This is a genomic window from Alteromonas sp. 4NH20-0056 (assembly GCF_057539655.1).
Map to the genome: position 1 here is coordinate 1 of NZ_BAAJLS010000013.1, position 57,671 is coordinate 57,671.

Annotated in this window: 55 protein-coding genes and 1 other annotated feature (1 of these 56 running past the window's edge); of the genes, 35 read left to right on the forward strand and 20 right to left on the reverse strand. The window is 44.6% G+C overall.

Annotated elements, in window-relative coordinates:
• The coding region (locus AC27EZ_RS16795; protein ID WP_487136429.1) for a hypothetical protein at positions 1–850 on the forward strand (850 nt) is incomplete at its 5' end.
• A gap of 133 nt (positions 851–983) precedes the next feature.
• Positions 984–1,940 carry a GGDEF domain-containing protein gene (locus AC27EZ_RS16800; protein WP_487136430.1) on the forward strand — a complete coding sequence of 319 codons (957 nt, stop codon included), beginning with the start codon at positions 984–986 and terminating at the stop codon, positions 1,938–1,940.
• 103 nt (positions 1,941–2,043) lie between these two features.
• Here the strand turns inward: AC27EZ_RS16800 and AC27EZ_RS16805 are convergent, their stop codons facing one another.
• Together AC27EZ_RS16805 and AC27EZ_RS16810 are read right to left on the reverse strand one after the other, a co-directional pair.
• A complete protein-coding gene (locus tag AC27EZ_RS16805; protein ID WP_487136431.1) occupies positions 2,044–2,403 on the reverse strand; it encodes a DP-EP family protein in 360 nt (119 codons plus the stop codon).
• On the reverse strand, positions 2,404–5,706 hold the full coding sequence (locus AC27EZ_RS16810) for an nSTAND1 domain-containing NTPase (RefSeq protein WP_487136432.1): 3,303 nt from the start codon (positions 5,704–5,706) through the stop codon (positions 2,404–2,406).
• Positions 5,707–5,949: 243 nt separating this feature from the next.
• Here AC27EZ_RS16810 and AC27EZ_RS16815 point away from each other — a divergent pair, with 243 nt between their 5' ends.
• The 12 genes from AC27EZ_RS16815 to AC27EZ_RS16870 all read left to right on the forward strand — a co-directional run bounded on the left by AC27EZ_RS16815 (position 5,950) and on the right by AC27EZ_RS16870 (position 17,446).
• The gene (locus AC27EZ_RS16815; protein WP_487136433.1) at positions 5,950–6,369 is read left to right on the forward strand and encodes an HvfA family oxazolone/thioamide-modified RiPP metallophore; all 420 of its coding nucleotides are present in this window, start codon (positions 5,950–5,952) and stop codon (positions 6,367–6,369) included.
• 102 nt (positions 6,370–6,471) lie between these two features.
• Positions 6,472–7,320 (forward strand): HvfB family MNIO-type RiPP peptide maturase, encoded by an 849-nt coding sequence (locus AC27EZ_RS16820; protein ID WP_487136434.1) that lies wholly within the window; start codon positions 6,472–6,474, stop codon positions 7,318–7,320.
• Positions 7,320–8,066: an HvfC family RiPP maturation protein gene (locus AC27EZ_RS16825; protein ID WP_487136435.1), complete on the forward strand. Its 747-nt coding sequence runs from the start codon at positions 7,320–7,322 to the stop codon at positions 8,064–8,066. Before AC27EZ_RS16820 ends, AC27EZ_RS16825 begins: the two co-directional genes overlap by 1 nt.
• A gap of 200 nt (positions 8,067–8,266) precedes the next feature.
• Positions 8,267–8,389, forward strand: coding sequence for a hypothetical protein (locus tag AC27EZ_RS16830; protein WP_258313044.1), 123 nt, complete (start codon positions 8,267–8,269; stop codon positions 8,387–8,389).
• A 22-nt stretch (positions 8,390–8,411) separates the two neighbouring features.
• Entirely contained in the window at positions 8,412–8,948 is a 537-nt protein-coding gene (gene apt, locus AC27EZ_RS16835; RefSeq protein WP_487136436.1) for an adenine phosphoribosyltransferase, read from the forward strand.
• Between the two features lie 17 nt (positions 8,949–8,965).
• Positions 8,966–11,626, forward strand: a complete 2,661-nt coding sequence (dnaX, locus tag AC27EZ_RS16840; protein ID WP_487136437.1) for a DNA polymerase III subunit gamma/tau — start codon at positions 8,966–8,968, stop codon at positions 11,624–11,626.
• A gap of 39 nt (positions 11,627–11,665) precedes the next feature.
• On the forward strand, positions 11,666–11,992 hold the full coding sequence (locus tag AC27EZ_RS16845; RefSeq protein WP_421131881.1) for a YbaB/EbfC family nucleoid-associated protein: 327 nt from the start codon (positions 11,666–11,668) through the stop codon (positions 11,990–11,992).
• A 341-nt stretch (positions 11,993–12,333) separates the two neighbouring features.
• Positions 12,334–13,269, forward strand: coding sequence for a hypothetical protein (locus tag AC27EZ_RS16850; RefSeq protein ID WP_487136438.1), 936 nt, complete (start codon positions 12,334–12,336; stop codon positions 13,267–13,269).
• A 12-nt stretch (positions 13,270–13,281) separates the two neighbouring features.
• On the forward strand, positions 13,282–13,881 hold the full coding sequence (gene recR / locus AC27EZ_RS16855; protein WP_487136439.1) for a recombination mediator RecR: 600 nt from the start codon (positions 13,282–13,284) through the stop codon (positions 13,879–13,881).
• A gap of 138 nt (positions 13,882–14,019) precedes the next feature.
• The gene (htpG, locus tag AC27EZ_RS16860; protein ID WP_487136440.1) at positions 14,020–15,942 is read left to right on the forward strand and encodes a molecular chaperone HtpG; all 1,923 of its coding nucleotides are present in this window, start codon (positions 14,020–14,022) and stop codon (positions 15,940–15,942) included.
• A gap of 311 nt (positions 15,943–16,253) precedes the next feature.
• The gene (gene adk / locus AC27EZ_RS16865) at positions 16,254–16,898 is read left to right on the forward strand and encodes an adenylate kinase (RefSeq protein ID WP_487136441.1); all 645 of its coding nucleotides are present in this window, start codon (positions 16,254–16,256) and stop codon (positions 16,896–16,898) included.
• A gap of 152 nt (positions 16,899–17,050) precedes the next feature.
• On the forward strand, positions 17,051–17,446 hold the full coding sequence (locus AC27EZ_RS16870; protein WP_487136442.1) for an MAPEG family protein: 396 nt from the start codon (positions 17,051–17,053) through the stop codon (positions 17,444–17,446).
• A gap of 159 nt (positions 17,447–17,605) precedes the next feature.
• On the opposite strand, the gene AC27EZ_RS16875 is transcribed toward AC27EZ_RS16870, so the two are convergent.
• From AC27EZ_RS16875 to hisG, 10 genes are all read right to left on the reverse strand, one after another.
• A complete protein-coding gene (locus tag AC27EZ_RS16875) occupies positions 17,606–20,200 on the reverse strand; it encodes a TonB-dependent receptor (protein WP_487136443.1) in 2,595 nt (864 codons plus the stop codon).
• A gap of 237 nt (positions 20,201–20,437) precedes the next feature.
• Positions 20,438–21,079, reverse strand: a complete 642-nt coding sequence (gene lepB / locus AC27EZ_RS16880; protein ID WP_487136444.1) for a signal peptidase I — start codon at positions 21,077–21,079, stop codon at positions 20,438–20,440.
• Between the two features lie 168 nt (positions 21,080–21,247).
• Positions 21,248–21,865, reverse strand: a complete 618-nt coding sequence (hisIE, locus tag AC27EZ_RS16885) for a bifunctional phosphoribosyl-AMP cyclohydrolase/phosphoribosyl-ATP diphosphatase HisIE (protein ID WP_487136445.1) — start codon at positions 21,863–21,865, stop codon at positions 21,248–21,250.
• The gene (gene hisF, locus AC27EZ_RS16890; RefSeq protein ID WP_487136446.1) at positions 21,862–22,674 is read right to left on the reverse strand and encodes an imidazole glycerol phosphate synthase subunit HisF; all 813 of its coding nucleotides are present in this window, start codon (positions 22,672–22,674) and stop codon (positions 21,862–21,864) included. The genes hisIE and hisF overlap by 4 nt, the downstream gene beginning before the upstream one ends.
• Positions 22,656–23,393 (reverse strand): 1-(5-phosphoribosyl)-5-[(5-phosphoribosylamino)methylideneamino]imidazole-4-carboxamide isomerase, encoded by a 738-nt coding sequence (gene hisA, locus AC27EZ_RS16895; protein WP_487136447.1) that lies wholly within the window; start codon positions 23,391–23,393, stop codon positions 22,656–22,658. Before hisA ends, hisF begins: the two co-directional genes overlap by 19 nt.
• Positions 23,393–24,022, reverse strand: a complete 630-nt coding sequence (gene hisH / locus AC27EZ_RS16900; protein WP_487136448.1) for an imidazole glycerol phosphate synthase subunit HisH — start codon at positions 24,020–24,022, stop codon at positions 23,393–23,395. The genes hisA and hisH overlap by 1 nt, the downstream gene beginning before the upstream one ends.
• Complete coding sequence (gene hisB / locus AC27EZ_RS16905) at positions 24,022–25,092, reverse strand: bifunctional histidinol-phosphatase/imidazoleglycerol-phosphate dehydratase HisB (protein ID WP_487136449.1); 1,071 nt, start codon at positions 25,090–25,092, stop codon at positions 24,022–24,024. Before hisB ends, hisH begins: the two co-directional genes overlap by 1 nt.
• A complete protein-coding gene (hisC, locus tag AC27EZ_RS16910; protein WP_487136450.1) occupies positions 25,089–26,168 on the reverse strand; it encodes a histidinol-phosphate transaminase in 1,080 nt (359 codons plus the stop codon). The genes hisB and hisC overlap by 4 nt, the downstream gene beginning before the upstream one ends.
• Positions 26,168–27,472, reverse strand: a complete 1,305-nt coding sequence (gene hisD / locus AC27EZ_RS16915; RefSeq protein WP_487136451.1) for a histidinol dehydrogenase — start codon at positions 27,470–27,472, stop codon at positions 26,168–26,170. The genes hisC and hisD overlap by 1 nt, the downstream gene beginning before the upstream one ends.
• A 12-nt stretch (positions 27,473–27,484) precedes the next feature.
• A complete protein-coding gene (gene hisG / locus AC27EZ_RS16920; protein WP_487136452.1) occupies positions 27,485–28,387 on the reverse strand; it encodes an ATP phosphoribosyltransferase in 903 nt (300 codons plus the stop codon).
• 48 nt (positions 28,388–28,435) lie between these two features.
• Positions 28,436–28,554, reverse strand: a sequence feature (His leader region).
• A gap of 220 nt (positions 28,555–28,774) precedes the next feature.
• Here hisG and AC27EZ_RS16925 point away from each other — a divergent pair.
• Complete coding sequence (locus AC27EZ_RS16925; protein WP_487136453.1) at positions 28,775–29,026, forward strand: hypothetical protein; 252 nt, start codon at positions 28,775–28,777, stop codon at positions 29,024–29,026.
• Between the two features lie 102 nt (positions 29,027–29,128).
• Here AC27EZ_RS16925 and AC27EZ_RS16930 read toward each other — a convergent pair whose 3' ends face one another.
• The 3 genes from AC27EZ_RS16930 to AC27EZ_RS16940 form a co-directional block, all read right to left on the reverse strand.
• Positions 29,129–29,701, reverse strand: coding sequence for a lipid-binding SYLF domain-containing protein (locus AC27EZ_RS16930; protein WP_487136454.1), 573 nt, complete (start codon positions 29,699–29,701; stop codon positions 29,129–29,131).
• Positions 29,702–30,368: 667 nt separating this feature from the next.
• Entirely contained in the window at positions 30,369–30,617 is a 249-nt protein-coding gene (locus AC27EZ_RS16935) for a DUF6482 family protein (protein ID WP_487136455.1), read from the reverse strand.
• A gap of 82 nt (positions 30,618–30,699) precedes the next feature.
• Positions 30,700–31,188, reverse strand: coding sequence for a DUF2244 domain-containing protein (locus tag AC27EZ_RS16940; RefSeq protein ID WP_487136456.1), 489 nt, complete (start codon positions 31,186–31,188; stop codon positions 30,700–30,702).
• A 164-nt stretch (positions 31,189–31,352) separates the two neighbouring features.
• Here AC27EZ_RS16940 and AC27EZ_RS16945 point away from each other — a divergent pair, with 164 nt between their 5' ends.
• The 13 genes from AC27EZ_RS16945 (at position 31,353) to AC27EZ_RS17005 (ending at position 44,102) form a co-directional block, all read left to right on the forward strand.
• A complete protein-coding gene (locus AC27EZ_RS16945) occupies positions 31,353–32,261 on the forward strand; it encodes a sulfite exporter TauE/SafE family protein (protein WP_487136457.1) in 909 nt (302 codons plus the stop codon).
• 30 nt (positions 32,262–32,291) lie between these two features.
• Entirely contained in the window at positions 32,292–33,614 is a 1,323-nt protein-coding gene (locus AC27EZ_RS16950; protein ID WP_487136458.1) for an alpha-amylase family glycosyl hydrolase, read from the forward strand.
• A 114-nt stretch (positions 33,615–33,728) separates the two neighbouring features.
• Entirely contained in the window at positions 33,729–35,648 is a 1,920-nt protein-coding gene (yoaA, locus tag AC27EZ_RS16955) for a DNA repair helicase YoaA (RefSeq protein WP_487136459.1), read from the forward strand.
• Between the two features lie 3 nt (positions 35,649–35,651).
• Positions 35,652–36,341: a tRNA (adenosine(37)-N6)-threonylcarbamoyltransferase complex dimerization subunit type 1 TsaB gene (gene tsaB, locus AC27EZ_RS16960; protein ID WP_487136460.1), complete on the forward strand. Its 690-nt coding sequence runs from the start codon at positions 35,652–35,654 to the stop codon at positions 36,339–36,341.
• A gap of 167 nt (positions 36,342–36,508) precedes the next feature.
• On the forward strand, positions 36,509–36,808 hold the full coding sequence (locus AC27EZ_RS16965; protein ID WP_487136461.1) for a hypothetical protein: 300 nt from the start codon (positions 36,509–36,511) through the stop codon (positions 36,806–36,808).
• Between the two features lie 200 nt (positions 36,809–37,008).
• Complete coding sequence (locus AC27EZ_RS16970; protein WP_487136462.1) at positions 37,009–37,707, forward strand: Slp family lipoprotein; 699 nt, start codon at positions 37,009–37,011, stop codon at positions 37,705–37,707.
• A gap of 122 nt (positions 37,708–37,829) precedes the next feature.
• Entirely contained in the window at positions 37,830–38,669 is an 840-nt protein-coding gene (locus AC27EZ_RS16975) for an alpha/beta fold hydrolase (protein WP_487136463.1), read from the forward strand.
• 121 nt (positions 38,670–38,790) lie between these two features.
• Positions 38,791–40,443, forward strand: coding sequence for a long-chain-fatty-acid--CoA ligase FadD (fadD, locus tag AC27EZ_RS16980; protein ID WP_487136464.1), 1,653 nt, complete (start codon positions 38,791–38,793; stop codon positions 40,441–40,443).
• Between the two features lie 53 nt (positions 40,444–40,496).
• A complete protein-coding gene (gene rnd, locus AC27EZ_RS16985) occupies positions 40,497–41,660 on the forward strand; it encodes a ribonuclease D (protein ID WP_487136465.1) in 1,164 nt (387 codons plus the stop codon).
• 15 nt (positions 41,661–41,675) lie between these two features.
• Positions 41,676–41,969 (forward strand): YcgL domain-containing protein, encoded by a 294-nt coding sequence (locus AC27EZ_RS16990; protein WP_487136466.1) that lies wholly within the window; start codon positions 41,676–41,678, stop codon positions 41,967–41,969.
• A gap of 2 nt (positions 41,970–41,971) precedes the next feature.
• Entirely contained in the window at positions 41,972–42,943 is a 972-nt protein-coding gene (locus AC27EZ_RS16995; protein ID WP_487136467.1) for a lytic murein transglycosylase, read from the forward strand.
• Between the two features lie 2 nt (positions 42,944–42,945).
• Positions 42,946–43,608 (forward strand): fumarylacetoacetate hydrolase family protein, encoded by a 663-nt coding sequence (locus tag AC27EZ_RS17000; protein WP_487136468.1) that lies wholly within the window; start codon positions 42,946–42,948, stop codon positions 43,606–43,608.
• On the forward strand, positions 43,608–44,102 hold the full coding sequence (locus tag AC27EZ_RS17005; protein WP_487136469.1) for a YcgN family cysteine cluster protein: 495 nt from the start codon (positions 43,608–43,610) through the stop codon (positions 44,100–44,102). Before AC27EZ_RS17000 ends, AC27EZ_RS17005 begins: the two co-directional genes overlap by 1 nt.
• Before the next feature lie 13 nt (positions 44,103–44,115).
• Here AC27EZ_RS17005 and AC27EZ_RS17010 read toward each other — a convergent pair whose 3' ends face one another.
• Genes AC27EZ_RS17010 through nhaB form a run of 3 tightly spaced genes read right to left on the reverse strand, consistent with a single transcriptional unit; the run spans position 44,116 to position 46,783 of the window.
• Complete coding sequence (locus AC27EZ_RS17010; protein ID WP_487136470.1) at positions 44,116–44,667, reverse strand: GNAT family N-acetyltransferase; 552 nt, start codon at positions 44,665–44,667, stop codon at positions 44,116–44,118.
• Positions 44,664–45,191 (reverse strand): disulfide bond formation protein DsbB, encoded by a 528-nt coding sequence (dsbB, locus tag AC27EZ_RS17015; RefSeq protein WP_487136471.1) that lies wholly within the window; start codon positions 45,189–45,191, stop codon positions 44,664–44,666. Before dsbB ends, AC27EZ_RS17010 begins: the two co-directional genes overlap by 4 nt.
• Positions 45,192–45,199: 8 nt before the next feature.
• Positions 45,200–46,783, reverse strand: a complete 1,584-nt coding sequence (nhaB, locus tag AC27EZ_RS17020; RefSeq protein ID WP_487136472.1) for a sodium/proton antiporter NhaB — start codon at positions 46,781–46,783, stop codon at positions 45,200–45,202.
• Positions 46,784–47,267: 484 nt separating this feature from the next.
• Here nhaB and fadR point away from each other — a divergent pair, with 484 nt between their 5' ends.
• The 4 genes from fadR (at position 47,268) to AC27EZ_RS17040 (ending at position 51,690) form a co-directional block, all read left to right on the forward strand.
• Complete coding sequence (fadR, locus tag AC27EZ_RS17025; RefSeq protein ID WP_487136473.1) at positions 47,268–47,978, forward strand: fatty acid metabolism transcriptional regulator FadR; 711 nt, start codon at positions 47,268–47,270, stop codon at positions 47,976–47,978.
• Positions 47,979–48,199: 221 nt separating this feature from the next.
• On the forward strand, positions 48,200–50,386 hold the full coding sequence (locus AC27EZ_RS17030) for a S9 family peptidase (protein ID WP_487136474.1): 2,187 nt from the start codon (positions 48,200–48,202) through the stop codon (positions 50,384–50,386).
• A 147-nt stretch (positions 50,387–50,533) separates the two neighbouring features.
• Complete coding sequence (locus tag AC27EZ_RS17035) at positions 50,534–50,896, forward strand: phasin-related domain-containing protein (RefSeq protein WP_487136475.1); 363 nt, start codon at positions 50,534–50,536, stop codon at positions 50,894–50,896.
• 92 nt (positions 50,897–50,988) lie between these two features.
• Positions 50,989–51,690, forward strand: a complete 702-nt coding sequence (locus AC27EZ_RS17040) for a hypothetical protein (RefSeq protein ID WP_487136476.1) — start codon at positions 50,989–50,991, stop codon at positions 51,688–51,690.
• Positions 51,691–51,741: 51 nt separating this feature from the next.
• On the opposite strand, the gene AC27EZ_RS17045 is transcribed toward AC27EZ_RS17040, so the two are convergent.
• Positions 51,742–53,181, reverse strand: a complete 1,440-nt coding sequence (locus tag AC27EZ_RS17045; RefSeq protein ID WP_487136477.1) for a hypothetical protein — start codon at positions 53,179–53,181, stop codon at positions 51,742–51,744.
• 60 nt (positions 53,182–53,241) lie between these two features.
• Positions 53,242–54,693, reverse strand: coding sequence for a DUF3336 domain-containing protein (locus AC27EZ_RS17050; protein ID WP_487136478.1), 1,452 nt, complete (start codon positions 54,691–54,693; stop codon positions 53,242–53,244).
• 249 nt (positions 54,694–54,942) lie between these two features.
• Between AC27EZ_RS17050 and AC27EZ_RS17055 the strand changes: the two genes are divergently transcribed.
• The 3 genes in view from AC27EZ_RS17055 to AC27EZ_RS17065 are tightly spaced (at most 12 nt apart) and all read left to right on the forward strand, a layout consistent with a single transcriptional unit that may run on beyond the window.
• Positions 54,943–56,151, forward strand: coding sequence for a DUF445 domain-containing protein (locus tag AC27EZ_RS17055; protein ID WP_487136479.1), 1,209 nt, complete (start codon positions 54,943–54,945; stop codon positions 56,149–56,151).
• 1 nt (position 56,152) lies between these two features.
• Complete coding sequence (locus AC27EZ_RS17060) at positions 56,153–56,818, forward strand: TetR/AcrR family transcriptional regulator (RefSeq protein ID WP_487136480.1); 666 nt, start codon at positions 56,153–56,155, stop codon at positions 56,816–56,818.
• Between the two features lie 12 nt (positions 56,819–56,830).
• Positions 56,831–57,671, forward strand: the 5' portion of a protein-coding gene (locus AC27EZ_RS17065; protein ID WP_487136481.1) for a wax ester/triacylglycerol synthase domain-containing protein. 599 nt of this gene lie beyond the right edge of the window; the window shows 841 of its 1,440 coding nt (coding positions 1–841); it begins with the start codon at positions 56,831–56,833; its stop codon lies beyond the right edge, outside the window.

Consider the following 57,671-nt stretch of genomic DNA (forward strand, 5'->3'; position numbering starts at 1 on the left):
GTTGTGCGTTCCTATAAAATACAATGATGTTTACACGCTAAAAAAATATTTGTGTAATAAAACATGCGAAAAGAAGAATATTCATTTATTGTTACTGTACGTTCTTAATCGAGTTTTGCTTGTGGTTTTTACTCGTGCAGTATTTTTTTTAACGTTTATTCTTTTTTTCGCTAACGCAGCGTGGGCTGACCATGATGCGAGTGAAGACAACAGCGTTGTTGTATTAGGGTTAGTTGAGTTCCCTCCTTTAGTAATTCGAGACCCAGTTACTTATCAATGCTATGGCGCTGCGGTCGACCGATCATTATCGGTGCTGAACAAGGTCGGCATAAAAGTGCATGTTGAATGCATTCCTCCCGCTCGTTTGTTTGAGTTAATGAGGGCCGGTAAAGTTGATATTACAATAAACGTCAAAACCACAGGTGCATTAGTAAACTATGTTAAGTTTGCCGATACGCCGTTTGCGAATTTAGCGGTTGGTCATCTAGTTAACGTTGAAGTCGATGATGACAAATCGATTACAGCAATTAGGGGGTATGACTATCATGGTTTGCGAAATGAGTTAATTGGGAAGGGGTATAAGTTCTTTGATGTGACCAATAGTATCGATGCAGTAAACCTATATGCGCGAGGGCGAACTGCAAATCTACTTACTTATATGGCGCCTTATGAGTATTTTCTTGATATGCACCCCGCTACGGTAGTTAATTCAAAAATAGTAACGAGTCGCGCCATTCCAACTTATTTCGCAGTATCAAATGTATCCCCGAAACAAACCACTTTAATCAATTTATTAAACGAATATGCACAAAAAAATCATCTTAACTTCTTCGTGAATGGAGAAGAGTAGTGGTGATTTTTTATTTTAATCATTAAAAATCAATAGCTTGTATCGTAAGGTTAACGAAAGGTTCGTGAGTAAATAAACCTATAGTCTTAATTCCATGAAATCGATTATTTATCTTTTATGGATGGAACTAGTAATGTTTGCGAAGCGGAACGTGATTACGAGCAAGCCTGCTCTATATAACTTTTTTCAAGATTGCTCATTGGTGAAGATGGTTAATTTACTCAATGAAGCAGTTGTTGTCGTTAATGGTGTCGGCACAATAGAAATTACCAACTCTTTAACGTCCTCTCTTTTAGGTTTCGAAAAGAACGCATTATTAGGAATGAGCCTATTTGATATAACCTGCGATGAAACCGCAGGCTCTCATGCGTTTATTAGCCAAATGTTACAGCAAGAGATAAATGAAACGCGCGCCCGCTCACCATTTGAACTTACCTTATGCGGAGCTGACAGCAATACGATTGTGAACGTAGAGATGTCTATCTCTTTGCTGCCCAAAGAACTCTATAGCGACCAACCTTTATTTATATGTGTATTTCGAGACCTCACGTTACAACATGCCGAAATTGCAGCACTGGAAACCCGCGCGAACACTGATTTTTTAACAGGGCTTGCTAATAGACATAGATTCTCAGAATACTTCGAAACGCAGTGGAATGAATGTGAGCAGGAAAAGAGCCCCATTAGCCTAATCTTTATTGATGTTGATCATTTTAAAAAATTCAACGATGAATTCGGGCACGTCGCCGGCGACAGGTTTTTAAAACGTATCGGAGAAACCATAGCGTTAACAGTCCCAGAAGCCTCGTCATTAGCTGTGCGTTACGGTGGGGAAGAATTCGCTATCGTTCTTCCAAAATGTTCACCACAAACCGCTCAACTGCTAGCCATAAGAATTAAGCGCCACATCTCACAATTGTCTACGCGCCACTTTTCATTAGTACAAGAAGCGCAAATCACGGTAAGCATTGGTGTGGCTAGCCAAGAAAACGGCAGGTATGAGGATAAAGATGCACTGTTGCGCGCCGCAGATGCTTTGCTATACCAAGCAAAGTCACAAGGAAGAGATCAGATTTGCTTCTTATCATAGTAAAACTAGGTATCTACCAATCGCGATAAAAGCGCTTTATCAAAAGCGCTTTATCAAAAGCGCTTTCTCGACTTGACGATATTGTTTTACATTATCGCGTGTATTAGGTTTCAGGACGGTTAAGTATTTGCGGGTCTTGGCTAACAAATACTTGGTCTTTTGGCACCGTTACCAGCTTCAAACATATCGTTTCTTGGTCGGCGTCAGAATCAATTATTGTGAGTGTCTGTCCATCACTTGAAATAGCGCACTGTAAATCGTGGTTTGGGTCACCGGTTATTTCTGGTTCGATAAACTGTAACGTGTTGCTATTTTCTTCCAAGGTGTAAGTAATTACAGTATTCGGTTGCGTTACGGGGGTAGGCGATTCTGTTGGCTTTTTTTCGCTGTCGTATATTGTGTATTTGGCTGGTGATACCGTTGTATCTACAGACACGGTGTAGCTAATTGTTGTTACTGTCATTTAAGTACTCTTATTGTTATGTAAAAAGGGTGGAAAGACTGCGTCCATGGCATTTATTGTCCGTAATGTTTTTTCCACGTCATCGTGAAGCCCTGCACATTGGGCAGCGTACGCATAAGCAATGTGGTAATTCGGTTTCGAGCTTACCTTAATAAGTTCATTTGAATAGCCAAGCAGCGACTTACATCGTGTCGTATCGCTGTTTTCCATGTTCTCTTCAAAAGCTTGCCTGATTAATGCAATGTGTAGATTAATAACACGTTCATTATTATTTGTGTAAATCGTCTTGGGGGTGAGTAAATCGCTCGATGCGGGTAATGCAAGCACAGCGTCTAATGTTTGACGGCTTGCCTGCCATTTTCCTGCATTTTGAAGATACCTAATATGATGTAATTGAAACGTTATCGATTCGGGTTTTTCCCGCAAGTACTCACGCACGTTACGTTCATGCTCAGTAACGACATGTTTCTCTATGTTAACGTCAGCATTTGTTGATAACGTAAGTAACAACGCACTAATTTTTATCTCATCGGTTTTCCATGCGCTATTGTTTGGGTCTTGTCGTAGCGCAATTGCTAATATATCGTGGGCTTTCATTAGCGTGTCTATTGCTGCTTTATATTTGCCCGAAAGCTGCATGATCTCGGCCTGCCGCACTAAGGTGTAGGTGTACGCTTCTACTATTGCCGCATTGTTTGGCGACTGCTGTAGTAGTGCGCTAAGTATCGCTACGGCATTTGATATACTCATTGTTGCGTTTGTAATATCACCTTGGTTGAGTTGACTAGACGCTACCCATGAATATGTATCAGCAATATAGGTTTCGGCTAAAACCGTGTCTTGTGCTTTAGCGGCGTATTTCTCTTTGTAAGAAAGCGATTGCTGAAAATGCGCTAAGGCCACGTTAAAGTTGTATTCCTTATACGCTAAGCTACCAAGTGAATTGTATGCATAAGCCACTTCTAATACGGCGTCGGCATCGTCGGGTAACAAGGAAAGGAGTGCTTTACTGAGTGTTAAGTATTGTTGCATTGCCCGTTGTGCCTCGACACTACGGTTCGCCTCATATGCAATATGACCTAACCAAAAGGCATTCGCGCCTGCCGCTTTTAATAGCTCAGTGTTATTAGGTTGTTCATCGAGTAACGTGCGTAGCCTTCGATCTGCATCTTCATAATGTGATTTCGCTGTGTCTATGTCGTCTCGATAGAACCTGACTTCTGCCATTGCCTGCAATGACAGCGCATGCTGAAACCTTAATTCAAAGCTGGCAGAGGGGTGTGTGATATTGAATAGACCGTTACTGCTATGTTGTTGAGCATTCTCAACATAAGAGATGGCCTGATTGCTGATCCCTTCCAAGAGATCCATACGTTTTACGCTTCTCAACGTGTTGGCAAAATCACCAATCATAAAGCCCATCAAGTTTTCAGCTTCTAGTCGTTTACGTTCGGCAAGGTCCTGTGATTCAAAACTAAAAAGCATTGCGCAAAAAGAGATAACCGTAAGGCACGCTAATGCGCCGACAGTCGTTCGCTTCAAAAGCCTTTTCTGTTTTTGCTTTTTTTGCGATGCAGCGATTAAATGCCTCTCGTTGTCAGAAAGTTTCACGCTGCCATCTGCAAGTAGTGCAACAGCATCAGATAGTGGCTTGCCCTCAGTCAGTAAAAAGGCCTGGCTTCGCTGGTCATCTATCCACTGTTTCGTTTGCTGTTCAAGCCTACGCTTGCTTACCAGTGCGCTTTGGTGTTGTTTAAGCCAATCTTGAACGCGATGCCATCGCCTTAGTACCGCTTCATGTGCAACTTTAAAACACGGTTTGCTTTGGTGTAACTCAGACACAAACAGACGACTTTCAACCATTAATTCTACAAATGCGATATGTGAATCGTCTTCAAGCTCATCCCATCCTGCGGTTCGGCTTGTTAAGTTGCGACCGTCCTCGGTTATCTGAACAATAAGGGGAAGTACGTGCTGCAATGCGTTTTGAACGTTTTGTGGCATCGCATCATAACGCTGCTCAGCGCGTTGGCCGATGGCGCCGTCGATGCCCCCCAGTTTTTGGTAGGTATCATGCAGTAGCGTGTTCCCGTTTTTCTGCATATACAGTTCTTGCAACGTGTACTGCAGCAGTGGCAAGCAATCGGGTTGTAACGACGCATCGGCAAGAATAGTATCATCTAATGTAATGGTACTTTTGTCGTCTTGTTCCCATTCCAACCCAGCTGCTATCGCGGGCAGTCTTATCATCTGGCTAAGTTCACCTGACGTTGGTGGGGTAACATCAAAGTGTGCGCCACGGTCTTTATTGCGCATTAAGACAGGAAAGTTTGCCAGCAAAGGGTAAAAGTCGTTACGAGACACCAGAAGCAACATAAAGACGCCGCTTTGAGAGAGGGCTTCTAATAGCGCAAATACGCGGTTCTTTTCAGCATCATCCACCGCGTTCGTTGTTAGATACACTTCCAATCTGTCGATAACAATAGCAAAACAGGGAAAGGCGACGCGGTCTATATCTCCGGCGGCTTTAATACCTTTTTTGGCAAGTTGCGCAACGTGTTCTGGGTTATCCAACATTAACGTTGAGAGTGAGTCGGCGCTCTCACCTTCAAAAACAGGTTTGTCGCTAATATCCCAATCGAGCATTGAGGCGGCTAACTCTTTGATGAGGGCCTTTGGAGTAAGATCAGACATGTCGATGCTAACGTAATCGAGCGCATAAATACCGCTACCACTTTTTTTATCAAGAAGTTTGGGTAACACACCTGCATGTATGAGTGAGCTTTTTCCTGAGCCGCTAGGGCCAATGACTAAAGAGAACGGTCGCTTTCTGGTGCATTGGTCAGCAAGTCGAGTAAGCAATCGCTGAACAAGTTCATGCCGGCCAAAGTATATTTGACTTTCAGCGGTTGAAAATGCCTTTAAGCCGGGAAAGGGGGAGCCTCCTTGCCAGTCTGTTTCGCTAGCGCGCGTTTGCTCGCTGCTTACAAATTGGACCGGCGCAATAATGCGGTAGCCTCGCTTTCGAATGGTCTCTATGAAAAAGGGGGCACTTGCTTTATCACCTAGCGCTCGGCGCAGCTGTGTAATGGTTTTATGCAGTGGGTTGTCACCCACAGGGCCTTCTGGCCAGCATTGCTCTACGATATCATCGGCGCTGATTACCGTTCCGGCTTGCTGACATAGTAATAACAACACATCCATCGCTTTAGGCTCGATACTCTTCTTCGTTTTACCCAAATGTAACGAGTTAGATGTCGAGTCGACCAGCCAGTCTCCCAGCAAAAACTGATGCTTTTCCATTTGTCGCCCTAGATGAAAGACATTTATGATTACAATACCACGACATACTTTTACCGCGTGTAATAACGTATTGTGTCAAATCACAGATTTGTTGTATTAATAACATTATTAAATTCAAACTATTAACAATTAAATGTAAATAATTTAATTTTTTATGAAATAACTTTGCTATTCGAAAGGTCTTTCTTATTACACGTGCTTATTGTACGTCACGTTTGCAAATCTTATATCGAGGGTAAAATAATGAAACAAATAAACAAAACCACAATCGCTACGGCACTAGGTGCCGTTGTTCTTGGCACATTCGCTTCAACCGCAGCCGTGGCTGATACTAATCCTTTTAGTATGCAATCACTTGATTCTGGTTACAGTCAATTCGCTGCTGAAGGGAAGTGTGGCGAAGGCAAATGTGGCGGCGATAAAAAAGGTAAAGAAGGGAAGTGTGGCGAAGGTAAATGCGGCGGCGACAAAAAAGCCAAAGAAGGAAAGTGTGGCGAAGGTAAATGCGGCGGCGATAAAAAAGCCAAAGAAGGTAAATGTGGCGAAGGAAAATGCGGCGGCGACAAAAAAGCCAAAGAAGGTAAATGTGGTGAAGGCAAATGCGGTGGCGACAAAAAGGCCAAAGAAGGGAAGTGTGGCGAAGGCAAATGCGGTAGCCTATAAGTTACAATTAGGTTATGCGTTAGCCTAAAACTATATTAGTTAGACGTATTCGCCAGTGGTCATCATTTTTGATGACCACTTTCATTAAAAGCGGAGTACTAAATGAAAGACGTGATTGGAGCCGGTCTTGGCTTTCGTCGAGAGATGCTTGATGAGCTACTTCCAGTGCTGCCTAAGGAAGTTGATTTTTGGGAAGTGGCACCAGAAAACTGGATCCCACTTGGCGGAAAGTACTTATCGCAGTTTGAACAAAGTATAAAGCAAGCCCCCTTTACCACTCATGGTCTCTCGCTCTCTATCGGCAGTCGTGACAAATTAGATATCGAGTTTGTTAAAACGGTTAAGCGATTTCTTGATGCCAATAATATTTCACTCTACAGTGAGCACTTAAGTTACTGCTCTGGCGATGGTCATATGTATGATTTAATGCCCATTCCCTTTACTGCCGATGCAGTAAAGCACGTTGTTGAGAGAATTAAGACCGTTCAAGACATTATCGAACGCCCCCTTGTATTGGAGAATGTATCGTATTATTTATCGCCTAGCGATGAAATGACCGAACTTGAATTTACCCAATCCGTGATTGAAGAATCAGGGTGTTTGATGCTACTGGACGTGAATAACGTGTATGTGAACAGCATTAATCATAAGTACGACCCGCGCGCATTTATCGCAGGCCTCCCCAGTAATAAAATCGTCTATGGGCATATTGCAGGTCATTATGATGAAGCGCCAGATTTAAAAGTAGATACGCACGGAGCCGCAGTTATTGCGCCGGTATGGGAGCTTCTTGAACATGCTTACCTAACTCATGGTGTATTTCCAACCTTGCTAGAACGCGACTTTAATATCCCATCGTTAGAGACCTTGCTTGACGAAGTGCGCGATATAAAGCGTATCCAAACCCGTGTAAAAAAAATGCATGCTGACAGTGTGGAGAAACTCGCATAGTGAGTCTATTTAGTGAACTTCAAGACACGTTTGTAAAAGCGATAAAAGACCCGTCAACTTATACACCGGCCAACGATGATGAGGCCAGAAGAATGGCTATTTACCAGTCGTTATTTTTCAACAATATTAACGGATTCGTAAGTTCAGGCTTTCCGGTATTAAAATCATTGATGACAGAGGCTAAGTGGGAAAAGCTAGTTAGGCATTTTTTTACTTCTCACTCTTGTCGCACGCCATTTTTTGCAGAGATAAGTAAAGAGTTTGTCGAGTACCTTTCATCAGACTATGTCTGCGATGATGAACTGCCTCCTTTCGCCGCAGAGTTAGCGCATTATGAATGGCTAGAGCTTGATATAAGTATCAGAAAAACAGAGCGTAAGATTCATTTTTTTAATGATGACATATTGCCTAAAAAGGTATGTGTGTCACCACTTGCTACGCTCGCGTCCTATACATTTCCGGTACATCTTATTGGCCCCGACTATCAACCCGATGTAGTGTCCAACGAACCGCAATTTTATGTCGTATACCGAGATAGCGCGTCAGAGGTGCAATTTTCACACTTGAACTCAGTTTCAGCGATGCTGTTTTACACCATAGAACAAGATGAACTGGGAGTAACGATTGAGGAGCTTCAAACAAGTTTGGTGAGTCAATTACCTCAGATACCTGAAGAGACAGTAGTAAATGGCATGCGTCATACGTTATTTGACATGCTGACAAAAGGCATGTTGTTAACTGCCTGACAACCGAAGCTTGAGTAATATTTAACCTAGATATTTTTGCTCAATCGCAAGAGAGCCTCTCGCCGCCTTTTTTATCATTAATTTTTCCCTGTTCTGTCGCGAAAGTAACCGATTGATGACATTTGCACTGTCAATCGTGCGTGCTTTCGATTAACATTTACGACCATTTTTTTGTTCATAAAATTGTTTAGGTAGTGCAAATGGCTGACAATTCAGATTTCAAAGAAGTTTACAACAAGTGGTATTTCCTCGCATCATTGGTTACTTTGCTTGCGTTTCCGTTGATGCATATCATCTGCGGTTGGTTTACCTTCTGGTTATAAAGCAGAGACTCAAGGCATAATTGTGACTGCAGAATATATTAAGTCAGTAGTAAAGACCGTACCCGACTATCCAAAGCCGGGTATTTTATTTAGAGATGTAACAAGCGTTTTGGAAGATCACAAAGCGTTTAGTAGCTGTATTTCATTATTGCTAGAGAAATTCCAAGGCATGGGGTTCACCAAAGTTGCGGGTACCGAGGCAAGAGGTTTCTTGTTCGGCGCGCCACTGGCAATTGAAATGGGCATTGGTTTTGTACCCGTTCGTAAGCCAAACAAACTTCCTCGTGAAGTGGTTAGTGAAAGCTACGAATTAGAATACGGTACTGATACCCTTGAAATACATAAAGATGCCATCGAACCGGGTGACAAGGTATTGTTAATTGATGACCTTCTTGCTACCGGAGGCACTATTGCCGCATCAGTAGCACTTATTCGCCGCTTAGGCGGAGAAGTGAACCATGCCGGTTTCGTTATCGGTTTGCCTGATTTAGGCGGTCGCGAAAAACTAGACGCACTTAATGTAGATAGTTTCGCACTGTGTGAATTTGAAGGCGAATAAGGAAAAGTAACCAAGCAATGAGTTATCAGGTCTTAGCACGGAAGTGGCGTCCAGGAAAGTTCAGTGAACTGGTAGGGCAAGAGCATGTTGTCTCTGCTATTTCTAATGCCTTAGATAATGATCGTCTGCATCACGCGTACTTGTTCACAGGTACACGTGGTGTGGGTAAAACAACCATTGCGCGAATTTTTTCCAAAAGCTTAAACTGTGAGGAAGGCCAAGGTGCCAATCCTTGTGGTCAATGCAATACGTGTAAAGCAATTGAACAGGGGAACTTCGTCGACCTTCTAGAGATAGATGCTGCATCAAGAACGAAGGTAGAAGACACGCGAGAGCTTCTAGATAATGTGCAGTACAAGCCCAGTCGTGGGCGTTTCAAAGTGTACCTTATCGATGAAGTTCATATGCTGTCTAAGCACAGTTTCAATGCGTTGCTTAAAACGCTTGAAGAACCACCCCCTCATGTAAAATTTTTACTTGCTACCACCGATCCTCAAAAGCTTCCGGTTACGATCCTGTCGCGCTGTTTGCAGTTTAATTTAAAAGCATTATCCCGCGAGCAGATTGTCGGGCAGCTTACGCATATTCTAGAGCAAGAGTCGCTTGATTTTGAAGTGCCGGCGTTGTCTCTTTTAGCGCGAGCTGCACAAGGAAGTATGCGAGATGCATTAAGCCTGACTGATCAAGCCATTGCGCAGGGCGGAAACGCCGTTATGGCCGGCGTGGTCACCGACATGCTCGGTTTAATGGATAAAAACCAGCTATTGAAGTTGTTGCATGCCGTAGTGACCAAAACGCCTGCCGACGTTATGGCAATTGTCGAGGATATGGCCGACCAAGCGCCAGATTACGACCAAGTTCACGCAGAACTTGGCAGTATGTTGCATCAAATTGCGCTTACCCAGTGGGTACCAGAAGCATGTAAGCTTGAAACAACGTCGGCGAAAGCAATTTACCAGCTAGCGAAAAGCATTCCGGCTGAGCAAGTTCAGTTGCTGTATCAAATTACGTTGCAAGGAAGAAAAGACCTTCCTTTCGCCGCTGACGGGCGAAGCGCATTAGAAATGACACTGTTGCGAATGATGACGTTCGCACCTGATACTCCGATCCCCGATCCACAAAGTGAAATAAGCAATGGAGAGGTATCTCCGTCACTTCCGATTAGTGGTAAAGACGAGAATAGCGTTACATCAGATGCCTCGCCAATTTCCCACAATAGTGTATCTCAACCAACAAGCAACCCTTACGAAAGTAAGGATAGCGCTGAGGTAGTTTCAGAAGCGACTACTTCAACGTCCCAGATACATCAACAGGTAAGCGGAGCGTTGCGAGAAGTTAGTCAACGCGATGAGCGTGTTGAGCCTACGGACGACGATACAAAACGCTCTCATGACGGCACAGCACAGGGTAGTGAAGATAGTAATATTACATTGGTGGAAAACAGTGTTTCTCAGCATGAGCACCAGATAAACACACAGCCGCTTCAGCAAAGCCAAAGCGAGACAGACTATTATGGTGGAGATGCACCTCCATTAGATGCTTATTTTGATGACGCTTTGCCTCAGCGTGACGATGAATACAACGGCGATAGTGTATTAGCGCATGGCTCATCGGCATTGGCGCAAGAGCCGCAAGCCAATGACAGCGTATCAACTGCATCATCTACATCACCAGAAGAGCAGCTTACCTCTACCGCCGATATGCTCGCCTTACGACAGCGTCTAAAACAGCGTCGTGAGGAGGGGCTTGCATCAGACGTAAAAAAGTCTGAAGCGGTCAAAGAGACAGACGATTTTGTTAGTCGCCTGTCTCGTGCTAAGGATGAGGAACGTCGCTCGCGAGAGGATTCTGGCGAACTACAGAAGGTCGCTCCCCCAGTCACGCAAACGACCGACAATAATGATCCACCGCCGTGGAACGTGGATGCGAGCGCTGATGAAGGTTACCGTGATGATGATTTTCATGCCGACCATGATGCTGATGCACCATTTGCTTTGGCATCTTCAACCGATACAGCGCAAACGCTTATCAAAGATACTGATAACAACGCTCAGCCTGAACAGGTTGATGATATCGCGCATGTGAACGTTGCCGAGCAGAACTTAAGCGTTCAAGCGTCTGATAACCATCAGGTTACTCATGAGCATGACGACAGCAGTGTTGATAGTAATAGTACATCGTTCAATACCACAACCTCTGCCCATAGTGAAAACAGCACTGTTGCATACAATCAGAACAACACCGTTAACTATAATGGGCCACTAACTGCCTATTTAAATGACGGTCAAAAGCTCCTGCACGCTAGTCAAATTGACGCGTGGAGTAATCTCGTTGAACAGATGCCAGTTGCTGGCTTGTTAAAACAGCTTGTGTTACACGCGGCATTTAAACAAGAAAATAACCAGATAACGCTTGAAATTGACAATAGTCAGGCGCATCTATTAAATGAAAACAATAAAGCGCAACTTGTCTCAGCGTTACACCAATGCGTAGGCAACAGTGTAAATGTCGACATTGTGTTAGGCACGCCAGACAAAACACCTTTTGGTTTGCAGCAAGAAATTCAAGGGATGCGCCACGCGCATGCACACACGGTTATAAAGACCGATGAAACAATACAGTCGTTACTATCTACATTCGACGCTTCAGTCATCACCGATACGGTAAAGGCAAGATAGTAGCAGTTTATTAAGCACCCAAACTAAGCGAGAAAGAATATGTTTAAAGGTGGAATGGGCAATATGATGAAGCAGGCGCAGCAAATGCAAGAGCGCATGCAAAAAGCACAAGATGAATTAGCTAAACTAGAAGTAACTGGTGAGGCGGGTGCGGGTATGGTTAAAGTTACCATGACGTGCAACCATAATGTTCGTCGTGTCGAAATTGATGAGTCGTTGATGGACGATGATAAAGACATGGTTGAAGATTTGGTTGCTGCTGCGTTTAACGATGCCGTTCGCCGAGTGCAAGAGACCAGTAAAGAAAAAATGAGCGGCGTAACGGGCGGAATGCCGTTACCTCCAGGCTTCAAAATGCCGTTCTAGTTTTTGCTTCGCCGCTTTCCATTATAAACCGTGGGAAGGGGGGCAAAGCAGAGGTACTTTAAAAAAGACGCTAGTGCAAACTAGCGTCTTTTTTATTACAAGCGCTTCGTTTACTAAAATACGTTACAACAGCGTTGTCAGTAAGCTTTCAATATGGCGAAATAAACATGCATTTCAACAAATTTATGCGATAACAATGGTTATAAATAAACGGTTTAACGCCTAAATCAGTATCAACTAATAATGCGCCGCTACGCTGTGTTTTTCTTACCTTCTTAGCCAGCATAACGTATTATCAAACCGCTATTTTTGCCTTATATTTTCATTGGAAGGATTACACCGTGCTACGGAAAGGCCTAGTAAGCTCGACACTTATTTTACTCTCCATTGCAATGATTGCATTCATATTCAGTATTTTCGAACTGTTCAGTATGAAGACTGTAACGGTAGACCCCAAGCTTAGGGAGATTTCAGGGATTGAGTTTGATAAGTATAAGCGAATGTGGGCAATAAATGACGGGGGAGATGGACCGAAGCTATACATGCTTAATAAAGACGGCTCGATAGCTCGAGAAGTTACCGTAACTAACGCAAAAAATGTTGACTGGGAAGACATGACACAAAACCGGTTTGGTCATTTCTTCCTTGGTGATTTTGGTAATAACGATAATGACCGACGATGGTTGACAATTTATAAAATTGAAAACCCCATAGATATAAAGACCGATACCACGGAGGCTGAAATCATAAAGTTTACTTACCCCAAAATGGGCGAGGGTGAGATTAAACCAGAAGATAAAAATTATGATTTAGAGGCATTTGTTGAATTTAATCGTCACCTTTATCTTTTTACGAAAAACAGAACAAAGCCCTTCGACGGTATTACCAAGCTGTATCGCGTGGGCGATCATGCCGCTAATTTCGATGCGGAACTTATCGGTGAATTTAAAACCTGTACTACGCTTGAAAAATTATGTTGGATAACGTCTGCAGCAATGAGCCCAGATAGAACTAAGCTGGTGTTGCTAGATTCAACCAGTGTGTGGCTGTTTGAAAATTTTGAAGACGATAATTTTTTTAGTGGTGATATATCACGTATCGATTTAGGCGTAGTGACACAGAAAGAAGCGGTAACGTTTTACGATGACAATACCCTTGTTTTTACTGATGAAGAATTCCAAGGCTTGGTTGGTGGGAATATTTATGAAGTTAAACTCGACCAGGTGAAGCGTAACGTGATTAAATACCGCCAAGAAGATGATAGCAATGAACAATGAAGTAGTCTCATTATGAAGTTTAGCCCCTTACTTGCAGAGCTAATTGAAGCACTAACTTGCCTGCCTGGTGTTGGCAAAAAAAGTGCACAGCGTATGGCCTTTCATTTATTAGAGCGAAACCGTAAAGGTGCGCTGGATTTAAGCAATGTACTGCACAATGCCATGGACCATATTCATCATTGTAAGCGCTGCAGAACGTTTACTGAGGATGAGCTGTGCGATATCTGTCGCCACCCTGAGCGCGAGGCGAGTGGGCTGCTCTGCATAGTTGAGAGCCCTCAGGACGTATTGGCCATTGAACAGACGCTCAGTTACAAAGGGCAGTACTTTGTGTTGATGGGAAGGCTATCTCCTATTGACGGGGTGGGGCCTGAAGAGATAGGGCTTAGCGAGCTTGAAAAGCGGCTAGAAGCAGGGAACATTTCAGAAGTAATTTTAGCGACCAATCCTACCGTGGAAGGCGAAGCCACTGCGCATTATATTGGCCAAATATGTGCTTCACATGATGTCGAGGCATCAAGAATTGCGCATGGTGTGCCGGTTGGAGGAGAGCTTGAGTATATTGATGGGAATACGCTTACTCATGCGTTTTCAGGACGAAGAAAACTATAACGCGGTGTGTATTCGCTGCAAACCGCCTTTTTGAGCTAGAATTCCGCATAAATTTTATGGGTAAAGGTTGAAAAGTGAGTCAGCCGTCCTTACTTGTTTGGATGAAGTGTGATCCATTCAACGAGGAGATATTGGATTATGGCTGAAGCAGCCCATAAAGAAACCCACGGTTTTCAAACAGAAGTAAAACAGCTTCTGCATCTAATGATTCATTCTTTGTACTCAAACAAAGAGATCTTCTTACGCGAGTTAGTTTCTAACGCAGCCGACGCAGCAGACAAGTTGCGTTTTAAGGCGTTAGAAAATGACAGCTTATATGAGAACGATGGCGACCTTAACGTTAAACTTAGTGTTGATAGCGAAGCGAATACTGTGACCATTACTGATAATGGCATTGGTATGAACCGCGATGACGTTATTGCAAACTTAGGTACCATCGCAAAATCAGGCACCAAAGATTTTTTCAGCAAGCTTTCGGGTGACAACGCGAAAGACTCTCAGCTTATTGGTCAGTTCGGCGTAGGCTTTTACTCTGCGTTTATCGTCGCAAGTAAAGTCGTTGTGCGTACACGTGCTGCTGGTGCAGACACATCAGAAGGTGTTGAGTGGACGTCAGAGGGTGAAGGTGAGTTTACGATTGCTGAAATCAACAAGCCTAGCCGTGGTACCGAAATTACATTATACCTTCGTGAAGACGAAAAAGAGTTTGCGGATGCGTGGCGTCTTCGCTCAATCGTAAGTAAATACTCTGACCATATCAGCATTCCAGTGCAAATGTGGAAAGACGAAGTACCTGAAAGCGAAGGGCCTGATGGCGAAAAAACACCTGCACAGCCAGGTGAGTGGGAAGTGGTCAACAAGGCAACCGCCCTATGGACTCGTGAAAAATCAGACGTTTCTGATGAAGAGTATCAAGAATTCTACAAGCATATTTCTCACGATTTTGCCGATCCCCTTTCATGGGCGCACAACAAAGTAGAAGGTAAAACAGAGTATACCAGCTTGTTGTATATCCCTTCTAAAGCACCATTTGATATGTGGAATCGCGAACAAAGCCACGGCTTAAAGCTGTATGTTCAGCGTGTATTTATTATGGACGACGCTGAGCAGTTCATGCCAACGTATTTGCGTTTCGTTAAAGGGTTGCTAGACAGTAACGACCTACCACTGAACGTATCACGTGAAATTCTTCAAGATAACAAAGTAACGCAAGCACTGCGTCAAGGTTGTACTAAGCGTGTGCTTCAGATGCTTGAAAAAATGGCGAAGAACGATGCCGATAAGTACCAGTCTTTCTGGAATGAATTTGGTAACGTATTGAAAGAAGGCCCGGCTGAAGACTTTAGTAATAAAGAGAAGATTGCTGGATTGCTTCGCTTTACATCAACAGGCACAGAGTCTGATGCGCAAACGGTATCGCTAGCCGATTACATTGAGCGCATGAAAGAAGGCCAAGAAAAAATATATTATGTTACTGCTGATAGCCTTCAAGCAGCGAAGTCTAGCCCACACCTTGAGATCTTCCGTAAGAAAGGGATTGAAGTATTGCTAATGGGCGAGCGTATTGACGAATGGTTAATGTCTCACCTTACTGAATTCAACGAGAAGCAGTTCGAGTCTATTGCAAAAGCAAACTTGGATTTAGGCGACTTAGAGGACGAAGAAAGCAAGAAGGCGCAGGAAGAAGCAGAAAAAGAAGTTGAAGGTATCCTTGAACGCGCAAAAACGGCGTTAGGTGATAAGGTAGTCGACGTTAAGTTTACGCATCGTTTAACGAATTCACCTGCGTGTATCGTTGCAGACGATAACGGTATGACAACGCAGATGATGAAGTTGATGCAAGCTGCTGGTCAAACGGTGCCAGACGTGAAGTATCACTTCGAGCTTAACCCAGAGCACAGCTTAGTTAAAATGCTGGCGGATGTTCAAGACGAAGGCATGTTCACACAGTGGGTTGGGGTGTTATTCGATCAAGCGGCATTGTCTGAGCAAGGCAGCTTGAAAGACCCATCAAGCTTTGTGCAAAACTTGAACGACTTACTAATGAAGTTAGCTAAATAAGCATTAGTTTCGTGAAGTAAGTGTAAGAAAAAACGGGCTTTACGCCCGTTTTTTAGTTTTAGTAGCATAAATCATATTTGAAACGTTTTTTGTGCTATATTTTAGGTACTTAATATTTAGCTATATTGCGAATATGTCACGGTAACGCTGCTTGTGGCTACAGGGCCACCGCATGGTTTATAAGTTGAGTATATATTCGCCATTAGTCTTAAGATTAACCGTACAGTAGGGCTTATACTTGTCACTATGCCGTCTAATGTGTAAAGTGCCCGAAGTAAAAAGTTCAATAATCATAAGCGGAGAACGCACTCATGCGAATTATTCTTCTCGGCGCTCCTGGCGCGGGTAAGGGCACACAAGCTCAGTTCTTAATGGGCAAATACGGAATTCCTCAGATTTCTACGGGTGATATGCTGCGTGCAGCAATCAAAGCCGGTACTGAGCTTGGTTTAACGGCTAAGCGAGTTATGGACGAAGGTAAGCTAGTTTCTGATGAACTGATTATTGGTTTAGTTAAAGAGCGCATTGCACAAGACGATTGCAAAGATGGTTTCCTGTTAGACGGGTTTCCTCGCACTATTCCTCAAGCCGATGCAATGAAAGAAGCTGGCGTTAATGTTGATCACTGCATCGAGTTTGATGTGCCTGACGATGTTATCGTAGAGCGTATGGGCGGACGCCGCGTTCACCCTGCATCAGGCCGTGTTTATCATGTTGTCTACAACCCACCAAAGGTTGAAGGTAAAGATAACGAAACGGGTGAAGACCTTATTGTTCGTGATGACGATAAAGAAGAGACGGTTCGCAAGCGTCTTGCTATTTATCATGAGCAAACCAAACCACTTGTTAATTACTACACTGCAGAAGCTGAAGCAGGCAACTGTCAGTACCATAAACTAGATGGTACTCGTCCTGTAGAAGAAGTAAGCGCAGAACTAGCAAGCACACTTGGCTAGTAAGTCTGTTTATAAGAAAAGGTCGCGTAAGCGGCCTTTTTTGTTGCTTGTAACTTCAGTGTGGATCACGTTTAATAAGTAAAAGCTAATAGAGGTGCGTGGGAAAGGTCTCTCATTGGTGCCTACAACAATAATAAAAATACGGAGTTAACATGGTATTGCCGATTACAGCGTTTTACGCGAGTCTATTGGGTATCTGCTATTTGTACTTGTCTTTTGTCGTTATAGGCGCGCGTCGTCGACACAACGTAGGTATTGGTGATGGTGGGCATGAAGACTTAAATCGCTTAGCCCGTGCTCACGGTAACTTCAGTGAATATGTTCCGATTACATTAATCATGATTGCCTGTTTTGAGGCGAATACTGGGCAGCCTTGGGCCGTGCATAGCCTAGGAACAGCGTTATTGTTCGGGCGCGTTTTGCACGCGTATGGGTTGGGAAAACATGCGGGCGTAAGCTGGCAGCGTTTTTCAGGTATGATCCTTACGTTTCTTGCCATGCTCAGTGCAGCAATCGGCAACCTAATACTTATCCATTTTGGTATGTGACTGCATTAGTAAAAGCACACTATCTATTTAATAAAAATGCCAGCATTGCTGGCATTTTCCGTTTTACATTCTTTTTCAATAACTAATGCTGAAACACTCGTTAAAAAATAACGCCCGGGACACGCAGATGCCATCGAGCGCTATGCTGTTTACATGCTTTTAGAAGCGGTAACTTAACTTAGAGTATAAGAAGCGGCCTCTGGGGTTATGAACTCCTCCAACGTAACCATATAAGTCGCTATCACCATTACCTATTGCAAACGGTGGTTCCTCATCAAGCAGGTTATTTGCACCTAATACAACACGAAGGTTTTCGCTCATGTTGTAGCCAACCTGTAAGTCGACCAATATTTGCGAATCTACCGTGCGTGATGTGTTTTCTTCAAAGTCTAAAATACCGTCGAAGTTAATATCTGGTGTATCTTCAAACTCTCCCACAAAGCTTATATTAAGGTTTGCGTCAAACGACCCTTTGTTCCACGTTGTGCCAAACAACCAACGGTGCTCTGGGTAGCCATACTCACCAGTAAAATCTAACCCATTTCTCTCAAAGTTGCTCATGTATGACCAATCAAGGTTAAAATTAAGGTTACCGAACTCTGTCATGTCCATTGCATAGTTAGCGCTAAAGTCGACACCTGACGCTTCTTGTGATGATACATTCTGATAGGTATTAAAGATTTTTTGGATTACGCCAAGTGACTGACCATCTTGGGGTGCTAATCGAACACATACGGTGCTGTTCTGGTTATTACATTCTGCGTCATACACGAGGCCAAATTGCTGTTCGTCTATTTTGTTATCTTGCGTGATGCTCCAAACATCGACACTGATCCCAATTTCTTGAGTAGGAGCATAGATAACGCCCACATTCCAAGACTCAGACTCTTCAGCATCTAGATTCGGGTTACCGCCAAATTCGATATTATAGTCTAACGATTCGCAGTCTAACCCTGTAGCGTCGCAGCGATACCGGTCAACAAAGAACACACTTTTTTGAGATGGGCCTAATCCCACTTGTGCCAACGAGGGGGCTCTGAAGCCTTGTGCCCATGAAGCACGCAGAGTAACTTCATCGCTTGGCGCCCAGCGAAGGGCAACTTTCGGATTAGTGGTACTGCCAAAATCGCTAAAATGATCGTAACGACCAGCAACCTGAAGTTCAAGCTCGTCAGCTAACGGTATAGATAGCTCTAAATAAGCGGCATACTGGTCGCGCTCGGCTTGCGCAGAAACCGACTCGGTACCAAATATCAAGCCGCGTTGAAACTGAATGTCTGGCACATCAGAGACTTGCTCTTCTCGGTACTCGACACCGGCTGCCATCATAACTACGTCGTCACCGAAGGCAAAGGCTTCGCCAGAAATATGCGCGTCTACACTTGTCATTCGTGATTCACCACGACGAACAAGGCTGGTTGTAATTTCATCAATAACACTTTGCGGGTTGGTTACACCCCCAAAAGGGTTGTAGTTACCTAAATCAATTTGTTCTTGTAGCCAGTCAACACGAACCCAGCCTTGCGATTGGTCGCCACTTTGCTCTGACTTACTACGTCCTTTCTGTACTGATGCTTCCCAGTCATAATCGTTAAATTGACCACGAAGGCCCGCAACTAAGCGCAAGGTATCGGTTTGAATGTCCCAGCGGCGGGGGCCCGCGTCTACCGGGCGATAGCGTCCAATCTCAATATCTTGTCCAAAAGGGTTGTTGGGGTGTGTGCCAGGTACGGTAAGGCCTGCATCTTCGTCTAGTGGTGTCGCTGCACCGCCCGCCTCAGAGGTATTGTGTTGCATGGCTACTTCCATGAAGGCCGTCGTATCTGAAGATATTTTATAATCGAACTGTCCAATGAAACCCACCCGTTCTGATGCGGGTATGGTTAAACCAAACGGGCCGTAATCGAATAAACAGCTGCCAGACGCCGTTGCATTTTCAGGCGGGCAGTCTGGGTCGATAGTTTTTACGCCATCTACATAAAAATAACCGGGGTAGCCTCGAGATGAGCGAAAATCCATACCGCCATAAGGTGACTGATTGGCTGTTCCAAAACGTCCCATCTCATCTGCACCTAACTGACTATTGTTGAAGTAATCAATAATGACAGTGGCGCTACTTTTATCGCTTTGTGAGCCCCATAAAATGTTGGCAGTGGTTTCGTCGTAACTTGGCCCCGTTGTTCCCCCATAGCCCACGTTCACTTCAAGGCCGTCGTAGTCTTTTTTCAATACGATATTGACCACGCCAGCGACAGCATCTGAGCCATAAATAGCCGACGCGCCATCTTTAAGTATATCGATTCTTTCAATGGCAGAGACTGGAATGGCGTTTATATCAACAAATGAGTTGGTGATGCTCTCGGCAAATGCGCTGATAGCGACACGTCGACCATTGATAAGTACTAACGTGGCATCAGGGCCCATTCCTCTTAGCGAGACCGCGGCGGCACCGTTTGCTGTTGAATCTTGGCTATTGTTACGGGTTGAAAATGTTCCTGCGCCAGTGGCGGGCATTCTTTCGAGCAGTTGTTGTAGATTTTCGTATCCCATTCCTTCAATCATTGTCGCGTCGATTGATTGAATCGGTGAGGGGCCTTCCATATCCGTTCGCTTGATCCGCGAGCCCGTTACTGCAATACGCTCAACGCTTTTAGCGCCGTCCTCTGCTTGTTGTGCGAATACTGGGGTGACTACTGATAATCCTGTGAGCGCGATACCGACAGCTATCGCGCTACGCTTAACGCCATGTTTCATTATAATTTCCTTATTTTCCATTTTACGTGTTGTGTAGTAATGGCAACATGTACAAGCAACCTCATGTCGCCAGTAGCTGTAATAGCATCACTTAGACTAACGTTGCAATAGGAAAGAAAAAATAACGAACCATCAATTAGTTACAAATTATGTAAAACAGTGTTGACGATATTTTACGGTTGTATGTATATGCGCCCATCATGTTAAAAATGGGCACGTAAAAGAGGGTAAAATACACTAATCGAGCGAAACAAGAAGACGAGAAGTGCGAGGCAAATAATAATTGTCGGTATCCAATGAAAAGGCAACCGATGTGGCTTTTCCTTGTACTTCAGAGACAGGGATAAAGCCGTAATAGCGAGAATCAACACTGTTATTTCTATTGTCACCCATTACCAATATGTGCTCAGAAGGTACAGTGACGGCGTCGAAATGACGAGCTGGTGTGTCTACAGGAAGCAGTTTGATGTTTCGCTCTTCACCTAGCACCCGTTCAGCTGCGATAAATGAATCAGAATGTTCTAGTGTGGCGGTTGCACCGTTAATGGTAAGGGCGTTGTTGTGCAAGCTCACCACATCGCCCTCAATACCCACAACGCGCTTTACTAAGCGCTTATCGGCAGCACTGCTGTTGATAATAACGATATCACCTCGTGCTATTTCTGCTGTCTTTTTTAGTTCAACATTCGTGAAGGGGACGAAGATAGAGTAGGCCGATTTATCTACCACAATGCGATCACCTATTTGAATAGTGGGCTCCATCGAGCCCGAGGGAACATGATACCAATCTGCTACGCTGCTTCGAAACGAAAAGAGTAAAACAATAAACAGGAAAAATGGTGCGTTATTTCTTAGAAATGTACGTGCGGAATGTTTCATGGTTTCAGCCCTAATGTGACGTAGTGTTACTTAATTATCGCTAAGTAAAAAGTGTGTAATACACGTAAGAGCGCCATTACCAAGTAAACGTTCCAATGCAAAATGTAACATTAAATGAATGATACAAAAAAGCCCGCTCAAGGCGGGCTTTATTCGTATAACGCGATTTTACTTGTGACGTTCGCGCAGCACAGTAAGCGCGTCGTTAAGCGACATATCACTTGCTTGTAACAACACAGTAAGATGATACAACAAATCCGCTGCTTCGTTTTTAAGCTCTTCTTTATCGTGTACGGTGGCAGCAAGTGCTGTTTCCACCCCTTCTTCACCGACTTTCTGTGCAATACGCTTAATACCTTTATTGTAAAGACTTGCGGTATAGCTGCTTTTTGGGTCGGCGCTTTTACGGCTTGCCAATACTCGCTCTAAGTCTGCAAGGAACGTAAAGGCCGGCGTGCTGCCATCAAACCAACAACTTTCAACACCCGTGTGGCAAGTCGGGCCGTTCGGGTTAGCTAGCACTAATAGTGAATCTTGGTCGCAGTCGCACGCTACGCTAACTAAATCCAGCGTGTTACCCGATGTTTCACCTTTAGTCCAAAGGCGCTGCTTTGAACGGCTAAAAAACGTAACACTGCCAGAGTCTAACGTTTTCGCTAATGCATCTTGGTTCATGTAACCTTGCATTAGTACTTTGCCTGACAACGCATCTTGCACAATGGCGGGTATCAGGTTGTCCATTTTTTCCCAGGCTAACTGGCTGCTGTTTTCATTCGTAATGATCACGGTTTTACTCCTTCTGCTTGCGCCGTTAAGCCGTGACGCTTACGCATGGCTACGCCATTGCTGCTTAATTCTGCTTTAAGGTCATCAATATTGATGATGCCTTTATGAAACACCGATGCCGCCAATGCGCCATCGACATCTGCTTGTTGAAACACATCGGTAAAGTGGCTAATTTCACCTGCACCGCCAGATGCAATAAGTGGCACTTCGCAGACATCACGAACCGCTTTTAACTGCTTGACGTCGTATCCCTTGCGCACACCATCTTGGTTCATGCAGTTCAGTACAATTTCACCGGCCCCACGAGACTGAACTTCTTTAATCCAGTCTAGGGTTTGCCATTTGCTTTTCTGCGTTCGGCTTTCATCGCCAGTAAACTTATACACTTCGTATTGATTTGTGGCTTCGTTATAGAAACTGTCAATACCAATTACTACACACTGTTGACCGTATACATCATGAAGTTGATTAATAAGGTCTGGGTTATTGAGGGCAGGGGAGTTAATCGATATTTTATCAGCGCCCATCTCCAGAATGCGACCTGCATCTTCGATACTCTTTATACCGCCAGCGACACAAAAAGGGATATCGATGACTTGAGCAATGCGACTTACCCAGCTTTTATCAACTACGCGAGCGTCCGAGCTTGCAGTAATATCATAAAACACCAGTTCGTCGGCGCCGGCTTTAGCGTATTGTTCCGCAAGGGGAACAATGTCACCAATAATTTCATGGTTTCTAAACTGAACGCCTTTTACTACTTTACCGTCTCGAACGTCTAAGCAAGGAATTATGCGTTTTGCCAGCATGCAATAGCCTCCTTCACCGTAAACTTACCTTCAAGCAAAGCACGACCTAAAATAACGCCACCGACGTTGGTTGGTTTAAGCGCTTCAATGTCAGCAATGCTACCGATGCCGCCAGAAGCTTGCCAAACGATATTGGGGAAGCGTGCCGCCATCTCTTCATATAACTCTTTGTTTGCACCCTGTAGCGTACCGTCGCGACTGATATCAGTACACAGTACGTGCTTAGCACCTACACTGGCAAAATCGTCTAGCAAGCCTTCAAGGGCAACACCAGAGTTTTCTTGCCAACCATGAGTAGCAATGAGCTTTTCACCCCTTTCGCTGATGTTAATATCAAGCGCCAGCACAATGCGTTCAGGGCCGTACTTTTCTACCCATGACTTAACTAATTCAGGTTGCTTAACCGCTAGTGAGCCAATTACTACGCGGCTAACGCCCGTTTCAATGAGTTGTGCCACTTCTTCTTCGCTACGAATCCCGCCCCCCGCTTGAAACTTCATGCGCTGGGTATCTACCATTGCTTTTATCAGTTCAAGCTGACGTTTGCTGGTGTCTTTTGCGCCGGTAAGATCAACAATATGAAGCCATGTCGCGCCTTGGTCAGCATAATCGTGAACCACCTCTACGGGGTCTAGTTCGTACTGGGTTTTTTGTTCGTAGTCGCCCTGATAAAGGCGCACTACGTGTCCGTCAATAAGATCAATCGCTGGAATAATCATTATAGGTTCACAAAGTTAGTCAGTAGTTGTGCTCCGGCTTCGCCAGAACGCTCAGGGTGAAATTGCACCCCATAAAAGTTGTCTTTATTAATAGCCGCTGAAAACGTATTGCCATAGGTGCAACTTGCAAGGGTATGCGTATATTCAGGTACCGCAAAACTGTGTACAAAATAGAAATACGTCTCTTGCGGAATACCGCTAAACAAGCTTTCGTTTTTATGGGTAACCGTGTTCCACCCCATATGAGGCAAACGGACACCGTTTGCTTCCATACGTGCAACATGGCCAGGCATTAACGACAAACACGGGATATTACCGGTACCTTTAAAGCCACCTTCAGCACTGGTGTTTACCATAAGCTGCATGCCTAAACATACGCCTAAAACCGGCTGAGTGAGTGACTGAAGCGTTTCAACTAATGCTTTTTGTTTAATACTTTGCATTGCTGCTGCTGCGGTGCCTACGCCGGGTAAAAACACTTTGTCTGCATTTTTTATGACATTCACATCATCAGACACATCCACTTCAACACCTAAGCGTTCAAGTGCAAATCTGACTGATGAAATATTTGCGCAGCCCGTGTTTACAATGACTATTTTCTGTCGTTGGCGAGTGTTTACCACTGACATTACAGTGCTCCTTTACTGCTTGGCAGTGCATCACCTTGACGCGTAATAGCCTGACGAAGGGCGCGGCCAAATACTTTAAATAAGCTTTCTACTTGGTGGTGGGCGTTGCCTTCGCTGGTAGAAAGGTGAAGTGATAACCCCATGCTTTGCGCCAGTGAATAAAAGAAGTGCGGTACCATTTCGGTAGCCATTTCACCCACTTGGTCGCGGCTGAATTCAGCCTCGAACTTCAGGTGAGGGCGATTGGAAATATCCATTATGCATTCAGCGCGACACTCGTCCATAGGAAGTGCAAACCCAAACCGGCCAATGCCGCGTTTGTCGCCTAACGCTTTTTTAAGCGCTTCACCGAGTGCAAGCGCGGTGTCTTCGACACTGTGATGATCATCAATGTGCAGGTCGCCATCAACCGATACATTCAATTCAAAACCACCGTGTGTCGCAATCTGGTCAAGCATGTGGTCAAAAAAGCCCAGCCCAGTATGAATGGTAGACTTTGCTTGAGAGTCTAAGTCGACACGAACCTTGATATCGGTTTCAGAGGTGGTACGAACGACCTCTGCAATACGTGACGATGCCAGCAACGCTTTTTGAATGTCATCCCAGTTAAGGCTTTCACGGTTGTACTGAAAGCTACGGATGCCCATGTTTTCAGCAAGCTGTACGTCGGTGATGCGATCGCCAATAACAAACGAGCGCGTGAAGTCGACTTTCCCTTGCTGAAGGTAATCTTTTACCAAACCTAATTTGGGTTTACGGCATGTGCAGTCGTCTTCATTGAAGTGTGGACAAATCAGCACATCATCAAACGTTACCCCTTGGCTTTCGAAAATGGCCATCATGGCATTATGTGGTTTATCGAAGTCTTCCTGAGGGAAGCTATCGGTGCCTAGTCCGTCCTGATTGGTGACCATAACGAACTTATAACCCGCTGCTTTTAGCTTAAGCAGTACGGGAATGACGTTAGGTTCAAAAACGAGTTTTTCTAATCGGTCTAATTGCTTATCAACCGGTGGCTCTTCTACAAGTGTTCCGTCGCGGTCTATAAATAAAATGGCTTGCTGACTCATGCCGCGTCCTCATTATTTTTAAATTCGTTAATTAACTGCATCAAGCGCTGATTCTGTTCTTCTGTACCAATGCTTACCCGTAAACAGTTTTGTAAATTTAGTTGTTTTGATTGGTCCCGTATCAGCATGCCTCGGCTTACTAAAAACTGCATTAATGCAGGGGCTTTTTCATAGCGAAATAAAATGAAATTCGCTTTTGTATCACCCACTAGTTCAATACCTTCAATACCTTGAAGGGCCGTTGCCAATGACGCTTTCTCACGATTAATGGTGGCCACTTGAAGTTCAAGTAGCGACAATGCTTCTGGAGTTAACGCTTTTGCGGCTATCTGGGCCACAGGCTCTGGAATCGGGTAAGGCGCAATCACTTTAAGTAGCGCTTGAATAACGGGCGCTTGTGCAAGGGTAAAACCACAGCGAAGGCCTGCCAATGCAAAAGCCTTAGATAGCGTGCGAAGCACGACCAAATTCGGATAATTGCTTATTTCGTTTGCCCAAGTACTGTCGGCGTCGAACTCAATATAGGCTTCATCCACCACTACGAGCGCTTTATCTGCAAAGTGCGTTAACACCGTTTTGATGTCTTCTCGGGCTACCGGCGTGCCGGTTGGGTTATTTGGCGCACAAATAAAGATTACATTCACGTCGTCTTCAGCGCATACCGCATTAACGTTTAGGCTGAAATCTGCATTTAGCGGCACTTTTTTTACGCCCACATCGCAGGTTTCAGCACTTATGGCGTACATACCATAGGTGGGCGGGCAAATAAGAATGTTGTCTTTGCCAGGCGTACAAAAGGTACGAATCAACAATTCAATACCTTCATCTGCGCCGCGCGTGACGATAAGTTCAGACGTGTCACGACCAGCATAGTTAGCGTAACCTTGAACAACACCGCTAGGCTGGCATGACGGATAGCGGTTAAAATTACTGCTATCTACGCTGTATTCGTTCGCATAGGGCGACTCGTTGGCGTTAAGCCAGTCTTGGCCGCCAGAAAATAAACGGCGTGCTGATTCGTACGGCTTCAAAGGCACTAAATTAGCATTCAGTAAGCTATCAATAAGCGACGACATTAGGCATCTCCTTGCTTAAGCTTATTCATTCGCAGCGCTACGGCTTGTTCATGAGCATCTAATCCTTCGGCGCTGGCCAGTGCCATTATGGCAGGGCCCAAATTACGCATACCATCGGCAGACAGCTCTTGAATCGTGTAGCGGCGCATAAAGTCTAACAAGCCTAAGCTAGAATAATTCTTCGCATATCCGTAGGTAGGCAACACGTGGTTAGTGCCAGACGCATAATCGCCTGCCGACTCGGGAGACCACGGGCCTAAGAAAATAGAACCCGCGTGCTTAATTTTTGGCAAGTAGCTGCGTGCGTCTTCTATTTGCACTATTAAGTGCTCAGCGGCGTAAGCGTTGCTCGCTTCAATGGCTTGTTCTATCGAATCGGCCAGAATGTAGCGCGCATTTTCCATTGCAGGGCGTGCAATTTCAGCACGAGATAACGTCGCTAATTGACGCTCTACCGCGGCTTTCGTCGCTTCGATAAGACTCTCGCTGTTCGATACCAAAATAGCCTGCGAGTCAGGGCCGTGCTCAGCTTGCGATAATAAATCGGCAGCAACGAACTCTGGATCGGCATATTCATCTGCAAGCACCAAGACTTCTGATGGACCTGCTGGCATATCGATTGCCGCACCATCAGCTCGCTGACTTACCTGCTGCTTGGCTTCGGTGACAAAACTATTACCTGGGCCAAATATCTTATCTACGCGAGGAATGCTCTCAGTACCAAGCGCCATTGCCGCAATAGCCTGCGCGCCGCCGCAAAGATAAATGGCATCGATACCGCACTTACGCGCGGCATAGGCAATTTCTGGTGCTATCAATTTCTCTTTGTTGGGCGGGGTGCAGAGAAGCTTGTTCTCACAACCCGCAACAAGTGCTGGCACGCCAAGCATTAATACCGTTGAAGGCAAAGGTGCACTACCGCCAGGAATATATAAGCCAACGGCGTCAAGCGCTGTAAAACGCAGTTCGCAGTTAACACCAGGCGTTGTGGCTAACGCAATATCGCTCGGTGTTTGCGCCTCGTGAAACGTTTTAATGTTGTCAAAAGCAATGTCTATCGCCTTTGCGACAGTAGGGGTAACCTTTGCCGCTAATGCGTCAATGTTGTCTTGCGATAACACAAGCGACTGCAAATCGGGGCAGTCAAATTGGCGAGTATAGTCCAATACAGCGGCATCGCCCTTCGCTTCTACGCCAGCAATAATATCGCCCACGATTTGCTTCAACTGCGTGCTATTGGCCATAGCGGGGCGTGCTAGCGCCTGTTTTTTCTCATCACTGGAAAGAGACGACCAAGTAATCATAATAGTTTGCCTTTAGCCCATCATTTTTTCGATTGGCATTACAAGAATAGAAGTACAACCAAGCGCTTTTAGCTTTTCCATGGTTTCCCAGAACAATGTTTCTGTCGATACCACATGCATAGCAACCAACTCATCATTTCCGGCAAGAGGAAGTACGGTTGGTATTTCTGCGCCAGGAAGTAAGCTTTTTACTTGCTCTAGGTATGCTTTGGGTGCGTGAAGCATGATGTACTTGCTTTCTTTTGCCAACAATACGCCGTCTACGCGCGGCAATAAGCGATTAATAAGTGCTTGCTTGTCGTCACTCATGGCGCCATTTGCACGCTGAATAAGCACGGCCTTTGAACGGAATATTTCGTCTTTCTCTACCAAGCCATTCGCTTCTAGCGTTGCGCCGGTAGACACCAAGTCGCAGATAGCGTCAGCAACGCCTGCACGCGGTGCTACTTCAACCGAGCCTGTAAGCATTACTGCTTTTGCATTAACGCCGTTTTCGCTGAAATAGCGCTCAAGTAAGTACGGGTATGTTGTTGCTACTTCTTTACCATTTAATGACTGAATACCGTCGTATTGCATTTCATTTGGCACCGCTATTGATAGTCGGCAGCCACCGTAATCTAAACGGCGAAGCGTTTTATACTCGAAAGGTTTGCCTGCCGCTTTACGCTCTAGAGACTTCTCTTCTAATTCATTTTCACCGATGAAACCAAGGTCAACAACACCATCCATAACAAGGCCTGGAATATCGTCATCGCGCACGCGCAGTAAGTCGATAGGTTCGTTGGTTGAATGCGCAATCAGTAGTCGATCACGAATGTTCAGCTTTATGCCAATCGCCTTCAAAAGAGCGATGCTATCATCGCTCAAACGGCCTGATTTCTGTATGGCAATTCGAAGTCTTTTACTGTTACTCATTGAAACGTTCCTTACTCATTGTGTTTAGCTTTTGATTGCGCTAAAACGAAAAACCCCCGGAAGTTTCCTTCCGAGGGTCGAGAATTTTTCTATCTGCGCCACTGGAAGGAATCATAGACCTTCCAGCACCAAACCTGAAAGGTTATGCTTTGTGGTGATGGTGATGTTTTGCCGCGCAGTTTTTCATTTTACTCTATATAGTCTTATTTTCGAACGAGCGAAACATTAGCGTTTTGCCTGTAAATTTGCAAGGTAAAAGTGAACTCTTTTGCTACTTTACGTCTAAATTATTATATATAAGGTAAAACTTTTTGATATGACGCAATTCTGATCTTTTTTATGTCGTTACACTGCATCAGCATGTGTTAAACCGGAGCAAACACAACAATGAGCAATGACTTAATCTTTCCTATATTGCCACGCAACACAAAGGTGCCCGTGGTTGAAGAGGGAAACGTAAAAAAGGTGGCCAGAACGAAAAAGACGGAGAGCCTGAACCAAGATGAAAAAGAGCAGCATGAGAATATCCGCAATATAGATATGGTTGAGCAACTGTCAAAGCATCAGCAAGAGAACAACGGGAAAGACAATGATGAGCAAGATGAGGATGGACTTAAGCACATTGATATTGATGTGTGAATAGCACGCTGCTTTTTCTTTGTTCGGAAAGGATAAATAACCTTCGGGTGTTCGACGAGCATCGACCTCCTGAAGGTCATCATGTTAATACGCGTCAACGCATTAATTAAGCTGCTTATCTACCCAGAATTTTGTGCCTTTCACCGTTGCTTGCAGCGCCAAGCCGCTCTCTGTCATTGTGTAAACGGTAACATTGCCCAAGTAGCCTTCGCCCTCGGCTGAAGCCCCCTTATTACCTGCTTTAGCAGCGGCGTCGGCGTTACCCCCAACGGTCCAGCCGTTTTCGATAAAATATTTCATCGAGTCTGTCGAATGAAATACCATAACAATACGGTAGTCTTTTGCGCCTAGCCCAAGTCCAACGCCACCTTCTGCCATATTCATATAGGTTTTAGCGCCAGTAATATTGTTATTAACCACACCGTAGCCCGTTCCAGCTGCGAAAAAAATGACATTGATATTAGCGTTGGTAAACACCGCATACCCTGCCGCATCGTTTATTTGTGCGCGAGTGTCAGGTTTTTCTGTGTACAGTCGCGCTAATGCGTCTTGTTGCATATCAATAATCGCCTGTCGCTTTTCGGTAACAGTACCGCTGCCCATTGAGGCACAACCCACCATTGATATTGCAGTAAGTAAAAAGATTAGATTTTTGCTTAACGTTCTGAAATACATAGTTTTCTCCATAAAAGTGTGTGATAGCTGCTAACATTTTGCTAGGGGCAGCTCTGCTTAATAACAGGTAGCGCTTGGTATTGTGTAATAATAGTACGAGATTTATTACGTTTGTTGGTAAGTTTGCAAGTATCGTGCGCAACACGCACTTTGTTGGTAAGGCGAGTATCGCTTTTACTCGCTTTTGACAAGTTGCTCGGTGACAAAACCCTCATTTTCAAGCAATGAAAACCGTTTATCATCGCCTGAAAATCAAACTGCCGACTACGCTAGCGTAGACTGCGAAGGATTGATCACAGCTATGCCGGTTTCAAATGTATTAATATCAGAGAGGGTATAAGCCGTTTAGTATGCAAAAGGTAGTGAGTAATCGTTGGCTCTTAACTGGTGTAGCGTGTCGCTGTTTCCAAAAGCTCTGTAAACAGAAGCACCATGAATAACGTCGCCAAGTAGGAGTATGATTAGACCAGTAACGGCAAAGATAAAAAATAGTGGCGATGTAATACAAACACTACGTGTGCAGTAAACGCCAATATTTCGCGATGCTCGCGATGTAAAACAACACCATGAACGAGTGGTGTTGTAACGTTAACCGCCAAATACGAGTATCATGTCATAATGAAAAACATTCATCATACAGCGCTCAATCAAAAGTAAAGTATTGGGGTTAATGCCAATCTATTTCCATTTCGAGTGCGTCAGGTGCATCGTGCTGACCAACCATTTCTTCATAGGGTGTGCTTTGGCGTAGCCAAACATGCTCGAAAGAAGAGGCGCTAAAATGCGCTTTAATCTCATTTAAGCAATGAAAGGTTTTAGGCTGCGACTGTGAATCTCGAACGAGTGTACGCGTGGCGCCAACACCTGTTGACGCTAAGTAGCTTCCGCCCTCAATTGATTCAATATATAAGTTCATTGTCTCGCTCCTGTGGTTACTTTATTTATAGTCGTCGCGGCGAACAACGATCATTAATTGTTTGTTAATGTTCGTGCTTCGCTCACGATTTCCACCATTGTCTTTGGCAAACTATTAACCCAGCGTTTATAAGCGATTGTTTTAAAAGGTCTCTGTCACTTTCGTTAAGAAAATGACCTATTTCAACAGTGTGCTCATCGTCGTAAAGAATTGTTTTAGGAAGTAACCAGCTATCAGGCTCATTGGTAAAATCAACATAAGTGCTTGCTCTAAGAAGCGTTCGTGCATGTTGGGTTGATGAGGTGATGATGACGGTGGTCGTATTTATCTCAACGGTTTCCCATTGATAGGTAAGTGACGATACGTAATGCATCAACAGTGCTAATAGCAGCACCTCAACCCCAGCAAAGGGTAAAATCAGCCAGGCACCCACAAGCGCCCATGCGATGGCAATGGTGCTAATGAAAAGGGCAAATGCCGCGATAAGCCATTTTGTTTCATACCACGATGCAGAACGGTTAGGCATTAACCTTATCACCGCGGTATTATTATCTTGTGTGACTTGAAGCATAGTTGCGCGTTACGTGAAATAATAAGTAAGTGTACGTATAGATAGCGCATATTGGGTTAATTTTTATTCAACGCGCCCCAATTGTTCGCTTTATACATGACACAAATGAGAGTCAACATAGTGCTAACCATGGCTCGCATCATCGTATTTAAAAGGGAACCAGTTTGTCGTCGTTTTTTTCTTTATTAAAGCAATCACCGGTGTTGGCTTTACTCGCCGTGCTTTGGGTTATCACGGTGTTGTTGCAAAGTGATAGTGCTTCGCTAATCACACAGTTTGGTGGTTTTACCCTGTTAGGCATAGTTGGAGCCATTTTCGCCAATGCGACGGGGGCAGGGGGGGGCGTCATTTTTGTTCCCTTTTTCAACTACCTTGGGTTTGCGCCTGAAAACATTGTGGCAACCAGTTTTGCTATTCAGTGCTGTGGTATGACCGCCGGCGCATTCACCTGGTGGCGCTATAGAAAAACACAGGTTGCCTATCAAAAACAGTGGGGGCCATTAACTTCAGGGTTACTGTTATGCATTCCTTCTTCGCTGGTGGGCATAGGGCTTGCGCAATATGGGCCAAACTACGTTGAAGCGCTATCTACGTTGCAATCTGGGCTACCCGCACTGCATTTCGGTTTCGGGGTGTTTTCCGTGTTTCTTGCTCTGGCAATATTTATATCTATCGCATTTTTAAAACGTACCGCTTTTAATGAAAGCTTTAGTCAGGCAGACATAATTATGCTGCCTTTAATCTCGTTTTTTGGTGGCTTCATTACTGCGTTTTTATCAGTGGGCGTGGGTGAGCTGGTTGCAGTTTATTTAATCATGAGAGGCTTCAATGTGACCATGGCCATAGCACTTGCAGTAATATTGTCGGCAGTGTCTGTATGGGGCGCTGTTGTTTATCATGTAACTATCAGCGAAGCGATTGTGTGGTCCATTGTGTTGTTTGCTGGGGCAGGAGCTATCGTTGGTGGTATTGTTGCAAAACGTGTTGTTTTGGCGTTCTCCGTGCCAACGTTAAAGCTGTTTTTCGGGACATGGGTGCTAGTATTAGGTTTATCAGGTTTACCTTTATTCTAACCGCCACCCCAGTATATTAAGATGAAACGCATGGCATTTAATGTAACCCCCACAAACCATTTCAACGTAATACAGCCGGCGTGGTCTAGCCATGCGGTAATTTACCAAGTTAATACAAGACAATTTTCAGTGTCGGGTTCGTTTGAGGGGGTCAGGGAAAAACTACAGCATATTGTTGACCTTGGTGCAGACATTATCTGGTTAATGCCCATTCATCCGATTGGTTCAAAAAACAGAAAAGGGCACCTTGGAAGCCCCTATGCCGTAAAGGACTATTTTGGCATAAACCCTGAGTTCGGCGACGAAAATGACTTCAAAAAGCTGGTCGATGACGCCCATGCTTTAGGGTTGAAAGTCATTATCGATTGGGTGCCTAACCATAGCGCCTGGGATAATGCGCTAACGGTTGAACATCCGAATTGGTATGCCAAAGATCACAGGGGCGATTTCCGCCCGTCACCGTGGTGGGACTGGAGCGATATTATCGAGTTTGACTATTCCCAGCCAGACTTGCGTCGCTACATGATTGAGGCACTGCAATACTGGGTGAAAACCTATGATATTGATGGTTTTCGATGTGACGTAGCAGGGTATGTGCCCAATGATTTTTGGGAGCAAGCACGGGATGCACTCGACACCATCAAGCCGGTATTCATGCTGGCAGAGTGGGAAGCGCGAGACTTGCATCAAAAAGCATTTAACATGACCTATGCATGGAGCTGGAATGAAACCATGCACGCGCTTGCACATGGCAAGTGCTCACTTGACCGTCTTAGAAAATACTACTCGTGGAACGAAAGGGCATGGCCGCACAACGCTTATCGAATGACCTTTGTGAGCAATCACGACAAAAATGCATGGGATGGCACACAACGGGAGCAGTTTGGTCTTGCACTCGAGTCAGCCATTGTGTTGTCGGTGTTAGGCGAGGGGATGCCGCTAATCCATAATGGCCAAGAAGCGGGTGAAAGTAAGCGCTTGGCGTTCTTCGACCGTGACCCTATCGAATGGAAACCAGACCCTATTGGAACGTTATATAAGGCACTAATATCGCTTAAAAAACGTCATGCAGTGCTGGGTAATGGAGCGTTCGGCGCACGCATGTTGCAAGTGCCTAATAGCCATATGCAGCAGGTGTTTAGTTTTGTACGTCAAGACAGTACAACGAAAATTTTTATCGCGATTAATTTTTCTGATGAGCTTCAGGCTGTCACTTTCCTCGACCCTAACATTAATGGGTCGTACCTTGAGTGGACGGTGGATGGGTACAAAACGGTGGCACAACCGTTATCGCAAAACACGACGATTACCTTGCCTGCATGGGGATATAAGGTTTACGTTAGTGCGCAATAAGGCGTGAAATCCTGTAGAATTGTCGTGAAATTTTTGGTTTAGTGCCCATTTCCCAATAAATTTGGCATAATGCCGCCCCTAACGATTCCCGTATTTTCAGTAACTAAAGTAATTATGCCTACCATCAAAGACGTATTTTCCTCGACAGGGCTTTTAGCCGATGCGATAAAAGGCTTTGTGCCTCGAGAAGCGCAAACTGACATGGCCAAAGCCGTAAAAGAAGCGATTGATGGCACCAGCAGCTTAGTGGTTGAAGCAGGGACGGGCACAGGGAAAACGTTCGCATATTTGGCCCCAGTGTTAATGAGCAAGGGCAAAGCGATTGTCTCTACGGGCACCAAAAACCTGCAAGAGCAGCTGTTCCACCGCGATTTACCGCTAGTTAAAAAAGCCTTAAAAAGTGCGCGAAAAACAGCGTTGCTAAAGGGGCGTGCTAACTATCTCTGTCTTCATAGGCTTTCCCAGCACGGCGGTAATTCTACGCTGGTGGAAAAAGAAGTATTGGGTCAGCTGTCAGAAGTAAAACGGTGGTCAACGTCCACAAAAACCGGCGACATGGGTGAGTTAAAAACTCTTCCTGAAGACGCCAAGGTACTGCCACTAGTAACCTCGACAGTGGATAATTGTTTAGGCCGAGATTGCCCTGATTACGAAGACTGCTACTTGGTAAAAGCACGGCGTAAAGCCCTTGATGCCGACATTATCGTGGTTAACCACCATTTGTTCTTCGCCGACATGGCACTTAAGGATACAGGTTTTGGCGAGCTTATTCCTGAAGCCGACGCGATTATTTTCGATGAAGCCCACCAAATTCCTGACATCGCTAGCGATTACTTTGGTGAATCACTATCAACGCGGCAAATTCATGATTTAGCAAAAGATATTACGTTGCTGTTTAGAACTGTGCTTAAAGACGCGGCGCAACTTGATAAAGCAGCCGATAAGTGTCGAATGATCGCCTCTGACTTAAGGTTGTTGTTTCCAGACACGCCACAGCGTGGGAATTGGGCAGAGGCGTTAACGCGTGATGACGTACGCTTACAAGTGGGAAAACTGGCTGAATCGCTCGGCGTGCTGCACGAAGTGTGTAAATTGCATATTGGCCGAGACAAAGACCTTGATAACCTTTACGAGCGGGTAGTTGCGTGCAGAGAGCAATTAGATGCACTTAGCGACGAAAAACAAGAGAACGTAAGTTTGTGGTATGAAACCACAAATCGTCACCTTATTATGCATTTAACGCCGCTTTCTATTGCAGCGAAGTTCAGACGATTTGTCGAATCGGTTCCTCGTGGTTGGGTATTTACGTCGGCCACGTTAATGGTTAACGGCGGTTTCGAGCACTTTCAACGAAGAATGGGGCTAGAAGATGCTCGTACACTGGGCCTCGACAGCCCGTTTAACTACCCCGAACAAGCGATGCTGTGTGTGCCTCGATACTTGCCAGAGCCTAACAGCTTTGAAATGCGTGAAACGCTGCTCCAAACAGCAAAGCGACTAATCGTCGCCAGCCGAGGCCGGTGCTTCTTGTTGTTTACCAGTCACGCCATGTTGCGCGAGATTGCTAAAAAGCTAGAAGATGAGGTAGATAATCCGTTATTAGTGCAGGGCACCACAACGAAACAAGCCTTATTAGATGCCTATCTTGCCGATGAAAAAGCGGTACTGTTGGGTACGGGGGCGTTTTGGGAGGGCGTGGATGTACGCGGCAGTGATTTGGTCTGTGTGATGATTGATAAGCTCCCGTTTGCCTCACCGGATGACCCACTATTGCAAGCGCGTATGGAAGATGTCAAAAAGCGCGGCGCTAACCCGTTTGGTATTATTCAAATACCCCAAGCCGTCATCACCTTAAAGCAAGGTGCAGGCAGGCTTATTCGCGATCCTAAAGATAAAGGCGTGTTGGTGATCTGCGATAATCGCTTGGTAACCAAACCCTATGCAAAAACATTTGTAGGCAGCTTGCCGAATATGCGCAGAACGCGCAGCTTAGACGAAGTTGAGCGCTTTCTTGCGCGAGTGGATGATGAGTAAAATATGAAATTATTAGTCTTAGATACCGCAACCGAAGCGTGTTCGGTTGCACTTGAAAACGATGGTACGGTAACGGCTCGCTTTGAAATTTGTCCGCAGCAACATAGCCAACGACTGTTGCCTATGGTTGATGACGTGCTGAAAGATGCGGGTGTGTCACTTAAAGAACTTGATGCGTTAGCGTTTGGTCGCGGTCCAGGTAGTTTTACAGGCGTACGAATAGCGACGGGCATGATACAAGGGCTTGCGTTAGGCACTGGCTTGAGTGTGGCGGGCGTTAGTACGTTAGAAGCAATGGCGCAACAAGCGTCGGCAGAAACACAGAGAGACGTGTTTGCATGTGCACTTGATGCGCGTATGGGCGAAGTCTATTTTGCGGTTTATGGTCGCTCAGAAGGTGGCCTATCGCTGTTAATTGAAGAACAAGTCTGTCCGCCAGAGCATGCTGCAGAACTACTCTCAGCGATCACTGACCCGTTTGAAGCGCTTGGCACCGGTTGGGAAGCCTACGAAACGCTAGATGAATTAAAAGGTAAGGACGTTAAGGTTTCAATAACGTTACCTGCCGCTGAATTCATGGTACCGATTGCTATCGAAGACGTACAAAAAGGGGCGGTAAGTGATGCCGCGACGGTAAAACCGATCTACTTGCGCGATAAAGTAACGTGGAAGAAGCTGCCGGGTAGAGAGTAACGTAGTAAAAAAGTATCCTGGGTTAGCGAAACATGCGTCATGACGTACGTTGAAATAGTGTCAGGTATGAAAATTGCTTTGCGTAATTAAGGTCTGCGTGACGTCCCCATGGGGTACTTCAGCAGAGATAACGTTGCACTACTGAGTAATTAGCTGCTTTTGAATCAATGAATATAAATACAAGTTTTACGCTTCCCCAATCCGACAATGCGCAGCCGCGAAGTCGGGTTAACAGCATTGATAAAGATGCGCCAGACAATGGCAAAAATAACGCGCAAGCTTTGCAGCGTGCGGTTGTTGTTGCACCCGACGAAGTGGGTTCTGATAATGCACAGGCGTATCAACAGTTTGTGCGAGAAGACAGCAAGGTAACCTCGCAAAATGCCATTGCGTCTTATCTTAGTTTTGAAAAACAAGAAAAACGTGAGTCGGTGCAGGCTATGTTCGGTGTTGACGTTTACGCCTAGCCTTTGTGTGCATGTAATGTGCCCATCAGAAATACCATGATAAATATCCAATCTATGAAACTTTCAATTGCGTAAACCATCCAACCATTAAGTTTGTATAAAGGTATGATCGCGGTACTGGCGCGCTGCCCCTAATCCTGATAATTTTAAGAGACTTTCGGCGCGTTATCTAATTACCGATAGATGTTCAAGGAGATGATATGTTCGCACGATTAATATTGCTAGTAGGTGTAATGGTCATGTCTGGATGCGCGATTGTGCCAGATAGCATTGATGTGCCAGACAACACAACGCTCGTGTCCTACACCCAGGCGGTAACCGCATCAAATCAAGCGTTAGGTCAAAAAGCGCGTTGGGGCGGCATTGTGGTGGGGGTTGAGAATAAGCCCAATGAAACCTTTATCGAAATGGTACATTTTCCACTCAACCATTACGGTAAGCCCAGAAGAAACGATGAAACGGTAGGGCGGTTCAAGGTTAAGATTGAAGGGTTTGTCGATCCTATTGCATTTGAAGAAGGCCGCAGTGCGACGTTCCTTGGAGTGCTGACATCGCCAACCTCAGGCATGGTAGGTGAGCAGCCTTACATTTATCCCACCATCATTGCTGAGGATTATCATATGTGGCGAGAGCAGACCTCATATGACGTCAACCCGTTTTTCTTTAATTACCATACCGGTTGGTATTCGCCTTACTTTTTTGCAAACCCACGGTTTGGGCTTTACCACCCGTACGTTGGTTTTGGAAACCCATTCTTTGGTCCATTTGGTGGACGGTTTCGGGTTACCCAATACGGCGATAGGCCGGTAAAAGTCGATATTAGAAATCGGTCCTCTTCAAAAGCGCGGCCTGCAAAGCCTCAAAGCCTCGAGAAAATGAATGGTCTCAAGCAAAAGTAACGAATGAAAGTTAACAAAAAAAGGCGGCAATAATATGCCGCTTTTTTGTTTTTGTGAGGCAGGTTATGATTGCTTGGCGGTAATTATTTGCCACGGTTAGTGCGAAAAAGGAAGAAAAAAGAATGCATGACATTGAGTTTAATTTAGGTAACCAACGTATTGCCGCATTAGACAACCAAGGGAGCGGGCCAGTTATTTTGGGGCTTCACGGCTTTTTAGACAACGCCGAAAGTTTACGAGTGCTAGCGCCCTATTTACCTAACTACCGATTTATTGCGCTAGACCTTCCAGGGCACGGTTACTCTTCTCATCGTCCTCACGGCACCCATTATAATCAAGCTGACTACCTTCAAGATATCCATGCACTGATAACGTCACAACAATGGGATAAGGTAATTCTTATCGGACATTCAATGGGCGGCATACTTGCGAGCATGTATGCGGGTTTATTCCCAGAGCAGGTTGTGGGGGTTGTTAGCATTGATGCGTGTGGGCCGCTTACGATGGGCGATGATACCGCACAATCACAGATGCGAGAGGCTATTCTCAGTCGCTCCAAAAAACGCGCTAGTACGTTAATGTCGGTTGATATTGAAAAAGCCGTGAAGGCAAGGTGTAGTATATCTGATATTCCTGCAGCGTCAGCACGACAAATTTTAAAGCGCAATATTACGCAAGACGGCAACGGGAATGACGTGTGGGGGAGTGATCCTTCGCTACGAACCAAGTCTGTGTTAAGGCTAACTGAAACTCAGGCAAAAAATATCATGGAATCAGTTTTGTGCCCTATACTTTTCATTGCGGCGTCGAACAGTTTCAAGAAAGTTGATGACGTTTTTGCCGTGCGTCATGGGTGGTTTAAAAATGCTCGTGTTGAGCGTTTTGTAGGCGGGCACCACATTCATATGGAAAATGTTGATGATGTAGGGGCTAAAATTACGCAGTTTGTTGAGCAAATGTAAATTGTGCCGTTTATTTTTATTTACACTTCCTATACTATTCGCAGGTTATCAGACCAGTTGCACAGGTGCGGCGTTTTCCGCACATTGCTAGCACTACAATAATAAAGTGAAGGAGGTTTTGGTGGAAAAAACCTGGCTTAAGTATTACGACCCTCGAGTGTCCGCTGAAATTGATGCTGATCGCTATGCGTCAGTGGTCGATATTTTCGAACAATCAGTAAAAAAATATAAGGATAAGGTTGCTTTCATTAACATGGGGCAATCGATGACATTTGAGGAGTTGGATGCCCTCTCTGCACAATTCGCAGCTTACCTTCAGTCTAGCGGGCTGAAAAAAGGCGATGCAGTGGCCATAATGATGCCTAACCTTTTACAATACCCAGTGGCAATGTTTGGTATTTTGCGTGCGGGTATGGTGGTGGTAAATGTAAACCCACTTTACACTGCACGAGAACTAAAGCATCAGCTAAACGATGCCAATGCAAAAGCGATTGTTATTGTAGAAAACTTTGCATGTACGCTTGAAGAAGTCATAGCTGACACCAACCTTCAAGACGTTTACTTAACGGCACTTGGCGATATGTTACCTGCGCCTAAGCGTTGGGTAGTCAATGCAGTCGTCAAATACGTCAAGAAAATGGTGCCATCGTTTAACTTGTCAGACACAACGTCGTTTATGTCTGCGGTGCGAAAAGGCCAGTCGCTTACCTATACCCGCCCTGACATTAACCACGGCGACCTAGCGTTTCTTCAATACACTGGTGGTACAACAGGGGTGTCTAAAGGCGCCATGCTTACCCACCGTAATATGGTGGCGAACCTTGAGCAAGTCTCGGGGATCTTAGAAACCGTTATCGAAGAAGGTGAAGACTTTGTGGTTACAGCGTTACCGCTTTATCACATCTTCGCACTGCTTGCTAACTGCTTGATGTTCGTAAAATACGGATGTAAAAACTTACTAATTACTAACCCGCGAGACATGCCGGGTTTTGTAAATGAGTTAAGTAAATATCCGTTTACCATACTGCCAGGTGTTAATACCCTGTTTAACGGGTTGTTAAATACGCCAGGGTTTAGTGAATTAGATTTCAGTAACTTCAAGTTTGGTTTAGGCGGTGGGATGGCGGTTCAGCGTCCTGTTGCAGAGAAGTGGGAAAAAGTAACCGGTACGGTCTTACTCGAAGGCTATGGCCTTACTGAGTGTTCGCCTGTTGTTGCGGTAAACCCACCACAAATTGAAGCATACAAAGGCGCCATTGGTATGCCAGTGCCATCAACAGACATAAAGCTGTTGGACGATGATGGCAATGAAGTTGAAAAAGGCGATCCAGGTGAATTGTGGGTAAAAGGCCCGCAAGTCATGAAAGGCTACTTAAACCGCCCAGAAGCAACAGAAGATATTCTTAAAGATGGCTGGTTAGCCACTGGCGACATCGCAACGGTAGATGATGAAGGTTATTTCTATATTGTTGACCGTAAAAAGGATATGATCTTAGTTTCTGGCTTCAATGTTTTTCCAAACGAAATTGAAGAAGTTGCTGCGATGCATGATAACATCGTAGAAGCCGCTGCAGTGGGCGTGCCTCACGAAGCAAGTGGTGAGGTAGTGAAATTGTTTGTAGTACGTAACGATGAGTCGCTTACTGCAGAACAGGTTATCAAACACTGTCGTGAGCATTTAACAGGGTACAAAGTGCCTAAGCAGGTTGTATTTAAAGACGACCTTCCAAAAACCAATGTAGGTAAAATTCTACGTCGGGAGTTACGCGACTAACTTCGCCCAGCGCAAGTTTTTGTTTAGTAAAGCCGGCGTTTGCCGGCTTTTTTATGACTATGCAATATCAATTAATTACAACAAACCAACAGCTTGAACAGGTGTGCAACATTGCACAGCAGCAAGATGCTATCGCCCTTGATACTGAGTTCGTAAGAACTCGCACCCTAAAGCCTCATCTTGGCCTTATCCAGCTTTATGATGGGCAACAACTTGTACTTATCGACCCTATCGCTATTGACGATATGTCGCCTTTTATTGCGCTTATGGAAAACGAGGCTGTGGTAAAGGTGCTGCACTCGTGTTCAGAAGATTTAGAAACCTTTTTGAGTGCCTACAATACGTTACCTTCGCCGATTTTCGATACGCAATTCGCTGCCAGTATTTTAGGCATGGGAGCATCGTTAGGCTACGCTAAGTTGGTCGAAATTATTTGCGACGTAACCTTAGATAAGGGCGAGTCGAGAACAGATTGGATTGCACGTCCGTTAAGAGAATCTCAGCTGCAATACGCGGCTAACGACGTGCTCTTTCTTTTGCCCTGTTATCGCGTATTAGTCGAAAAGATTGTTCAAGCTGACAAGCTTGACTGGGTTTATCAAGAAATGACCTTGTTAGGCGATAAAAAGCGCGCTCAGATCCCAGAAGATTTTGCGTATCTCTTTATCAAAAATAACTGGCGCTTAAATTCAGAACAATTGGTTGTATTGCAGGCCATTGCGGCGTGGCGTCTATCGGTTGCACGCAAAAAAGATATTGCCTTAAATTTTGTATTCAAAGAGCAGCATGTATTTGAAGCTGCGCAGTACATGCCTGCGAGCAAGACAGCATTGGCTAAAATTGAAGGCGTTAGCCCTCACACTATGCGTCGCTACGGTGATACCGTTCTTACGCTTATTGCCGACGCTAGAACAAAATATGCCTCAACACCCCCTAAATTGTTATTACCCCGCGTAAAGCGGTTAATGGATTTTGCCGAGTATAAAAAGACACTGGCTGCACTCAAGACCATTAGCGATACGATTGCTAATGAACAAGGTGTGCCTCCTGAAGTGATCTCCTCAAAAAAACAGCTTAACCAATTACTGAAATGGGTTTGGTTTGAGGTTGATGAGACCCGTGTACAGCAACTCATCCCTGAAGTGCTCAGCGGGTGGCGTGCGCCCCTGTTTGAGCCGCACGTAAAAGCGTTACTCGGTACCATTCCAACAGCTTAATAGAAGAGTTTTATTATGTTATGTGCAGTCTATAAGACGCGAAAGAAGGTGGGTGCGTATTTGTATGTACTCAAAAAAGATGATTTTAGCAACGTGCCTGAAGCGTTGATGTCGCAGTTTGTAAGGCCTGAGCTTGTTACCATTCTCGCATTAGACAAGCATGAGAAGTTGGGTGTGGACAAAGCAAAATTGGTAGAAGCCCTGAAAGAGCAGGGGTTTTATTTACAGATGCCGCCGAAAGAAGAGGATTTGCTTGCCCAACATCGTGTTGCGCTAGGCCTAAATGCAACGCCGGATAAAAAGTTTTAACTATGCGTGCTATAAGTTTATTTTTGCTGTTGGTGTTCAGTACGATATCGATATGTAGCGCACAAGACGCAGAAAAATTTGATGGCTATGTGCACGCGTTAAAAAATGAAGCCGTATCAAAAGGCTTCAACGCTGATTTTTTAGAAGACGTATTCGATGACATTACGTTTAGACCATCGGTGGTCAGGTCTGATAAAAATCAACCCGAAAAGAAAATAACCCTAGATGACTACTTGTCTACGCGCGTGCCTGACTGGAAGGTCAAGCAAGCGGTAATCCACTTAAATGAGAACAAAGCTCTTCTTACTGAAATAGGCAAGAAATACGGCGTTCAGCCTCGTTTTATTGTTGCGTTGTGGGGCAATGAGTCAAACTTTGGTCGTATTCAAGGCTCTCACAGTGTGTTGTCTGCACTAGCGTCACTAGCATTTGAGGGCAGACGAGAAGCGCTTTTTAAAAAGAATTTCTTCGCAGCACTAACCATCTTAAGCGAAGGCCATACAACCGTTGATAAACTCAAAGGTTCGTGGGCAGGAGCGATGGGGCAAAGCCAATTTATGCCTGTATCGTTTCTGACTTATGCGGTTGATTACGACGGTGACGGTAAAAAAGATATTTGGAACAACACTGCCGACGTATTTGCTTCCATTGCCAATTACTTGTCTTCTGAGGGCTGGGACGAGAACGGGACGTGGGGCAGACAAGTGCTGCTTACATCATCAATTGCTGACTATGGGCTGGCCAAGGAAGCGTATAAACCCCTTTCATATTGGCATGACAACGGCGTAACACGTTATAACGGTGCACCGCTACCCAAGGCGAATATTTTGGCCTCATTGATTATGCCTGACGGCGAAGATGGACGCATTTACCTCGTCTATAATAACTTTCATACCCTGATGAAATGGAATCGCTCGCAATATTTTGGCGTGTCTGTGGGTTATTTGTCAGAAAGAATTAAACGAGGTTACTAGTGATGTATCAGCATAAAAATATTCAAGGTGAAGTAATTTCCTTACCGACAGGCAAAGTGGTGTGTATCGGTCGTAATTATCTTGACCATATTGATGAAATGAAATCGGAAGTGCCAGCAGAGCCATTATTGTTTATGAAGCCAAAGGCGGCGCTATGTCACCTTAATGAGCCGTTGTGTATTCCTACAGATAAAGGCGAGTGTCATAACGAACTCGAAGTGGCTATTTTATTGGGTAAACCGTTAGTCAACGCCGATATTGATAGCGTAGGCGATGCCATCTGGGGCGTAGGTTTAGCCCTCGATTTAACGCTAAGAGACGTACAGGCGAGTTTAAAAGCGAAAGGGCAGCCGTGGGAGCGAGCCAAAGCGTTTGATTTCAGCTGCCCGGTATCTGGCTTTATTCCGGTGTCACGCGTTACTCAATTGCAAAACCTCAGCTTTTCATTGCACATTAACAATGAACTTAGGCAACAGGGCAATACCAGCATGATGCTACATAGTATCTCTGCCCTCATTGCTCACATGTCTACCGTATTTAGTCTAGAAGCCGGTGATATTATTTTAACGGGCACGCCAAAAGGAGTAGGGCCATTGTTGTCGTCAGACCGTCTCACGGTTTCGCTTCGTGATCACTTCGACATATCCACGAAGGTGGCAGACTAATGAGCCAACCATTTTGGGAAACAAAAACGCTAGAAGAGATGTCGCAACAAGAGTGGGAATCACTGTGCGACGGTTGTGCAAAGTGTTGCTTACATAAATTCATTGACGATGATGCAACACAGGCCGAAGGGCCGACCGATTACATTAATGAAAACGAGCAAATTCATTACACCAATATTGTATGTTCGCTGCTCAACACCAAAAAGTGCGAATGCACTCAATATGAAAAGCGTACGCAGCTAGTCCCAAGCTGTGTAAAGCTAACAAAGGCAAACCTCAAAGACATATTCTTTATGCCGCCAAGCTGTGCTTACCGACGCTTACACGAGGGTAGAGGGCTTGCCTCTTGGCATCCATTATTGAATAAAGGTAAAAAGCACGTCATGCACCAAAAGAACATGAGTGTGCGAAATAAAACCGTATTTGAAACCGATGTAGATATGGAGTATTTCGAGGACTATATTGCGCGTTGGCCGCTTGATGATATTGACTAACGCGCGTGTGCGCTTACGGTGCTATAACAGCATAAAGAAGCGCATCGCGACCAAATACACGCTTTCTACATAACCCTTCTTTTACTGCCCCAATGCGCTCTGCAACCCGCAAGCTTGCTTTATTATTGGGCTCAATAAAACACTCCAGTCGATGCAAATTCATTTGGCTGAAGGCCAGTTTTTTCAATGCTTCACATATTGCAGTAGCCAAGCCTTTTCCGCAGGCGTCTTGGCGTAGCCAGTAGCCAAGGTTAGCGGTAAAGTGAGTGTGGTGTATGTGATTTATAATGCCCATTCCAAGGCACTTTTCATCATGCATTAGCAGGTATGTAAGGCCATAATCATTACGCCGAGCGTCTTCCATTGCATCAATACATTGCTTTGATTGCATAGGGGTTACGGGGCACACCGATGAACCAAACCACGGTTTAACGTGACTAATAGCATGTTGGCCTGCTTCACATAGCGCCTCAGTGTGTTTGGGCGCTATGCGTTGAATAGTTACAGGTCCTTGCTCGGTATGGATAGGTGGCAACCGAGAGGGCAGAATGGATAAATCAATCAAAAGGGTTTTTTATCCAACAAGCGACATAAAAATACGACGCTAAATACAATAAAATAAGCGGCGAAAATGATTTGCATCCATTCAGCCATGCCCATTGATAAAAACTGCCATGCATCGTTAAGGCAGTCACCCTCGGCGGCAAATATGGCTGGTATCCATTCATGAAGCTGCAGCCAACTAGGGAAGTTAGGCACAATTTCACAACTTGCAAAGAACGGGTTTGCCGCATTTAAAATACCCACATGCTCTGTAGCAATAAGATAGCCCCAGCCAGCAGATACAGCCCATCCAGAAAAACCTAGCATACGCGTAAAGCCATTGTTGCTAATCAAGACAATTAACGACGCTAACACAATGCCATACATCGCTGTGCGTTGGTAAATACACATGATGCAGGGTTTCATTCCCATCGCGTATTGAAAGTACAATGCTGCTATTTCAAGGCCTAACGAGGTAGCAAAAAGCACAAGCCACGAAGACTTGTGCTCTGCCCATGAACTAACAGTATGAATAACTGATTGCATGATTTTCCTTAATGACCCACTGCCTTCACACCAGCTTCAATGACGCTATGGTGCTCAATTAAGTGCATGTCATATAACCATTGCGTCGCATCAGACAGGCCCCAAAGGGTAGCCAACAAGCCCACAATCGTTAACACGATAGTGTATGGCAGTGCCATGATAACCATTTTGCCGTACGACAAACGTAATAGCGGCGCAATAGCTGACGTAAGCAAGAATAAGAATGCGGCTTGTCCATTCGGTGTGGCAACACTAGGTAAGTTTGTACCCGTGTTAATGGCAACGGCTAGCATATCGTATTGATCGCGAGTGATTTGACCGGCTTCTAGCGCGGCAGTGACTTCGGTGATATACACCGAGCCCACGAACACGTTGTCACTAACCATCGAGAGCACGCCATTGGCAAGGTAGAACATGACCATCTGTGTTTCACCTTCAAAACTTAACACCCAATGGATCACAGGTTGGAACAAGCCCTGGTCGATAATAACGGCAACCACACCAAAGAAAACACATAACAGTGCAGTAAACGGTAAGGCTTCTTCAAACGCTTTGCCCAACGCATGTTCTTCAATAACACCGCTCATCGACGTAGCAAGTACAATAACCGATAAGCCGATAAGGCCTACCGACGCCATGTGCGTAGCAAGACCAACAATTAACCAAATACCAATTAATGCCTGAACGACAAGTTTTGCTGATTCGCGCTTACTGCGACCTTTGTCCATGTGGTCGTTGTATTCGCTTAAAATCGTTCTGACCGCAGGTGGCAATTTAGCACCATAAGTAAACCAGCCAGTTTTTTCTAAAAGAACGGTAGTTAGCAATCCACAAACGAACACAGGAATGCTGACAGGCGCCATACGAAGGAAGAATTCTAAGAAATTCCAACCAGCTTTATCGGCAATAATAAGATTTTGAGGTTCGCCAACCATGGTCATAACGCCACCTAGCGCCGTACCCACTGCAGAGTGCATCATTAGGTTACGCAAGAATGCACGAAAATCTTCTAGGTCGTTGTGCCCTAAATCAGACACCACTTCATCGCTCGTATGGTCATGATCAGAGTGGAACTCTTTTCCCGATGCAACTTTATGGTAAATAGAATAGAAGCCAAGACCAACGCTGATTATCACTGCCACCACGGTTAACGCGTCTAAGAACGCAGAGAGAAATGCAGAAGCAAAAATAAACGATAACGACAGCACAAGCTTATTTTGCACTTTTATCACCAGTTTGGTGAACAAGTACATAAGCAAGTCTTTCATAAAGTAAATGCCGGCAACCATGAATACCAGTAGTAATAATACTTCTAGGTTCACTTCAATTTCATGCATCATGTGCCCGGGGGACGTCATTCCAATAAACATCGCTTCTATTAGCAGCAGCCCGCCAGGTTGGAGGGGGTAGCATTTTAATGCCATCGCCAAAGTAAATATAAACTGAATTACGAGTGTCCAACCTGCAATATATGGGTCAACCATAAAGAGCATGGGATTTACGATGAGAAAAGCGATGATGGTTTTCTTATACCAGTCGGGCGCGTGTCCCAGGAAATTCTTATAGATCGCAGAGATCATGGAGGTTTGCATGAGTTCCTGTTCCTTTTACAACAATAGCCTTCCGAAGTAAATTTTTAACAGAAGACGTTATGTTTACTGTCTGGTTGTTGGTTAAGCGTTTTATCGATAGCAAAACTGGCAAGTTATCGATATTACGACACTTTGTTGTTGTCATTATAGTCGGGATTTAAGCGTACACGATATTACAACCTTGAGAAAGCAAATCACAGACCTTAAGAAGCGAAAGTTACTCGGAAATTCCGATTATGAAGTCAGTTAAGAAGAACAATGTCGATAAAAGATAATAAGTGTCTATTTTTTAAGCGTAAAAAGGCGTTTCGCGCTTTTCAGGACCTTAATTTGCACTGAACTTGCAACTGAATATGAAAAAATCCTCAGCAAAGTTTATAAAAATGTTAATACCGGTCGAAGACTTGTTATATTTCGTTGTGCTAATAAATAAGCATCTGGTACAATCAGTTATGAAAATGTTAGTACGTGCAGGCGATTATTTATGATTTACAAGGCGCAGAGCCCAGCTGGGTTCGCCGAAGAATATATTGTGGAATCGATATGGAGCGGTCGTTTTCCTCCAGGCACAATTTTGCCTGCGGAAAGAGAGCTATCTGAGCTTATTGGTGTTACTCGAACAACTTTACGAGAAGTGCTTCAGCGTCTTGCGCGTGACGGTTGGTTAACTATCCAGCATGGAAAGCCAACAAAAGTGAATAACTTTTGGGAATCGTGTGGCCTCAATATTTTAGAAACGCTAGCTAGGCTTGACCAAGATGGCATTCCAGAATTAGTCGATAATCTATTGGCGGCTCGTACTAACTTAAGTGCAGTATTTATTCGTGGTGCAATCAGAAATAACCCGAAAGAATCCGCTGACATTATTGCTCGCTATAAAACGGTTGAAGAAGACGGGCTAGCGTTCGCACAGTTCGACTACCAAATGACACACGATTTGGCATTAGCTTCGAACAACAATGTATTCGTGCTGATGATGAATGGTTTTAGAGGCCTGTATTCTAGAATAGGTGGTTTCTTTTTCTCCCATCAACAAGCGCGAGATATTGCTAAGCAGTATTACGCTAAGCTTCTTGAAGTGGCAGAGCAGGGTAAGTACCAAGATGTGCCTGTGGTGGTAAGAAATTACGGTATCGAGAGTGGTAAGGTGTGGCAAGACGTTCGTGAGAGCATGCCTAAAGACATCGTAGACTGATTGTGTCGATAAACCGATTCGATGTGCAAAACGCTCCTTCTTAGGGGCGTTTTTCATTTAACACCCTTAAATATGAAGAAAACATGCTTTGTAACAATTTACACTCTTCATTTATTGCCGCTATATCCCTATCTTAGAGCGTTGGTTTATGTCTCAACATCGTCTCGAGCCAGGTTATCGTATCTCGTGCTTCACGTCGCAACTTTCTACAAGGGTAAAGAATGAAATATTTTTGGATAGCACTAGCAACAAGCACATTGCTTGCTGGTTGCGATAATAACAACAGCCCCTCGTCGCTTGATTCCACAGCGCCTAATGCAACAACATCGAAAGAAGTGATAATGTTAAACCTTGATAAACCTGCTCCAGTGGCAAAAAAAGTGCCCCATGCATTAGATGCCCACGATATCACGCGTACCGATGACTATTATTGGATGCGCGACGATAGCCGTACCGATGAGGCTGTGCTTGCGCATCTTGAAGCAGAAAACAGTTATGTCGACCATGTAATGGCACCACTGAAGCCAGTGCGCGAAGCACTATTTGATGAATTGGTATCACGTATTGAAAAAGACGACACCACAGTCCCCGCGTTTTCCAATGGCTATTGGTATTATAGAGAGTACTCTGGCGACAACGAATACCCCGTTTACCTTCGAAAGCTAACGCTTGATGGTGCCGATGAGGTTTTATTGAATCTTAATGAGCTCGCAAAAGGGCATGATTACTTTAATGTAGGTGATTATGACGTAAGCGAAAATAATAAACTGCTGGCCTACTCTCAAGATACCGTTAGCCGAAGAATGTATACCATTCTTGTTAAAGACCTAACAACCGGAACACTACTGAATGATGTACTAGAAGAGACGTCTGGTAGCGTGGTGTGGGCAAATGACAATAAACACTTCTTTTATGTAAAAAAAGACCCGCAAACGTTGTTGGGATATCAAGTATATCGCCATGAATTGGGCAAACCTCAGTCAGATGACGTGCTGGTGTATGAAGAAACCGACGCTACCTTCTATACCTCATTAAGTAAAAGCAAAGACAACGACGTCATTTATATCAATCATAACCACACGGATAAAACAGGTGTTACTTTAATAGATGCCAATAAGCCCACGGCACCTACTAAGCTATTCTTATCTATTAAAGATGGACAGGAATATGACATAGCGAAATTGGGAGCGCATTATTACGTGCTTACCAATATAGATGCCAAGAACTTTCGTGTGATGAAAGCGCCTGCGTCTTCTACTGATGATGTCTCGACGTGGGAAGAGGTTGTTCCACATAACCCAGATGTTTACATTCAAGACATCACCGTAATGAACGATCACCTTGTTATTAAAGAAAAACAAAATGCTGTACCTCGCTTAAGCGTAGTAAATTTAACCACTAACGAACGCAAAGATATTCCAACCACGGACCCTATCTACGGCGCATACTTTACGTCGAATACACAAATAGATACCGATACGGTGCGGATTTATTACAGTTCGTTGACCACGCCAGCTTCGATTATTGATGTAAACCTTAATACGCTCGAATCGACGGTGAAAAAACAAACGAAGGTGTCGGATAGCTTTGCTTCAGACACCTATGCATCTGAACGCGTTATGATAAATGCCCGCGATGGTGAAAAAGTGCCAGTATCGTTGGTCTACAATAAAGCGATGTTTAAAAAAGACGGCACGAACCCGCTCTATCAATATGCTTACGGGTCTTACGGTAGTACGATAGAGCCAACATTCAGAAGTAGCTGGATTTCATTGCTTGACCGCGGTTTTGTAGTAGCCATTGCGCATATCCGTGGTGGTCAAATGTTAGGCCGTGACTGGTATGAAGATGGCAAAATGCACAATAAAGTGAACACATTTACTGATTTTATTGATGTCACTACAGGGCTGGTTGATGCAAAGTATGCTGATAAAGACAACGTCTTTGCGATGGGAGGCAGTGCAGGTGGCTTGTTAATGGGCGCAATTGTCAACATGGCACCTGAAAAATACAAAGGTGTAAGTGCACACGTGCCGTTTGTTGATGTTGTAACGACGATGAGCGATGCGTCTATTCCGCTGACCACCGGTGAGTACACCGAGTGGGGAAATCCTGCCAATAAAGACGAGTTTGATTACATGCTGTCGTATTCACCTTACGACCAGGTAAGCGCGCAAGATTATCCGCATATGTTAGTTACCACCGGGCTTCATGATTCACAAGTGCAGTATTTTGAGCCGATGAAATGGGTAGCAAAACTTCGCGATATGAAAACGGACGATAACTTACTGTTGTTTGAAACCAATATGGAAGCAGGTCATGGCGGTGCATCTGGGCGGTTTAAACGCTTTGAGTCAACGGCACTCGAATACGCGTTTGTGCTACACCTAGCTGGTGTCGCAATGTAATCAATGTAGAAAACGAAGAAAAAAAGCGATATTTGAAAAAATATCGCTTTTTTTCGTTTTTAGTATGCGGTTTCTAATTGTGCTCTATATAGTCTATTTCAAGGTGTAAATAGTCACACCGCAATGAAACCATATTAGGAGCTGAACATGACTACTACAGATACAATCAAAGGTAAATTAAACGAAGCGGAAGACATGGCGCGTAAAATCTGGTTAGCAGGTTTAGGTGCATACGGTAAAAGCGTAGAAGAAGCGCAAGGCCGTTATGAGAAGCTAAGTGAAGAAGCAACAAAAATGTTTGACGAGCTAGTGGTAAAGGGTGAAACCCTTGAAGACGACGCACGCAGCAAATTCAAATCAACCACCAATGATGTTGAAAACCGTGTTGCTGATGTACGTAAGAAGCTTGGCCTTGATGCAGAGCCACAAGATCAGCGTATCGAAGAGCTATCTGCAAAAATCGACGCGCTTACAGAAGCGGTTGCTAAATTAGCTGCTAACAAGGGCTAAAACCTTACACATTTTCGGCTCAAAGAAAACACGTGTAAAGCGAGGCTGTACTTATAGCCTCGCTCCTATCCACCGCTTCACAAGGAGGCTTTATGTCTACTAAGTACAAGTCATCGCCCATTTTCGGTTGGCTTACTGCGGGTTCGGATCTACTCACCGCACAGCTTGAATCCGTTGCCCAAACCGTAAGTGACAGGCTTGATGATACACATGAAATCATGTTGTCTATGCAGGAAAAGGGTGTTCAGGTTGAGAAAGAATTGAAACAAGCTTTACCCACGGGAAACCTTTTTTCATCAGTCCAAGGGTTTGTTTCATCTATGCCTCTTTTTTCGTTATTGTCTGGTGGCAAAAACAAAGCACAGAAAGAGCAGCAGTTAACCGCATTATCAAACAAAGTCGATTTGCTCATCGAGCAGGTAGCACTGCTAGCGGCAAAAGAAGCAGCGCAAAAGTCTGCGCAAGCATCAGCCAAAAAAGCGGCGGCTGAACAGAAACCTCGTGCTACACGTGCTAAGCCTGCGGCCAAAGCAGCAGCTGATAGCAAAGCAAGCACTGCGCCAGCAAAGGCGGCAGTAGAGGCGAAAGCAGAAACGGCTAAAAAAACGCAAGCGGCGTCGTCAAGTAAGGCGAAAACGACCACGACCAGAAAGCGTCGTGCGCCAGCAAAAAAAGCCGGTGAAAAAGCAACGAGTGCTAAGCCTGCTAGTACTAAGCCAGCTAGTACAGCGACCAATGCGTCAGCGCCTGCGGCATCGTCGACATCTACAGGGTCAACGAAAACATCGCAGTAATCTCGTTAACGTTTACGTTAAAAAGATGCCCACATGATGTGGGCATTTTTGTTACTGGCTACCTGTTTTTGCCCACAAATTTTGATGTTTCTTGAACGCAAAAAAGTCGTAAGGTTCCCAGAAGCTGGGAACAAGGTCATCTACGGCATCGGGTGTAAAGTTACTAGAAAGCTGACTCATTATTTCGCGTAAACGGTCTTTACCTACACGCATTAGCTTCTTTCTATTAGCAGGAAAATAAAGGTTCAGGCTCTTGGCAACCACTTCATGATGCCCGTGATTAATATACTGCTGATTTCGGGTTACGACCTTTATGGTGGGCTCTGCTGGGTGTTCAGGGTTAAGCCCAACCACAATACCACATTCAAATTGGTCTTTTTCTTGACCGTTTTCATTAACAGGAATGTACGTTACGCCAAAACCCTGTGGAAAGTAGCCCACGATATTAATGAAATCTTCAGCAAGTTGCTTGTTTAGCACGCCCTTCTTCGACAGTTGCTCAATGAGCAAATAGCCTTTTGGAAGTTCTTTTCGCGTGTAGTCCGATTTGGTTGAAAGGATAATCGACACATAAATTTGTGGGATCTTAATTATCTCGCCCAACCCTGTTTTTGATATAAATGCGTCTTTAACCGTGTTGATAAGAAAGGCTTGAGCGTCATTTTGGGTAGCAACGAAGCGCGCGCGTTCTTCTTTGCTATTACCGATATAAGCCTGTGTGCCCAGACCGTCGGATAAATACTTCATGGTATGGTAATAATTTAATTTAAGTAACTCCTTACGCTGCGTTTCTTCAAGCAACCTAAATTCACTTAACTCGTTATTTTCGCCGCGCAGTATGGTTATCGCATCGGGACTTTGCAGCCCCACATCTTGAAGCAACGCCGCCTTTATCACAGGTGTAGCCAGTTCTAGTCGCCATTTTTGTTGCCAATACCGATTCCCGCTAAAGCGCGATTTGGCCTCGCGATACTTAGATAGATAAGGGTGTGCAATGGTTTCATGATTCAGCAGTTTATCAATTAATCGAAGCGCAAGTACGGCTTTGTAAAGAGGCTTGAGGCGTTGGTGATGAAGCTCGAACTTTCCCTCAGGACCACGGGTGAGAAGCATCAGCGTACCTAAGAACTTAGCGCTTTGCTGTTGTGTTTCAAGCCAGGAGTCCCCTTCACTTAGGGCGACCAATTTATTACAGATATCATTAACGCGTGCCAAACGTTCTAGGCGCTCCTCGTCTAGTTTCTTCTTTACGCCTTTTAGTTTTTTTTGAAGTTGCGCTACTACGTCTGCTTTTTCCGGCGCGTCTTTTATCTTGTCTATGTCGCTTTGAATGGCTTTTGCGTGTTTTTCTAATTCAGGCGTAATACCAAAATAATGCCGAGCGTCTTCAAATACCGAGCCGTAACCTGACTCTTGAGGATAGACGAGATCGATAAGTTTTTTTACTTGCTGAGTATAAATACTATCAGGGCTGTTTTGTTGTAAACTCACTATTGTCCTTCACCATCATTTACTGCGCCTGTGCTTTCTGGCAGGTGGCTAGAACTCGACTTAATGACCTAGCTCTAGCGCTTCGCGTTTTTTCAATTGGGCAAGATAATACCGCAAAGTTTCACTAATTTTGGTATTTCTTTCAATAACATCGAGCTGCGGCCACGTCGCTTTCTCTCCACTATCGATTAACGCGTTAATGCTTTCTATTGTTGGGTTCGCTAACACATGCGATAAGTTACTCAACTGGCGCTTTGGAAGAATATTAATGTTTCCCACATATTGCTGATCGATAATAGACCGAACTTTATGGATCGCAAGCTTAGCACTTTTATTTGCGACTAATCGTTCCACTAAGTCGATAGCGAAAATACTGTTACTTTTAGCAAGCTGGCCAATATGACGAGCCGACATATCCCAAATCGATCGCGGGTCGATCCTGTTCGCGGATATAAAAGGCACGGCAACGGGGTTGGTTTGGCTCACAATACTGTGGTTAACGCCGTATAGCCTAGCGAGTCGTTCATAGGGTAAGTCAGCCATTAACGAGCCGTCGGCAAACCGTCTGTTTGGAATATACGGTACGACCTCTCCCGCTTGATTCTTCGCCTTTAATTGTACTGGGCTAAACACTACGGGCACCGCGCAAGAGGCTCTAACAGCCTGCGTAATAATAGCATTGGGTGATGTCTTCGCATTCAGCAGACGAGAGTGTTGATGTAAATCAGCAGGTGAAACCGTAATGGTGATATGTCTGCCTGTTTTTTTAAACGCTTCTTCAAAGGTAGTCAGGTCGAACAACTCAATCAGCGCGTTTTCAAGCACCGAGCTGTCAAATAAACTGTTTTTACCCAAGCCTTTAAATTGTCGCCAATGCTTAAAGGTTTCGTAAATAAATTCTGCGCTTAGCGACTCGGTAAGCTCGTCATGTGTGCGCGTGCCCAGCATGGCGGCAATAATTGAGCCAGCACTTGCACCAGACACAACCGTAGGTAACACGCGTCTTTCGTTAAGCGATTTCACTACGCCACAGTGAAAGAAGCCGAGGCCCGCACCGCCTGACAACATTAGGCAACTGCGTCCAAATGCGTGCGCGGTTTCTTCAAAAAATGACAGCTTTTCGTAAAAATCTACGTCTACTTCATCACTTTCGTATATTTGATCAAGGGCCAATTTTACTTCATTGATAAATTGCTCAATGAGTACTTTTGTTCCCACTTTGCATTCGCTGCGCATGACAGGGTTGGCAATGTTTCCTAAGTTACCGTGCAGCCCTTCGTGCAGAATGGACATCAGCGCATGAATATCAGCGTTACCGCGCGCTATTTGAAGGCGTTGCACACGCTTTCTAATTAGTTTGTAGTCATAATCGTCAGAGGCATCATTTTCTTTCCATTCTTGTGCACCAGAAATAACGTCGTGTTCAAGGCTTGCTTCTTTAAACGCGTCGTAATTGTCTGCATGTTCAATATCTTGTTCTAGTTTTCTTAGTCGGAAATCAAAAACAGCCATAATTTTGTACCCATTTTTCCTAATAAAACTAGTGTAATGGTTAATTTTAGAATTCACTACCTAAGTCATGATATCAGTGAATCGTATAAATGATGAGTAATAGAATGCACGAAGATGTCACCGTTTTCGTGCTTTTTATTGATTTGATGCAACGAAAATCGACGGAATAGGCAAATTAAGAATTGACCATTTACTACACACTCAGTAGCCTGACTATGATAATAATAAATAAGGCAAGATACTCGCTGTATGGAATGGAATTTAGAAACATTAAGTTTGCTTTCAATACCATTGATTAGCGCAATCGTTGGCTGGTTAACCAACTTTCTCGCGGTAAAAATGATGTTTTATCCTATTGAGTTTATTGGGGTGAAGCCATTTTTTGGGTGGCAAGGCCTTATTCCTGCTAAACGCAGGGAAATGGCAGAAATTGAAGTAGAGCTAGTGCTTGGCAAGCTATTAAGCGTAGAAGAACTTGCCGGTCGTCTTGACCCTGACGAGCTAACTAATGCTATCGAACGCCGTTTAAAGCAGGTGTTACGTAAAGTGGTTAACGACGTCATGGCAGAATCGGCGCCGCAAATTTGGGCCGCACTTCCTGTTCAAGGCAAAAATTTAGTGTATCAACGAATTGAAAATGACATTCCCAATGTTGTTCATAAGATGGTTGATGACTTTCAATATAACGTCTCCGAAATTCTCGATATAAAAGAACTGGTTGTTGAGCAACTGGTAAATGCGCCCGAACTCATTAATGAAATTTTTCTCACCGCGGGAAGTAAAGAGTTCCCATTTATTGTGCGCTCAGGCCTGTATTTTGGCTTTCTATTTGGGTTGCCCACCATGTTGTTTTGGTATTTTTACCAAGCGTGGTGGATCCTTCCCCTTGGCGGGTTGCTAGTAGGGTATTTAACCAATTGGATTGCGATTAAAATAATTTTTGAGCCCAAACACCCGAAAAAGCTGGGGCCAATTACGGTTCAAGGCATGTTCTTAAAGCGGCAAAAAGAAGTGTCAGAGGTGTATGCGTCTATCATTGAAGAAAAGCTCATTACGCCAAAGAACATCACGCATATCATTTTACATGGTTCGGGCTCTGCGCAGCTTTTAGAGTTAATTGAACTGCATGTTAACGACGCTATCGAGCGCTATGTAGCAATTGCGCAACCTTATTTTGCGCTAGGGGTGGGGTCAGAAAATTATCTAAAAATGAAAGCGCTAGCGGTAAAACAAATTTTTGATAACTCAGATAAGTATCTGCTTTATGCGTTCGATTATGCAAATGGTGCGCTACAGATAGGTCATGATTTAAGTGAGCGTATGCAAGAGCTTACGCCAGAGGAATTTGAGGGTGTACTTCGTCCAGCGTATCAACAAGACGAATGGAAGCTTATTCTAACCGGCGCTGTACTTGGCATGTTAGCCGGTATTGCCCAGCTCTACTTGGTGTTTGTCTAACATGAAAACAGCGCAACGTATCTTACTGACTGCATTAGCCTTGTTTAATCGCCACGGCGAGAACACAGTAACCAGTGTGGATATTGCGCTTGAGTTAGATATTAGCCCGGGGAACCTGTATTACCATTTCAAAGGTAAAGAAAGCATGGTGGTGGCACTGATGCACATGCACGAGGAGCATATGCAACGCGTGTTAGTGTCAGATAAGTTAGAAGCGTTACACGCGGAAGATATTATGTACTACTTGTATCTTCTTATCGATAGCTTACATGTGTTTCGGTTTTTCTACCGAAGCCCTGCAGATTTAGCAGAGAAATACCCCGCTATCGTGAAAAAACGAAAAGCGATCTTATCGAAATTAAATAGCCAGCTTTCAATGTTAATCGGCCAGCTTCACGACAAAAAACTGCTTGAAGGTAGCGACGCAGATAGAACGTTATTAGTCGATTTAATTTCACTTATTCTTACTCAGTCTTGTCAGTTTGACGAGCTGAATAGCCATATGGATGAAACGGCTCAGCGTTATCATGCGCTGTCGCTAATGATGGTGAGCTTGTTGCCGCGCTTAAGGGTCAGTAATAAAGAGCTCGACGCAATAAAAGTGGCGCTTAACACGCACACTTTTGCAAATAAAGCACAGGCCACACCTGCATTCAAGCTTGAATAACAAGGCGAAACTATGAGCAAAACACTCACGTTCCTCGATAAATCGTTCTGGATAACGGAGTCAGATGACAACCCTAAGCACGTTGCCACACTTCAATTACTTGAACTACCCGATAATGCAGATTGCAGCGAGTATGTACCTGCATTATTTCAAGAGATAAGAGGGTTTTCTCGAGGCACCTCGCCGTTTAATTGCTCAATAAAAACCTTTATGGGTTACCCCACAGGGTTTCGGCCTGTGAAAACGCTGAATATGGATTATCACACGCAGCTTCACAAAATTGACGACGTGACCGACCGTGTGGTCCTTGATAATTTCGTCGCTAAATTACATGAAACACGATTAGACCCTGACAAGCCTTTGTGGCAATTTCATTTCATTTACGACGGCAAAAATAAGAGCTACGCCATTTATGCCCGCGTGCACCATATGTACGGTGATGGCGCAACATTAGTGCGATGGTTTCAATCGTGTTACGTATCAGCCCCAAATGATAAAAAATTTACGCCGATATGGGCTACTAAGCGTTTACGTAAGAAGTCTCGTGATCCAATCAGTTTCTACAAACGCCTTGCGGGCGTTGCGTATGCCCTGCGCGCAGTCGTTGATATGTTGGTGATTTTTGTACGCTTATTTTTAAAAATTGTTCGCGTGAATTCTCACTACATGCCTGTACCGTTTACCGGTACAAAAACACTGTTAACCGGCCAAGTAAAAGCAGGGCGTGCTGTAGCGACGCTAGACTTAGACTTCAACCGGGTTAAAGCGTTGGCTAGGCGCACGCGCTCAACCGCTAACGAAGTGTTGTTATGTGCGTTTGATATTGGAGTGCACAAGTTATTGCAGGACAACG

Coding starts and splice junctions, on each gene's coding strand:
- AC27EZ_RS16800 (WP_487136430.1), top strand. CDS start 984: ATGTTTGCGAAGCGGAACGTGATTACGAGCAAGCCTGCTCTATATAAC.
- AC27EZ_RS16805 (WP_487136431.1), bottom strand. CDS start 2,403: ATGACAGTAACAACAATTAGCTACACCGTGTCTGTAGATACAACGGTA.
- AC27EZ_RS16810 (WP_487136432.1), bottom strand. CDS start 5,706: ATGGAAAAGCATCAGTTTTTGCTGGGAGACTGGCTGGTCGACTCGACA.
- AC27EZ_RS16815 (WP_487136433.1), top strand. CDS start 5,950: ATGAAACAAATAAACAAAACCACAATCGCTACGGCACTAGGTGCCGTT.
- AC27EZ_RS16820 (WP_487136434.1), top strand. CDS start 6,472: ATGAAAGACGTGATTGGAGCCGGTCTTGGCTTTCGTCGAGAGATGCTT.
- AC27EZ_RS16830 (WP_258313044.1), top strand. CDS start 8,267: ATGGCTGACAATTCAGATTTCAAAGAAGTTTACAACAAGTGGTATTTC.
- dnaX (WP_487136437.1), top strand. CDS start 8,966: ATGAGTTATCAGGTCTTAGCACGGAAGTGGCGTCCAGGAAAGTTCAGT.
- AC27EZ_RS16845 (WP_421131881.1), top strand. CDS start 11,666: ATGTTTAAAGGTGGAATGGGCAATATGATGAAGCAGGCGCAGCAAATG.
- recR (WP_487136439.1), top strand. CDS start 13,282: ATGAAGTTTAGCCCCTTACTTGCAGAGCTAATTGAAGCACTAACTTGC.
- htpG (WP_487136440.1), top strand. CDS start 14,020: ATGGCTGAAGCAGCCCATAAAGAAACCCACGGTTTTCAAACAGAAGTA.
- adk (WP_487136441.1), top strand. CDS start 16,254: ATGCGAATTATTCTTCTCGGCGCTCCTGGCGCGGGTAAGGGCACACAA.
- AC27EZ_RS16870 (WP_487136442.1), top strand. CDS start 17,051: ATGGTATTGCCGATTACAGCGTTTTACGCGAGTCTATTGGGTATCTGC.
- AC27EZ_RS16875 (WP_487136443.1), bottom strand. CDS start 20,200: ATGAAACATGGCGTTAAGCGTAGCGCGATAGCTGTCGGTATCGCGCTC.
- lepB (WP_487136444.1), bottom strand. CDS start 21,079: ATGAAACATTCCGCACGTACATTTCTAAGAAATAACGCACCATTTTTC.
- hisF (WP_487136446.1), bottom strand. CDS start 22,674: ATGCTGGCAAAACGCATAATTCCTTGCTTAGACGTTCGAGACGGTAAA.
- hisA (WP_487136447.1), bottom strand. CDS start 23,393: ATGATTATTCCAGCGATTGATCTTATTGACGGACACGTAGTGCGCCTT.
- hisH (WP_487136448.1), bottom strand. CDS start 24,022: ATGTCAGTGGTAAACACTCGCCAACGACAGAAAATAGTCATTGTAAAC.
- hisB (WP_487136449.1), bottom strand. CDS start 25,092: ATGAGTCAGCAAGCCATTTTATTTATAGACCGCGACGGAACACTTGTA.
- hisC (WP_487136450.1), bottom strand. CDS start 26,168: ATGTCGTCGCTTATTGATAGCTTACTGAATGCTAATTTAGTGCCTTTG.
- hisD (WP_487136451.1), bottom strand. CDS start 27,472: ATGATTACTTGGTCGTCTCTTTCCAGTGATGAGAAAAAACAGGCGCTA.
- hisG (WP_487136452.1), bottom strand. CDS start 28,387: ATGAGTAACAGTAAAAGACTTCGAATTGCCATACAGAAATCAGGCCGT.
- AC27EZ_RS16925 (WP_487136453.1), top strand. CDS start 28,775: ATGAGCAATGACTTAATCTTTCCTATATTGCCACGCAACACAAAGGTG.
- AC27EZ_RS16930 (WP_487136454.1), bottom strand. CDS start 29,701: ATGTATTTCAGAACGTTAAGCAAAAATCTAATCTTTTTACTTACTGCA.
- AC27EZ_RS16935 (WP_487136455.1), bottom strand. CDS start 30,617: ATGAACTTATATATTGAATCAATTGAGGGCGGAAGCTACTTAGCGTCA.
- AC27EZ_RS16940 (WP_487136456.1), bottom strand. CDS start 31,188: ATGCTTCAAGTCACACAAGATAATAATACCGCGGTGATAAGGTTAATG.
- AC27EZ_RS16950 (WP_487136458.1), top strand. CDS start 32,292: ATGGCATTTAATGTAACCCCCACAAACCATTTCAACGTAATACAGCCG.
- yoaA (WP_487136459.1), top strand. CDS start 33,729: ATGCCTACCATCAAAGACGTATTTTCCTCGACAGGGCTTTTAGCCGAT.
- tsaB (WP_487136460.1), top strand. CDS start 35,652: ATGAAATTATTAGTCTTAGATACCGCAACCGAAGCGTGTTCGGTTGCA.
- AC27EZ_RS16965 (WP_487136461.1), top strand. CDS start 36,509: ATGAATATAAATACAAGTTTTACGCTTCCCCAATCCGACAATGCGCAG.
- AC27EZ_RS16970 (WP_487136462.1), top strand. CDS start 37,009: ATGTTCGCACGATTAATATTGCTAGTAGGTGTAATGGTCATGTCTGGA.
- AC27EZ_RS16975 (WP_487136463.1), top strand. CDS start 37,830: ATGCATGACATTGAGTTTAATTTAGGTAACCAACGTATTGCCGCATTA.
- rnd (WP_487136465.1), top strand. CDS start 40,497: ATGACTATGCAATATCAATTAATTACAACAAACCAACAGCTTGAACAG.
- AC27EZ_RS16990 (WP_487136466.1), top strand. CDS start 41,676: ATGTTATGTGCAGTCTATAAGACGCGAAAGAAGGTGGGTGCGTATTTG.
- AC27EZ_RS16995 (WP_487136467.1), top strand. CDS start 41,972: ATGCGTGCTATAAGTTTATTTTTGCTGTTGGTGTTCAGTACGATATCG.
- AC27EZ_RS17000 (WP_487136468.1), top strand. CDS start 42,946: ATGTATCAGCATAAAAATATTCAAGGTGAAGTAATTTCCTTACCGACA.
- AC27EZ_RS17005 (WP_487136469.1), top strand. CDS start 43,608: ATGAGCCAACCATTTTGGGAAACAAAAACGCTAGAAGAGATGTCGCAA.
- dsbB (WP_487136471.1), bottom strand. CDS start 45,191: ATGCAATCAGTTATTCATACTGTTAGTTCATGGGCAGAGCACAAGTCT.
- nhaB (WP_487136472.1), bottom strand. CDS start 46,783: ATGCAAACCTCCATGATCTCTGCGATCTATAAGAATTTCCTGGGACAC.
- fadR (WP_487136473.1), top strand. CDS start 47,268: ATGATTTACAAGGCGCAGAGCCCAGCTGGGTTCGCCGAAGAATATATT.
- AC27EZ_RS17030 (WP_487136474.1), top strand. CDS start 48,200: ATGAAATATTTTTGGATAGCACTAGCAACAAGCACATTGCTTGCTGGT.
- AC27EZ_RS17035 (WP_487136475.1), top strand. CDS start 50,534: ATGACTACTACAGATACAATCAAAGGTAAATTAAACGAAGCGGAAGAC.
- AC27EZ_RS17040 (WP_487136476.1), top strand. CDS start 50,989: ATGTCTACTAAGTACAAGTCATCGCCCATTTTCGGTTGGCTTACTGCG.
- AC27EZ_RS17050 (WP_487136478.1), bottom strand. CDS start 54,693: ATGGCTGTTTTTGATTTCCGACTAAGAAAACTAGAACAAGATATTGAA.
- AC27EZ_RS17055 (WP_487136479.1), top strand. CDS start 54,943: ATGGAATGGAATTTAGAAACATTAAGTTTGCTTTCAATACCATTGATT.
- AC27EZ_RS17060 (WP_487136480.1), top strand. CDS start 56,153: ATGAAAACAGCGCAACGTATCTTACTGACTGCATTAGCCTTGTTTAAT.